Origin of the sequence: Streptomyces sp. XY006 (assembly GCF_002237655.1) — a bacterium.
Lineage (GTDB): Bacteria > Actinomycetota > Actinomycetes > Streptomycetales > Streptomycetaceae > Streptomyces > Streptomyces levis.
The window spans coordinates 108,912-163,859 of sequence record NZ_NOKT01000020.1; the positions used below are offsets into that span (position 1 = coordinate 108,912).

Below are 54,948 nucleotides of genomic sequence, written 5' to 3' on the forward strand. Positions count from 1 at the left end.
CCGGCGCCGTCGGCGAGGGCGCGCTGCTCCCGGAACAGATCGCCGTAGTGGGCGGCGACGCCTTCGTCCACGCCCTCGGCGGGGACGGCACCGGGCAGGGTCAGCAGAGGGCTCTTCATATCCCCAAGCCTACGACTCGGTAGTTGAAGCCTTGAGCGTGCAGTCCCGGCACCGGCCGAAGATCGCGAAGTGCTTCATGTCCGTGTCGAACCCGAAGGTCTCCCGCAGCTTGTCCGTGAACTCGGCGGCCACGGAGACGTCCGCCTCGATCACGTTCTGGCAGTCCCGGCACACCAGGTGGATGTGGTGGTGCCGGTCCGCGAGGTGGTACGTCGGTGCCCCGTGGCCCAGGTGCGCGTGGCTGACCAGGCCGAGCTCCTCCAGGAGCTCCAGCGTCCGGTACACCGTGGAAATGTTGACCCCCGACGCCGTCTTCCTCACTTCCACGAGGATGTCGTCGGGGGTCGCGTGTTCCAGGGTGTCCACGGCTTCGAGCACGAGTTGCCGCTGCGGGGTCAGCCGGTAGCCGCGCTGCCGCAGATCGCTCTTCCAGTCGGTGCTCACCACACGGACGAGTCTAGGACTACTTGAAGAAGGCGATGCCGTCGTCCGGCATGTCGTCGGGCAGGGCCTTGGCCCAGCGCTCGACCTCCTCCGGCGTGACGACCTTCTTCAGGTGGGCCGACATGTAGGGGCGCAGCTCGACGTCGGGGGTCTGCTTCTCGCCGACCCACATCAGGTCGCTCTTGACGTAGCCGTACAGCCGCTTGCCGCCGGTGTAGGGCTGCGAGGAGGCCGTGCGGGCCACCGCGTCCGTCACGAGGTCGATCTGCGGCTTCTTGTCCGCCAGCTCGCCGTACCAGATCTCGATGACGCCGTCGTCGCGGGTCATCGTGACCTCGACCTTGCGGTCGGCGTCGACGCGCCAGTAGCCGTGCTCGGACTCCAGCGGGCGGACCTTGTTGCCGTCGTTGTCCAGGACCCACGTGTGGGACCGGTACTCCAGGAAGTCCCGGCCGTCGTGGGTGAAGGCGACCTCCTGCCCGAAGTTGCACTTCTCGGAGCCGGGGAAGTCGTGCACGCCGGCGCCCGCCCAGTTGCCGAGCAGGAAGGCGAGCGGGACGAGGTCCTTGTGGAGGTCGGACGGGATCTCGATCATCAGAACTTCCTAGAGGTGGGTCAGCGCTGGCCCTGGTACAGCTTCTTCACGGTCAGTCCGGCGAACGCGAGGACGCCGACGGCGACCAGGACCAACAGGATTTCGAAGAAAAGCTCCACGGGGTGCTCCTTGAGCGGGGTGCGGATGTAAGCACAGGGCCGGCCCCAGCTTACGCGGGCCCTCGCGGCACTACGATTCCGGCTATGGCGAAGAAGCTGGTGATCAAGGTGACGGCCGGGGCGGACGCCCCCGAGCGGTGTTCCCAGGCGTTCACGGTCGCGGCGGTGGCCGTGGCGAGCGGCGTCGACGTCTCCCTGTGGCTGACCGGCGAGTCCGCCTGGTTCGCGCTCCCCGGCCGCGCCGCCGAGTTCGAGCTGCCGCACGCGGCGCCCCTGCCCGACCTGCTGGAGTCGGTCCTGGCGGCCGGCCGGGTCACCCTGTGCACGCAGTGCGCGGCCCGGCGCGAGATCACGGAGAAGGACGTCATCGAGGGCGTGCGCATCGCGGGCGCGCAGGTCTTCGTGCAGGAGGCGCTGGCGGACGAGACGCAGGCCCTCGTCTACTGAGCCTCCCCGGGCGGCAGGGTCTGGTCCGTGCAGAGGCAGAAGGGGTGGCCGGCGGGGTCCAGCAGCACCCGGACGTGGTCCTGCGGCTGGAACTGCGCGAGCCGCGCCCCCAGGGGCAGGGCCCGGGCGGTCTCCCGCGCCACGTCGTCGACCTCGATGTCCAGGTGGACCATCATCTGCTGCCGGTCCGGGCCGCTCGGCCAGACGGGCGGCACGTAGGCGGGCTCGGTCTGGAAGGACAGGCCCGTCCCGCCGCCGGGCGGCCGGATGTGCACCCAGTCGGGGCCGTCCTCGTCCCGCCACACGCCCCAGCCGGGCAGCAGCCGCAGGTAGAAGCCCGCGAGTTCCCGGGCGTCCGGCGCGTCCAGCACTGCCGCTGTCAGTCTCATGGAGCCGGGATACCCCGGGCGGCCGGGAGGGCTCCCCCGAGCCTCACCGTGGGCGTTTCCTGCCGTCCAGCTCGTCCCACCACTCGTCGGACTGGGGATCGCCGGAAGGGTCGTCCCACCACCGGTCCTCGGGGCCGCGCCGGTTGGCGACCATGGCCGCCACGGGCGGGATGACCATGGCGACGACGCACATCCCGACGGCCACGGGCACGGACCACAGCCGCACGACGCCCCAGGCCAGGACGAAGAGGCCGATGCACAGGCCCATCATGGCGAAGTAGGTGCGCCGCCGCCGTGCGTACATGTCTCCAGCGTAGGTCCGGGCAGGCCGAAGGGCCGCACCCCAGGCGTCCAACCCGGTGGGTGCGGCCCTTGTGAAAACCGGTCGCCGTCAGACGGCGATCGCGACCTCCGCCAGTCCGCCCTGCTGGGCGACGACCGTGCGGTCGGCGGTGGCGCCGGGCACGAGGGCACGGACGGTCCAGGTGCCCTCGGCCGCGTAGAAGCGGAACTGTCCGGTCGCCGAGGTCGGCACCTCGGCCGTGAACTCGCCGGTCGAGTCCAGCAGGCGGACGTAGCCCACCACGGGCTCGCCGTCCTTGGTCACCTGACCCTGGATCGTGGTCTCACCGGGCTTGATCGTCGAGGCGTCGGGGCCGCCGGCCTTCGCACCACACATGTCGTACTCCTGTAGGGGTTGGGGAGAGGTCGGTCGGGGTCGCTTACTTGCCGGCGCCGAGCTCGATCGGCACGCCCACGAGGGAGCCGTACTCGGTCCAGGAACCGTCGTAGTTCTTGACGTTCTGGACGCCGAGCAGCTCGTGCAGGACGAACCAGGTCAGCGCGGAGCGCTCACCGATGCGGCAGTACGCGATGGTGTCCTTCGCCAGGTCGACGCTCTCCTCCTCGTAGAGGGCCTTGAGCTCCTCGTCCGACTTGAAGGTGCCGTCGTCGTTGGCGTTCTTCGACCACGGGATGTTGCGGGCGCTGGGCACGTGGCCCGGGCGCTGCGACTGCTCCTGCGGCAGGTGGGCCGGGGCGAGGAGCTTGCCGGAGAACTCGTCGGGCGAGCGCACGTCGACCAGGTTCTGGGAACCGATGGCGGCGACGACGTCGTCCCGGAAGGCGCGGATGGACGTGTCCTGGGCCTTGGCCTTGTAGTCCGTCTTCGGACGCTCCGGCACCTCGTCGCCCGCGACCAGCTCGCGGGCGTCGAGCTCCCACTTCTTGCGGCCGCCGTCGAGGAGCTTGACGTTCTCGTGGCCGTAGAGCTTGAAGTACCAGTACGCGTACGAGGCGAACCAGTTGTTGTTGCCGCCGTAGAGGACGACGGTGTGGTCGTTGGCGATGCCCTTCTCCGACAGGAGCTTCTCGAAGCCCTCCTGGTCGACGAAGTCACGGCGGACCGGGTCCTGGAGGTCCTTGGTCCAGTCGATGCGGATCGCGTTCCTGATGTGGTTCTTCTCGTAGGCGGACGTGTCCTCGTCCACCTCGACGATGGCGATGGTCGGGTCGTCCAGGTGCTCCTGGAGCCAGTCGGCGTCGACCAGGACGTCGCTGCGGCTCATGCTCTTTCTCCTCCGGGGCAGTTGCGGCGGGGCGTGCGAATTCTGCGGGGCGCGCGCCCATGACGGGGCGGCACACGGATGCCCTTGATGCAGGGCGGCGGGGATGCGCCCACCGGCTCGACGGCCGGCGCGGTCGCTCAGAAGGGGCGACAGAGCATGGCGGCGACGCGGCACAGGTCTACTGCCCGCCGCTTCGTGAGGTCCGCCTGTCGCTTCATGCTGTCGATCGTAGGGACGGTCGGGCGGGCGTGTCACCGGCGTGTCGCATAGTGAGACACGATGGTCCGAATGGCGGGATCGCGAGCGCTCGGACCCATGCCGCGCACGGCCCCGGCCCGCCCGGGACCGCCGTCACATCTACGCTGCGGACTTTGCCGTCTCGCCCACCGGACAGCCCTGGTGGCGGCCCGGGTGCGTTCTACCCGGCGAGCCGGACGTTGGAACCCTTCACCGTGATCTCGACGCCGTCCGGGGCGGCCTGCACCTTGTCCAGCTCGATGCCGCCGGGGAGGCCGTCGATCCGCTGCTGGAAGTCGGTGATGGTGCGCACCCGGTTCTCGGCCAGGTCGACACCGGCGAACCTGGGCAGCCCGTCGGCCTTGACCCGCACGGTGCCGTCGACGACCGTCACGGTGCTCAGCACGGACACCGGCTCGGGCAGCCTGGTGCCGAGGACCGTGGCCTCGACGGCGACCTTGATCTTGCCGTTGCCGCCGTCGGAGAGGCCGACGACGTTGGCGGTGACGCCCGGGGCGACCTGGGTGGGCTCCGACTTGGCCGTCTTCAGCAGCTCGTCGTAGGCGACGGTCGCGGTGCCGGTGGCCGTGGCGGCGGTGGCGGAGCTGTAGTCGCCGGAGAACTCGACGCCCTTCATGTCCGCCCGGAGGTCGTCGATACGGATCTTCCGAGCGCCGTCACCCGCGGCGGCCTCGTAGGTGTCGATGCCGACCTCGATGTCGTCCAGGGAGCCGCCGACGACCTGGGTGAGGAACGGGAAGCCCTTGATGGAGACGTCGGGCGTGGTGGCCAGGTTCTCGGTGGTCTTCAGGCGGTCGGCGGCCTCGTCCTCGGCGAAGTTCACGGCGAGGCGGTCGGCGATCACGAAGAGCCCGCCCAGTACGACGGCGAAGATCAGCAGTATTCGCAGTGCTCGCATGCGGTGTTGTCCCCCACCCAGTCGTTGTGCGACAGCGGTCCCTGACGACCGGGTGTGGCCGCCCACTGGGGTGAGGGTAACTCCGTGTGCGGCACGGGCCCCGGGTTTGTCGATCATCTGTGACAGGCCGGGGCGCCTCGACCGCCACCACCGCGCAGGCGGCGACGTGCTAGCCCAGCGCCCGGCCCAGGACGTACACGGCCGGTGCGGCGGCGGACAGCGGCAGGGCCACGCCCGCCGTGAAGTGGACGAAGCGCGACGGGTAGTCGTAGCTCGCGGCCCGGTGCCCGATCAGGGCGCACCCCGCCGCGCCCACGCCCAGCAGCGCGCCCGAGGCGCCCAGGCCCGTCAGCCACCCGGCCGCCACACCGCCGCCCGCTCCCGCGAGCAGCGCCACCACGACCGACGCCGCCGTCGGCATGGGCAGCGCACGCGCCAGGACCGCGACCGCCACGGCCACCGCTCCCACGGTCACCGCCTCCGCGTCCGCCGCGAGGTACCCGCCCGCCACGATCGCCAGCGCCGACGCCGCGACCGTCGCCATCAGGCCGTACATCCGCTCGTCCGGGTCCGCGTGGGACCGCAGCTGGAGGACCAGCGCGAGCAGCACCCACACGCCCAGCGTCCCGAGGATCGCCGACGGCGACCGTCCCGAGACCAGCAGTGCCGCGTCCGCGGCCAGCGCCCCGGCGAACCCGAGCGCGATGCCCTGCCGCGCCGGCCACATGCCGTTCAGCCGGAACCAGCCCGCCGCCGTGACGGCCTGGAGCGCCACCAGCGGCACGAGCAGCGCGTACGTGCCGACCGCCGCCGCACCGGCCAGCAGCAGCCCCAGCAGCGCCGTCAGCGCGGCCGGCTGCATCCCGGGCTCGATGATCGGTGAGCGTCCCTCCGCCCGGGCCCGCTGCGCGTCGGTCATCCGCTTGTTCCCGGCGAGGGTGGCGGGACCGTAGTCGGCGGGCGCCGGCGCGGGCGCCTCGTTGCCCTGCTGCGGCAGATACGCGGTGTCCGCGGCGGCCGGCACGGTGACCGGCTGCTGCGTCTGCGTCTCCCAGGTCTGCCCCTGCCACTGCTGGGTGTACTGCTGCGCGGCGTACGGGTCCTCGTACCCCTGGTGTCCCGGGTACCCGTGCTGTCCCTGCCCGGGCCACGCCTGCGCTCCCTGCGGCTGCTGCTGCCCGTACGGGTCGTGACCGCCCTGGCCGTCGTACCCGTGCCGGCCGTCGTAGCCGCCGTGGGCGTTGCCGTAGCCGCCGTGGGCGTTGTCGTGACCGCCGTGGCCGCCGTAACCGTCCTGGTAGCCGTCATACGGCTGGTTGGTCATCGCTCACCCTCCTGCGAACGGCGGGAGCACCTCGACCGTGCCGCCGTCGGCCAGCCGTACCGTCTCATGCGCGCGCGTGCCCACGGGATCACCGTCCACGAGGAACGAGCAGCGCCGCAGCACCCGCTCCAGTTCGCCGGGATGCCGCTCGCGCACCCCGTCGAGCGCCTCGGCGAGCGTGGCCGCCTCGTACGCTTCCTCGGCCACCCCGGCCGCGGCCTTGGCGGCGGCCCAGTAGCGGACCGTGACCTCTGGCATCTGCTTCCTCACTCGGACTCACAACGGGCTCACCCGACGGTGAACCCCGTCAGGCTAGCCCGCCCGGCCGACGGCCCACTCCCCGATCCGGGCCAGCAGCCCGTCGCCCGCCGCGTGCTCGGCGTGCCCCATGCCCGGCTCCACCCACAGTTCGCCCTGGTCACCGGCGGCGGTCGCCAGCATCCGCGGATGGTCGAGGGGGAAGTAGCCGTCGGCGTCGCCATGCACGATCAGCAGCGGGGTGGGGGCGATCGCGGGCACCGCCTCCACCGGGGAGAGCGGGACCGGGTCCCAGTCCCGGTGGTGGATGCGGGTGCGGAACCCGTACCGGCCCACCACCCGCCCCTCGGGCCGGGTCACCAGCCAGTGCAGCCGCCGCATCGGCGCGGTCCCCCGGTAGTACCAGCGGGCGGGCGCGCTCACCGACACCACCGCGTCGGTCCGCCCCGGGTGCAGGGCCGCGTGCCGCAGCACCACCGAGCCGCCCATGGAGAAGCCGACGGTCACCACGCGCGCGTGCCCGCGGTCCCGGGCCCACTCCACCGCCGCCGCCAGGTCGAGCACCTCGCGGTCGCCGACCGTGGAGCGCCCGCCGGACAGGCCGTGCCCGCGGAAGGAGAAGGTGACCACCGCGCCGTACCGGGCGAACGCCTGAGCGATGCGCCGCACGTGCGGGCGGTCCACCGCGCCGGTGAAGCCGTGGGCGACGACGAACACGGGATGAGCGGAAAGTGTCTGCGGGGCGTCGTATACAGCCGCTCCCGGCTCGTATACGGCGTCGATCGCCACCCCGTCGGACGTGCGGAGAAACGTCCTCACCAGCACCCGAACGGCCGTTCCCGCGGTCGTCTCGGAGTGCGGACGATCGGTGGAACGCGCCACATGACCTGCCGGAGAAGAGCTCATGTGGGCTATTCTGCTGGGCAGAGGACTCGGGCAGCGACGCCCCCGGGTCCTTTTGTGCTTTCGGAAGCGTTGTATACGAAGCGGGAAACCGCAGGTGTACGGGGCCTTCGGGATCGCAGAGCGGTGCTGTGCCAACAAACGTCCTCGCAGGGACCGAGGAGGAACCAGACATATGAGTTCTCTGCTGCTCCTGACCAATGCCCTCCAGCCGTCCACGGAGGTGCTCCCCGCCCTCGGACTGCTCCTGCACAACGTGCGCGTGGCCCCCGCGGAGGGCCCCGCCCTGGTCGACACCCCGGGTGCCGACGTCATCCTGGTCGACGGCCGGCGCGACCTCCCGCAGGTCCGCAGCCTCTGCCAGCTGCTGCGCTCCACCGGGCCGGGCTGTCCGCTGATCCTCGTCGTCACCGAGGGCGGCCTCGCGGCCGTCACCGCGGACTGGGGCATCGACGACGTCCTGCTCGACACCGCCGGACCCGCGGAGGTCGAGGCGCGCCTGCGCCTGGCCATGGGCCGGCAGCAGATCGTCAGCGACGACTCCCCCATGGAGATCCGCAACGGCGACCTGTCGGTCGACGAGGCCACCTACTCCGCCAAACTCAAGGGCCGGGTCCTGGACCTGACCTTCAAGGAGTTCGAGCTGCTGAAGTACCTCGCGCAGCACCCGGGCCGCGTCTTCACCCGCGCCCAGCTGCTGCAGGAGGTGTGGGGCTACGACTACTTCGGCGGCACGCGCACGGTCGACGTGCACGTACGGCGGCTGCGCGCCAAGCTCGGCCCCGAACACGAGTCGCTGATCGGCACCGTCCGGAACGTGGGTTATCGATTCGTTACGCCGGAGAAGGTGGAGCGGGCCGCCGAGGAGGCGAAGGCCAAGGCGGCCACGGCAAAGCCGGACAACGCGGACGAGTCGGCCGCCCTGGACGCCGCCGAGGCCGGCGCCAAGGCGTAGCAGGCGTATCCCGCCGCCGACCTGGGCATCCCTCTTCGCACCGGGGCGCCCCGGACGGCAGTCGGGATATCGTACGGAACCTCCTTTACGCCCTGCCCAGAGCCGGTATATCCGCGTAGACTCCGCGCGTGGCCAAGGTGACTCGGGATGATGTGGCGCGGCTGGCAGGGACTTCCACTGCCGTGGTCAGCTATGTCATCAACAACGGACCCCGGCCGGTCGCCCCGGCCACGCGCGAGCGTGTCCTCGCCGCGATCAAGGAACTGGGGTACCGGCCGGACCGGGTCGCCCAGGCGATGGCGTCGCGGCGCACGGACCTCATAGGCCTGATCATCCCGGACGCCCGCCAGCCCTTCTTCGGGGAGATGGCGCACGCGGTCGAGCAGGCCGCCTCCGAGCGCGGAAAGATGGTCCTCGTCGGCAACACGGACTACGTGGGCGAGCGCGAGGTCCACTACCTGCGGGCGTTCCTGGGGATGCGGGTCTCCGGCCTGATCCTGGTCAGCCACGCGCTGAACGACCTGGCCGCCGCCGAGATCGAGGCCTGGGACGCCCGCGTGGTGCTGCTGCACGAACGCCCCGAGGCCATCGACGACGTCGCCGTCACCACGGACGACCTGGGCGGCGCCGAGCTGGCCGTGCGGCACCTGCTGGAGCACGGGTACGAGTACGTCGCCTGTATGGGCGGCATAGCCGAGACCCCCGCGGTCGGCGACCCGGTCTCCGACCACGTCGAGGGCTGGCGCCGCGCGATGGACGAGGCCGGGATCTCCACGGAGGGCCGACTCTTCGAGGCCCTCTACAACCGCTACGACGCCTACCAGGCCGCCCTGAAGATCCTCTCGGGGCCCGAGCGGCCGCCGGCGATCTTCTGCTCCACCGACGACCAGGCGATCGGCCTTCTGCGGGCGGCGCGCGAACTGCGCATCGACGTCCCCGGCGAGCTGGCGGTGGCCGGCTTCGACGACATCAAGGAGGCGGCGCTGGCCGACCCGCCCCTGACCACGATCGCCTCCGACCGTCCGGCGATGGCCCGGGCGGCGGTGGACCTCGTGCTGGACGACGGCCTGCGGGTCGCGGGAGCCAGGCGTGAGCGGCTGAAGGTGTTCCCGTCGCGGCTGGTGGTACGCCAGTCCTGCGGCTGCCCGTAGCCTGCCGGGGCCCTCGCGAGGTGTCTTTATATCGGGCATACGAGGTTCTGTCGGGCTTCTCAGCGAGCACTCAGGAAGCTCTCATGGTCGGGCGACAAGCTCGGTGCCATGACCGAGAGCTTCCACCGCAGTGGCGAGTACCAGAACCCTCCTCACGAGGGTCAGCAGCAGGCCCCGGTGAACCCCGAGTGGCCGCCCCCGCCGGCGTACGCCCCGGCGCATGCTCCGCAGCCGAAGAAGCGCAACCGCGGACCCGTCGCCCTGATCGCCGCAGTGGCGATCGTCGCCGCGGCGATAGGCGGCGGCACCGCCTACGGCATCCAGGAACTGACCGGCGGCGACACGGTCGCCTCCAGCTCCACCAGCACCACCGTCGTGCCCTCCAGCCAGAAGGGCACGGTCGCCGGGGTCGCCAAGGCGGTCAGCCCCAGCATCGTCGAGATCAGCGCCCAGTCCAGCGCCGGGTCCTCCACCGGCTCCGGCGTGATCATCACCGGCGACGGCGAGATCGTCACCAACAACCACGTGGTCTCCGGGGCCTCGCAGATCAAGGCCACGACCAGCGACGGCAGGTCCTACACGGCGAAGGTCGTCGGCACCGACAGCAAGAAGGACCTGGCGCTGATCAAGCTGGAGAACGCCTCCGGCCTGAAGGCGGCCACGCTGGGCGACTCCTCCGGTGTCCAGGTCGGCGACCAGGTGGTCGCGATCGGCTCCCCCGAGGGCCTGTCCGGCACCGTCACCAGCGGCATCATCTCGGCGCTCGACCGGGACGTCACCGTCCCGACCGAGGAGGACCAGGGACAGCAGCAGGGGCAACCGGACGACGGATGGCCGTTCGAGTTCGGCGGGCGGCAGTTCAACGGCGACACCGGCAACGACACCACGACGTACAAGGCGCTGCAGACCGACGCGTCCCTCAACCCGGGCAACTCCGGCGGCGCGCTGATCGACATGAACGGCAACATCATCGGCATCAACTCCGCGATGTACTCGCCGGCCGGCAGCGCCTCCTCGTCCGCGGACGCGGGCAGCGTGGGCCTGGGCTTCGCCATCCCGATCGACACCGTCAAGGCCGACCTCGCGAAGCTGCGGGCCGGTTCGACGGACTGAGTCCCCGCAGCGACGACCGAGGAGCGGCGATGATCCAGCAGGTGGCACACACGGAGCCGGGCGGCGACCCGGCCGAGGTCGGACTGGCACTGGCGGTGGCGTACGCCCTGCACGCGCCGACCGGCCGGGCACCGGAGCTGCCGGTGAAGGCGGCCGGGCGCACCGGGCGGCCGGCCCCGGCGCGACGCCGCACGGTACGGGCCTGACACTCCTGCCTGCACTCCCCCGCGGCGTGCGACGCTGAGAGCGGCAGAGCACCCCCGTCCCCATCACACCCGAGGACCCCGGACCCATGAGCCCCGCAGACGGCGACCGTGACACCCAGCGCATCCTGATCGTCGACGACGAGCCGGCGGTACGCGAAGCACTCCAGCGCAGCCTCGCCTTCGAGGGGTACGGCACTCAGGTCGCGGTCGACGGCGCGGACGCCCTGGAGAAGGCGGCGGCCTACCGCCCCGACCTGCTCGTCCTCGACATCCAGATGCCGCGCATGGACGGCCTGACGGCGGCGCGCCGCATCCGCGCCGCCGGCGACACGACGCCGATCCTGATGCTCACGGCCCGCGACACGGTCGGCGACCGGGTCACCGGCCTCGACGCGGGCGCCGACGACTACCTGGTCAAGCCCTTCGAACTGGACGAGCTGTTCGCCCGGATCCGCGCCCTGCTGCGCCGCAGCTCCTACGCGGCGGCCGTGGGCGCGGGCGACCCGGCCGACGCGGACGTGCTCACCTTCGCCGACCTGCGCATGGACCTGTCCACGCGGGAGGTGACACGCGGCGGGCGCCCGGTGGAGCTGACGCGCACGGAGTTCACGCTCCTGGAGATGTTCATGGCCCACCCGCGCCAGGTCCTCACGCGGGAGCAGATCCTCAAGGCGGTCTGGGGCTTCGACTTCGAACCGTCGTCGAACTCGCTCGACGTGTACGTGATGTACCTGCGCCGCAAGACCGAGGCGGGCGGGGAGCCGCGCCTGGTCCACACGGTGCGCGGGGTCGGCTACGTGCTGCGCCAGGGCGGCGCCGAGTGAACAGGCTCGTCCGCCGCTTCCGCTCCCTGCCGATCCGCTCGCGCCTGGCGCTGCTGGTCGCGGCGGCCGTGGCGTTCGCGGTGGCGGCGGTGTCGGTGACCTGCTGGTTCATCGTGCAGGGGAAGCTGTACGACCAGGTGGACGCGGACCTGGAGAAGATGCTGCAGAAGCCGGGGCAGAACATCGCCATCCAGCAGGCCGTGGACAGTTGCACGCAGACGGCACAGGGCGGCGACAGCTTCCGGAACAGCTCGTACTTCGAGGTCGTCAAGGCGGACGGAGAGATCTGCGTCCACTCCAGTTCCGTGGGCGTGGTCAAGGTCACCGAAGCCGACCGGGACGTGATCAAGGACGCCCCCGTCGGGCGCGGCATCGTCCGCGACGGCACCGACGAGCACGGCAACGCACTGCGCGTGATGACCGTGCGGCTGGCGTCCGAGCAGCCCTATGCGCCCAACGCCGCGCTGATCCTCGCCGTGCCCCTGAAGAACACCCAGGGCACGCTCAACGATCTCGCCCTGATCCTGCTCCTGGTCTCAGGGGTCGGGGTCCTGGGCGCCGGCGCCGCCGGACTCGCGGTCGCCCGAGCGGGCCTGCGCCCCGTCGACAAACTCACCGAGGCCGTCGAACACGTGGCCCGCACGGAAGACCTGGGAGTCCGCATCCCGGTGGACGACGACAGCGAAGACGAGGTGGCCCGCCTCTCCCGGTCCTTCAACTCCATGACGTCGGCCCTGGCCAGCTCCCGTGACCTCCAGCAGCAGCTCATCGCGGACGCCGGCCACGAGCTGCGCACCCCTCTCACGTCCCTGCGCACCAACATCGAACTGCTCACCCGCAGCGAGGAGACGGGCCGCCCCATCCCGGAGGCCGACCGCAAGGCGCTGCTGGCGTCGGTGAAGGCGCAGATGACGGAACTGGCGGCGCTCATCGGCGACTTGCAGGAACTGTCCCGCCCGGACACCGGCCAGTACTCCGGGCGGGCCCAGATCGTCGCCTGGCACGACACGGTCGAGTCGGCGCTGCGGCGGGCCCGGCTGCGCGGCCCGGAACTGACGATCACGGCGGATGTCGAGCCGTGGTACGTCCGCGCGGAACCGTCCGCGCTGGAACGGGCGGTGGTGAACATCCTGGACAACGCGGTGAAGTTCAGCCCGGAGGGCGGCACGGTCGAGGTCCGCCTGGCCGACGGCACCCTGACCGTCCGCGACCACGGCCCGGGCATCCCCGCCGACGAACTCCCCCACGTCTTCGACCGCTTCTGGCGCTCCCCGAGCGCACGGGCCCTGCCGGGCTCGGGCCTGGGCCTGTCGATCGTGGCCCGCACGGTCCAGCAGGCGGGCGGGGAGGTGTCCCTGTCCCCGGCGGAGGACGGCGGCACGGTGGCGACGGTCCGGCTGCCGGGGGCGTCGGTGCCTCCGCCCTCGGACGTCCCTACCGACTGACGTACTCCACGAACGACGCCCAGGGGCTCGCGCCGAACACGAGAACGGGCCCGTCGGGGAGTTTGCTGTCCCTGACCGGGGTCATGCCGGGGCAGTTGTCGGCTACTTCGAGGCAGTTGGTCCCGCCCCCGTCACTGTAGGAGGACTTGCGCCAACGGGCCGTACTGAGGTCAGTGGCTCTCTTCATGCTCTGCACTCCTCCAGAAGGCGCCTGATGAACGCCGTCGACTCCACCGGAGTCAGCGCCGCGTCCCTGACGCGATCGTAGGACAAGCGGAAGTGCAGCACCTTGTCCGCGTCCGTGATCGACTCACCGAAGCCGTTGCCCTCAGTCCAGGCGACCGGATCACCGACGCGCCGCCAGAAAAGCCACAGGTGGCTGTCCATGAGGTCGTGTACTCCGGCTGAGAAGGGCAGCACCTGAAGTGTGACGTTGGGCAAGCCGGCCGCGTCCAGGAGGTGGGCCAACTGCTCTGCCCACACCCTCGGGTCAGGAACGGGCCGCCGCAAAGCCACCTCGTCCAGGATCACACGCACGTCCGGCGCGGACTCGCGGTAGAGCAACTCCTGTCGCCCCATCCGCGCAGCGACCTGTTCCTCCACTTCCTCACTGTTGCCTGCCGTTGTCTGGGCGCCAGACAACCCTGACAACACCACACGGGCGTACTCCTCCGTCTGCAGGAGCCCCGGCACCCGCAGCTGGAACATCCACATGACCCGTGCCGTCGCCTCCAGGTCCATGAACGCCTTGTACTTGTCCTTGATGACCTCGCGGCGCGCCTCGCGCCACTCGCGAACCAGCAGGCCACCCGACCCGTAATAGCTGTCCAGGTCCTCCATCACCGCCCGCTTGGACAGCCGCTCCCCCTTCTCCAGCCGGCTCAGGTAGCTCTTGTCGTACCCCGTGTCCTCGGCCAGTTGACCGAGCGACTTGCCCGCCTGCTCGCGCAGGAACCTCAACGTGCGTCCCAGGACCGCCCGGCCCGATGCGTCCGCGCCGTCAACAGAGTTCTCCACGTCACCCCTCCCCGTTGCCTGGGCCGCCAGGCAACACCTGGCACCTTCCGCAGCGTACGGGCCGTCCGTGACGATGTGGGCACGAACGGTGATCACCGCTCGTCCTCCCCCTGCCCCGCCCGAGAAGGGTTCCCTCCGTGCGCCTGCGTACCGCCGAACTCTGTGAGTGCGTCCTGCTCTTCCTCGTCCGGCTGCTGCTCCCCGCCCAGGGGCGGCACCGCGCCGCCGGGCCCGTCCGGCGGGAGCCGGCCGTGCCGCACTCCCCGCCGCCCCCGCGCCGGCCCGAGGAGCCCCTCCTCATGGACACTCCCCTCGTACGGCCGTACCTCGCCGCCCTGGAGGTCTCCGCATGAGGCTGCTCCCCTGGACCGGTGCAGGCGGCAAGCCCTGTTACCTCAGCACCGACGATCCGAACAGCCCGCTGTCCCGGCTCGCCGACGACATCGAGGCCGCGCAGCTGGCCGACGCCGAGAAGGTCCTCGCAGGGGCACGAGCCGTGCTCGACGACCCCGGGGCCGGCGAGCACGCCGTCCGTTTCGCGCTGGTCAGGGCCGTGGAGTCGCTGGGTGACACACTCCGCGTCGCGGTCAGCCGCAGCGGGCGCGCCTAGTGGAAACCGAGCAGTCCGCGAGAGTCGACGGGGACTCGGCGAACATCAGGCACAGCGCCGGCTCACAGGATCCGGCTCTCATACAGCGTTCAGCCGCCCACCGAAAGGCCCGACCCCGTCACCCGTACCCGGATGCCGTTCTCCTCCACCCGGACGTCCCGCAGCCGCACCTCCCCCTGCTCCGGCGCGGGCAGTTCGAAGGCCAGGGAGAGGCGGTCGGCCAGGGCCGGGCGGGTCAGGTCCGAGAGGGAGTCGAGGAGGCCGGGGTCCAGGCCGAGGCGGCGGAGGACCTGGGGGTTGTCCAGTGCCAGGTCGATGAGGTTGAGGCCCTGGGCCTGGCGCGCGAAGCGCGGTGAGCCGGTCAGCTCGGTGAGCTTGCCGTCGTCGGCGAGGGCCTCGCGCACGGTCGCCTCGGGCACACCCATGCGCTGCACGACGGCCGGGACCGACAGCAGCGCCTTGGCCTTGCGGGTCTCCCGGGCGAGGTCGGCGGTCCCCTTGCGGGTCAGGTGCAGGCCCTGCGAGGGCCGGGTGCCGGGGCGGTAGGTGGCCAGGTCGCCGATGTCCAGGCGCATGTTGCCGATCTCGGTGGCGATGCCCCGCTCGCCCTGCCGCCGGATCGTCGCCTCGGCGCGCAGCCGCAGGTCGTGCCCGGCGACGGGCAGGGTGCCGTCGGCCCGGACCCGGTCGCGTCCCTCGCCGGTGAACCTCATCCGGGAGGCGCCGAGTTCCCGGTTGAGGTCGGCGAAGGAGAGCTGGACCTCCCCGTCGAAGCGGGGCACGCTCGCGCCGCGCACGGCCGTGATTCCGTCGGCGTCCAGCCGGATGTCGTGGGCCGTCGCCGACACCTTCGCCAGCGAGACGCGGTCGGCGGCGACGTCCGGCACGGTCACGCTCACCGACTCCAGCCGCTTGTCGGCGAGTTGGGTGAGGAAGGGAAAGCCGCCGATCTTCACCTCGGGCGCGGCCGCCAGGTCGAGGCGGTCCTTGAGGGTGTCGGCGGCGCGGTGCTCGGCGTAGAGGACGGCCCAGCGGTCGGCGAGGGCGGTGAAGGAGGCCAGGACGGCCAGGCCGACCACCGCCTTCACCGCGAGCGGCAGCCCGGCGAAACGATTCTTCCTACGGCGCCGGCCGCCCCGCCGGTGATCCGGCGGGGCCCAGGCGTCCTCGGTGCCTTCCTCGCGTTCCTCCGTGAGGAACTCCCCCGGAGGGGTCGCCTCCAGAGGCCCGTCGTCGAGGGTGCCGAGCTCCTCGTACGGGTTCGGACGGGGATGCGCATCGATGCGGTGGGGGGTACGCATCGATCCATCCGACCATGCGTACCGCCCCTGCCCGCAACCCGAACCCGGGGTATGCGATCTAGTTCACCACGGTGATCCGGTCGGCCTTCGGCGGCGCGATCGGGTTCGACGCCGAGGAGTTGGCCGTCAGGTACTGCTCCAGCGCGGTCAGGTCGTCGGCGCCGACGACGTCGTTCGTGCCCTGGCCGAGCGTCGGGAAGCCGTCGCCGCCGCCCGCGAGGAAGCTGTTCGTCGCGACGCGGTAGGTGGCGGCCGGGTCGATGGCCGAGCCGTTCAGCTTGATGCTGTCGGTGACCACGCGGTCGGCACCGGACTTGGTGAGGTCCAGCGTGTACGTCAGACCGGCCGAGACCTGGAGGATCTTCGGCGCGGCCGCGTTCGGGCCGGACACCTGCTCCTTGAGCGCCTGGATCAGCTGCGCGCCCGTGAAGTCCTGGAGGTTCACGGTGTTGGCGAACGGCTGGACCGTGAAGCCCTCGGCGTAGGTGACGACACCGTCGCCCTCACCGGCCTTGGCCGCGTAGGTCAGCGGGGCCCGGATGCCGCCCGGGTTCATCAGCGCCAGGTCCGTCTCCGGGTCCAGCTGCTTGCCGTGGGCGAGCTGCGCGTCGGCGATGAGGTCGCCGAGCGGGGACTCGGTGCCGGTGTTGCCGATGTCGCCGGAGATGTAGCCGATGGCCCGGTTGCCGATGGGCGCGGCCAGGGTGTTCCACTTGCCGATGAGCTCGGTCATGTCGGGCGCCTTGGGGACGTCCCGGGTGACCACGCGGTTCGCGGACTTCACCGCCGTACGGGCGATGTCACCGGTCAGGCGGTCGTAGGTCAGGGTGGTGTCGGTGTAGAGGCGGCCGAAGGACGCGGCCGAGGTGACCATGCGCGGCTTGCCCGCCGGGTCGGCGATGCTGCACACGTACGCGCTGTGCGTGTGCCCGGTGACCAGCGCGTCCACCTGCGGCGTGACGTTCTTGGCGATGTCGACGATCGGGCCGGAGACGCCGTCGCCCGCACCCGGGGCGTCACAGTCGTAGTTGTACGACGTCGACGCCGGGAAGCCGCCCTCGTGGATGAGCGCGACGATCGACTTCACGCCCTGCTTCTGGAGCACCTTGGCGTACTTGTTGATCGTCTCGGTCTCGTCCTTGAAGGACAGGCCCTTGACGCCCTCGGCGGAGACGATGTCCGGGGTGCCCTCCAGGGTCACGCCGATGAAGCCGACCTTGACGCCGTTCTTCTTCCACACCCAGTAGGGCTTGAGGATCGGCTTCTTCGTCTTCTCGTCAAGGACGTTGGCGGCGAGGTAGGGGAAGTCGGCGCCCTCGAACTCCTCGTCCGAGTAGCAGCCGTCCTTCGGGTGGCAGCCGCCGTTCTGCAGACGGCCCAGCTCCTTGGCGCCCTCGTCGAACTCGTGGTTGCCGACGGAGGTGACGTCGAGGTCGAGCTTGTTCAGCGCCTCGATGGTGGGCTCGTCGTGGAAGAGCCCGGAGATCAGCGGGGAGGCGCCGACCATGTCGCCGCCGGCCGCGGTGATGGAGTACTTCTCGCCCTCGCGGGCCTGCCGCAGGTGCGTGGCGAGGTACTCGACGCCGCCCGCGTCGATGGTCTTCGTCGTGCCGTCCGGCTGCTTCTCCGTGACGCGGCCGGAGGAGCCCGCCGGCGGCTCCAGGTTGCCGTGCAGGTCGTTGAAGGACAGCAGCTGCACGTCCTGGTAACGGCCGGGCCAGTGCCCGCCGGTGCGCTGGTCCTCGTCCGCGGTCGCCGACCCCGGCAGCGCGGCGGCGGCCAGCGCGCCGACGGTGACGACTCCGGCGGCGAGAGCGAGGAAACGGTTCGTACGGCGTCTCCGGCGCTCCGGATGCGCCGGTGAAGTGGCTGGCATACGCCCCCCTGAGGGTCTGCTGGGACAGTGATGTCGTCCGGCGCAGCCTAGAGTCAACGCGCGTAGCGCGACAGGTGTTTCATGGTTACATCTGGGTTGCTTCTTTGCCGCCGATTTGCCGGTGCCGCCCCGTACCCTCGTACGCATGACCAGCGACGACACCGTACGGCCCGGCCACCCCCGCTCGATCGAGACCCTTGCCGCGCTCTCCGCGGAGCAGACCGAGGCCGTGCTCGGACTGCTCGACGAGGCGGCCCGGACCGACGGGCAGCAGGCGGTGTCCGAACAGGGCCGGTTGCAGCTGCGCGGCGGCGAGCGGGAGGGCGTGTCCCATCTGCTGCTCACCGCCGGCGGGGAACTTGTCGGTTATGCGCAGTTGGAGGACACGGACGAGGTGGAGCCGCCGGCCGCCGAGCTGGTCGTGCACCCCGGGCACCGCGGCCACGGGCACGGGCGGGCGCTCGGCTCGGCCCTGCTGGCGGCCTCCGGCAAGCGGCTGCGGGTGTGGGCGCACGGCGGGCACTCCGCCGCCCGGCATCTCGCACAGGTCCTGGGCCTGACGCTGTTCCGCGAACTGCGGCAGATGCGACGGCCGTTGACCGACTTCGACGCACCCGAGCCGGTGCTCCCCGAGGGCGTCACGGTCCGCACCTTCGTGCCCGGCCGGGACGACGCGGCCTGGCTCGCGGTGAACGCCGCCGCCTTCGCCCACCACCCCGAGCAGGGCTCCCTGACCCAGCGCGACCTCGACGACCGCAAGGCCGAGCCGTGGTTCGACCCGGCGGGCTTCTTCCTCGCCTTCCGCGGTGACGAACTCGTCGGCTTCCACTGGACGAAGGTGCACGCCGAGGAGGGCCTGGGCGAGGTGTACGTCGTCGGGGTCGCCCCGGGCGCGCAGGGCGGCGGCCTCGGCAAGTCGCTCACCACGATCGGCCTGCGCCACCTGGCGGACCAGGGCCTGCCGACGGCGATGCTGTACGTCGACGCCGACAACAAGGCGGCGGTGTCGGTGTACGAGCGGCTGGGCTTCAGCACGCACGAGGTGGACCTGATGTACCGCACGGAGACCTGAGCCACGCCGACGACGACCGGCCCGCGGGTGCGGCGCGCCGCCGAGTCCCACTCGCCGCCCCGGTCCGCCTCCGCGACGACGGCGCCCGCCGGATGCCGGCCCGGGGCATCACGGGGCAGTGGTCGCCGGCGAGCTGGACGAGGACCGCTTCCGCCAGATCATGACGCGGGGCGAGGTCTGGCCGGCGGAGGCCGGAGGGCGGCGAGGTCGGACTCGGCGGCTGGGCGGACCCGGGTCCGGCTGGGCTGTCCGGCGGGCAACGCGCCGCTCAACGCCTCTTGCGCGGAAGCGGGTTATCGGGTCGTGGGCCGCAAGGGGAGCAAGCCGCAGCCGGGCGGGCCGCCCAAGTTCTTCACGCTGCTGGAGAAGCGGCTCGGGTGGGCGCCGGGTCCGCCCAGGGCGGTCGCCAGAGCTCGCCCTCGGGGGGTCGGGGGCGGGTCGCCGTCAGGTAGGTGCGCAGGGCCGCCAGACCGGGGTGCGGGTTGCCGGCGCGCCAGAGCAGGGAGTGCGGGTAGACCGGGGTGGGGTCGCGCAGAGGGACGAGCCGCAGGTCGTGGCCGACGGGCCAGACGTGCGGGGTGCGTTCGCTGAGGACCGTCGCCAGGGCCGGGGAACCGGCGATCGTGTCCAGGAGCGCCTCCAGGCCGAAGTTGGGCCCGATGGTGTCGACGGCCGGACCGAACGCGGCGGCGAAGGCCTCGTAGTAGGCGTGCCACTCGGTGCCCGGCACGTTGCCCGGCATCCAGATGCGGTGCCCGGCGAGCTGCGCGGGCGTCACGGACGCGGCCCGGGCGAAGGCGTGGCCGGGGCCGACGCACAGGCTGAGCGGCTCGTCGAGGACGGGCAGGGCCTCGATGCCGTCGGGCAGCCGGTACCCGGGCATGGTGACGGCGCGGAAGGTGGCGTCGACCGCCCCGTCGCGCACGGCGGTCACGGCCGTGTCGACGTCGAACAGCGTGACGACGTCCAGCGCCGTGTGCGGATGGGCCCGGTGGAAGTCCTGCACCAGTCCCCCGGTGGCGGCCCGGCGCCCCACGACGTCCACGCGCAGGGCCCGGTCCCCCGGGCGCACGGCGGCCACCGCCCGCTCCTCCGCGCTCAGCAGGACCCGGGCGTGCGGCAGCAGCGCCTGTCCGTCGATGGTCGGTTCCGCGCCGCGCGGGGTACGGACGAACAGCCGGACCCCGAGGTCCTTCTCCAGCGCGGCGATCCGCTTGGACACGGCCTGCTGGGTCAGGCCCAGGTCCACGGCGGCCTTCTGGAACTGCCCGGCGTCGACGACCGCGACGAAGGCCCGCACGGCATTGAGATCCACGACGGCACCTTACGGCTCCCGGACACCGCGGTGGCCCTGGACGCCTGGAAGCCCGGAGGCCCTGCAGCGGGGAGGCCCTGACGCCCGGAGCCCCGGAAGCCCCGGGCAGGGCGGCCCCGGGGCACCGGTCGTTCGCCGGTCGTCAGCGGGCGGGGCGCCATGCGCCGCGGCGTAGTGGCTCCCGGGTGCAGAGCATGCCCGCCAGTGCCGCCGCGGCCAGCAGGACGGCCCACCGGTCGTGCGCCGCCGCCCACCGCTTGTCCTCCACGGCCACGAACAGCGCCCAGCGTTCGGGCCAGAGCAGCAGCGCCAGTACCGCCGTGGTGAGCAGTCCGCCCGCCACCGGCAGTCCGGGCCGGGTCACCTCGGTGAAGCGGACCACGGCCGCCGCGGCGGTCACCGCCAGGACGAAGGCCGCCCCGGCCTCCAGCGTGAGGTCGCCGACCGGGGGCCGCACGTCCGGCGGTACGAGCAGCAGCGCCACCGTCCACCAGGCCGCCGCCGCCGGGACGACCAGGGCCGTCCGCAGGGCGACGCGGACCGGGCGCGGGGTCGGCACGGTGGCCGTGGTGTGCCGGGCCGGGTCGTCCAGGAGGAACACCAGCCCCAGCGCGAAGGCCAGGACCGCGGCCCGCAGCAGGGGCAGCGAGAGCCGTTCCCCCGTCTCCCCGGTCCGGGTCAGCGCGGCGAGCAGCAGCCCGGCCCCGCCGGCCGCACCGACCGCTCCCCACGGCAGGGTCCGGTGGACGGGGACCAGCAACTGCCGGTTCACAGGCACTTGTCCTCCCCCTCGGGTGCCGGCAGGCCCAGCAGCTTCGCGGCCCCGGCCGCCGTCACCCCGGGCGCGGTCAGTTCGGCCCAGTGCGCCTTGACGCGTGCCGTGGCCTCGCCGCGCGGCAGGTCGAGCAGATCGCGCAGCACCTGGGTCTGGGCCTCGGTCATGAAGAGGCCGTTCGTGGGCTGCAGGACGGAGTCGGAGCCCGTGATGGTGTCGTTGAGGCGGACCCGGCGCAGCGCGTCGAGCGGCTCGGACTCCCAGCCGACGGCCAGCCACATCACGGGGACGATACGGCCGTCGCAGATCGAGGTCGCGGTCTCCTCGTCGCCCGCGATCAGCACCGCGGCGACGGCGGCCGAGAACTCGGGGACGCGGTTGCCGCCCCACTGGGTGCCCACGGTCACCTCGTACGGGCGCTTCAGGGACTCCAGGGCGGCGTCACCGGAGAGGCCGTACCGGGCGTCCACCCGCTGCCGTACGACGACGGGCCGCTCGTGGGCGGCGCCCCCGGCCAGGGACCGCACCCCGGCCACCACCCGGGCCCACTCCGCGACCCGCGGCTCCCACTCGGGATAGGCGCAGTACGTGGACCCGTCCCGCCGCACGCAGGTCTGCACCTGCTCCGGGTGCACCGAGGCCCGCTCCCGTGCCTTCGCCAGCGCGGGGGACACGCCGCCCGACTGGCCCGTCGCACCCACCGTCGTCAGGGCCAGCGCCCCCGCGAGAGCGGCGAGGAGGACCGGCTTGCGGCCGCCCGTCACGAGCAGCGCCAGCAGCCCGAGGCTCAGCGCCAGCCCGGTCAGGTACAGGGCGTGCGAGGCGGCGGGCCGGCCGATCAGGTCGGTGGGCAGCGTGTTGGTGCTCGCCTCGCCGACGACGGGCATGAGCCACTGCGTCCCGCCGTCGCCCGTCCCGGTGCTCGCGACGAACAGGAACAGGCAGAACACGATCAGCAGCGGGGCCACGAGAGCCGACCGCACCAGGCCCGCCACGAGCAGCCCGAGCAGGCCGAACAGCAGCACCGTCAGCGGCCCCACGAGGAGTTCGGCCACCGACCCGTGCCCGACGGCTCCCGGCCGCAGCGCCTCCCGGCCGAACTGCACGGCCACGCACACGGCGGTGACCAGCGCGGCGGCCAGGGCCGACAGGGCATGGGCGGCCGTACGGCGCCACGGCGGCAGGACCAGCACCGCGAAGTGCGCGTCGGTGCCGTGCCGGTGGGAGCGCAGCGCGGCGTGGTTCACACTCAGCAGGACCGCGAGGCCGACCAGCAGCGGGGTGCCCTGGGTGGCGCGGTCGGCGTCCTGGAGGGCAGGGAAGTCGCCCCAGGCCTTGTCGCCGCGCCATACGGTCCAGCCGAGGTACAGCGCGAAGGCGAGGAGCACCGGCACCCGGGTCAGCAGCCGGCGGGACTCGAACAGGGCGAGGGCCCACACGGCCGCCCAGGAGCCGCCGGGCTCGGTCCGCGTCTCGGCCACCATCGGTTTCTGAGCCACCGCGGTCATGCCGCCACCTCCGCACCGGCGCCGTCGAGCGTGAGCAGGTAGCCGTCCTCCAGGGTGGGTTCCAGCAGGTCGGCCCCGTCCGGCGGATCCCCGACGTTCCGGAAGGAGCCGGTCCCGGTGCGCCAGCCGGCCCGTGCGCCCGGGTCGCGTTCCGTACTGCTCCACACCCGCCCGGCGGCCCGCGCGGTCAGCTCGGCCGGGGTGCCGTCGAACCGGATCCGGCCGCCGGCCATGACCAGCACACGGTGGCAGAGCATCGCCACGTCCTCGGTCTGGTGGGTGGACAGCAGCACCGTGCGCCCCTCCCCGGCCCCGGCGATCAGCTCCCGGAACCGCATGCGCTGTTCGGGGTCGAGACCGACGGTCGGCTCGTCCAGCACCAGGAAGCCCGGGTCCCCGACGAGGGCGGCCGCGAGGGCGACCCGCTGCCGCATCCCGCCGGACAGCTTGCGCATCCGCTTGCCGCGCACGTCCGCCAGGCCCACCTCGTCGAGTACCCGCCGCACCTCCCGGTGCCGGACGCCCCGGTCGGTCATCTCCTTGAGGATGGCCACGTAGTCGACGAACTCGAAGGCGGTGAAGTCCGGATGGAACCCGGGCGTCTGCGGCAGATAGCCCAGCCGGCGCCGCACCTCCTGCCGTCCCCGGGCGGTCGACGGGTCGTGGCCGAGCACGGTGAAGGCCCCCTGATCGGCGGGCAGGGCGGTGGCGAGCACCCGCAACAGGGTGGTCTTCCCGGCCCCGTTGGGCCCGAGCAGCCCGGTGACGCCGCCGGTCAGGCGCAGCGACACGTCGTCGAGGGCGCGGGTACCGCCGTAGCGGAGCCCGATCCCGGAGGCGGACACGGTGGGAGTCATACGGCACGTCCCTGGAAGAGGTCGAAGCGGTCACGGAGGAGGAACAGCAGCCCGGCGGCGAGCGCGGCGACCACCGCCGCCACGCCCTGCCCGGCCGGGGTGAACGGCGCGAGCGGCACATCGGCCCCGGCCCGCACCGCGTGGGCCAGCATCAGCAGGCCGATCCAGGCGCCGCCGACCAGCGACGGAGCGAGCACCGGCCCGAGCCGGGGGGTGAGCGCGAGCCCGGTCGCGGTGAGCGCCAGCGCGGGCAGCAGCCAGGCCAGGGAGTGCAGCCCGTAGGCGGGCAGGGCGAGGGTCGCCAGCCCGTTGAGCCCGAGCACGACGGTCAGCACCGCCACGGTCCGGATCATCAGCAGCCGGAAGCCGTGCATCGGCGCGACGACGGCCATCTCGTACGTCGGGTCCAGCGCGGGCCCGTACGACAGCGCCACCCCGGCCAGGGGCAGCAGCGGCGCGAGGGCGAGGAAGAGGGTGGGGGACTCCCCGGTGCGCACGGCGTGTCCGGCGGCGACACCGAGCAGCAGCACGGCGACGACGGCCCCCAGCCAGGACCGCCGCAGCACCGGCGCCGCCATGAGCAGCCGCGCGGTGTGCCCGGCCACCCCGAGTCGCACCAGCAGCCCCTCCAGCAGGCCCGGGCGCGGCACGTCCAGCTCGGCGTCGAGCCGCTCCCACCCCGCGTCGAGGGCGACCGGGTCGGCGGCCTCGGCCAGCGCCGCGCGGCAGCGGTCGCAGGAGGCCAGGTGCGTGTCGGCGGACCAGAGGGCGGGCGCCGCCAGCTCGCCGTGCGCGTAGGCGCGCAGATCGTCTTCGGGTACGTGCCAGGTCATGCCAGTGCCTCCCGCAACTGCCTGCGGGCCCGCATCGCCCGCGTCTTGACCGTCCCCGGGGGGATCCCCAGCAGGACGGCGGCCTCCCGGGTGGTCAGCCCGTCGATGACGGTCGCCTGCAGCACCGCGCGCAGCTCCGGCGACAGCCGGACCAGGGCCCCCGCGAGGTCCCCGTGCTCCACCCCGGCGAGCACGCGCTCCTCGGCCGAGGCCTCGTCCCGGTGCCGCAGCCGTGCCAGGGCCTGCCGCAGCCGGCCCCGTGCCCCGTCGCCCCGCAGGGCGTCCACCAGCCGCCGCGACCCGATGCGCCACAGCCATCCGGCGACGTCCCCGGAGCCCTCCTCCCGGTAGCGGGCCTTGCCCCGCCACACCGCCAGGAAGGTCTCCTGCACGACGTCGTCGACGACGCTCGTATCGGCGCACCGCCCCCGCAGCCGGGCCCGGAGCCACGGCGCGTAACGCCGGTACAGCTCCTCGAAGGCGCGCCGGTCGGCGTCCGCCGCGACGGCCCGCAGCAGCTCCCCGTCGCTTCTCGTTTCGCTCACGTCCCCTCATCGGACCGACCGACCCGAACGGTTCACGAAAGCACGCCCGAATCTCGGCCCGACCGGGACGGAGGGCCATGCCGACTCCGGGACGGAGGCCCGGCCGAGTCCGAGACGGCGGCCCGGCCGAGTCGTGGCGCCCGGCCGAGACATGGCGCCCGGGCCGAGACATGGCGCCCGGGCCGAGACGCGGCGCCCGGCCGAGCCGGGGAGCGCGTGGTACGCCGTGCCGGGCGAGGCCGCCCACAGCCTGTGGACAAGCCGTCCCGGCCACCCGCCCGGGCCCGCGGACGCTCGCGGGCCGCCGCCCGCTATCCCGCACGTCATGTCTCCGTAACCATTGATTCAGACGAGCTTGCGACGCTCGGCCAATGAATCCCGCCGTGCCAGAGCCTTCCCCGCCCCGCGAGGGGCCCGAGGGAAACGGGAGCACTCATGTGACACCCCCGCTCCCGCCCGCGCTGTCCGACGCGCCTGTGATGCTCGCGGCGCGGAAGAATGGATCCATGAGCCAGCCGAAGACCCAGGCACAGGTCCAGCACGCGCAGCCCTCCGTGGGCTCCATAGCAGCCCACCGGCCGCACACGGTGGCGGCGGTGGTCTCCGATCTGGAACCCGACATCGACGCCGACCTCGACGGATACGAGGAGTCGCCGTACGACGGGCCCGAGCTGCCCCAGGGCCGCTTCCTCGACCGGGAGCGCAGCTGGCTCGCGTTCAACGAGCGCGTCCTCGAGCTCGCCGAGGACCCGAACACGCCGTTGCTGGAGCGGGCCAACTTCCTCGCGATCTTCGCCAGCAACCTGGACGAGTTCTTCATGGTCCGGGTGGCCGGTCTGAAGCGCCGCATCGCCACCGGCGTGGCCACCCGCTCCGCCTCCGGGCTGCAGCCCCGCGAGGTGCTGGAGATGATCTGGGCCCGCTCCCGCGAGCTCATGGCCCGGCACGCCGCCTGCTACCACGAGGACGTCGCCCCCGCCCTCGCGGAGGAGGGCATCCACCTGGTCCGCTGGAGCGAGCTGCAGGAGAAGGAGCAGGCCCGCCTGTTCACCCTGTTCCGGCACCAGATCTTCCCCGTGCTGACCCCGCTGGCGGTCGACCCGGCGCACCCCTTCCCGTACATCTCCGGCCTGTCCCTGAACCTGGCCGTCGTCGTGCGCAACCCGGTCACGGGCCACAAGCACTTCGCCCGGGTGAAGGTGCCGCCGCTGCTGTCCCGCTTCCTGGAGAGCTCCCCGGGCCGCTACGTCCCCATCGAGGACGTCATCGCCGCCCACCTGGAGGAGCTGTTCCCGGGCATGGAGGTGCTGGAGCACCACGCCTTCCGCCTCACCCGCAACGAGGACCTGGAGGTCGAGGAGGACGACGCGGAGAACCTGCTCCAGGCCCTGGAGAAGGAGCTCATGCGGCGCCGCTTCGGCCCGCCGGTGCGCCTGGAGGTCGAGGAGTCCATCGACCGCGAGGTGCTGGACCTGCTGGTGCGCGAGCTGAAGATCAGCGAGGCCGAGGTGTACCCGCTGCCGGGCCCGCTCGACCTCACGGGCCTGTTCCGCATCGCCTCGCTGGAGCGGCCGGAGCTGAAGTACCGCAAGTTCGTCGCCGGCACCCACCGCGACCTCGCCGAGGTCGAGTCGGCGTCCGCGCCGGACATCTTCGCCGCGCTGCGCGAGCGGGACGTGCTGCTGCACCACCCGTACGACTCGTTCTCCACCTCCGTGCAGGCCTTCCTGGAGCAGGCGGCCGGCGACCCGGACGTCCTCGCGATCAAGCAGACCCTGTACCGCACCTCCGGCGACTCCCCGATAGTCGACGCGCTCATCGAGGCCGCCGAGTCCGGCAAGCAGGTCCTGGTCCTGGTCGAGATCAAGGCCCGCTTCGACGAGCACGCCAACATCAAGTGGGCCCGCAAGCTGGAGGAGGCCGGCTGCCACGTCGTCTACGGCCTGGTCGGGCTGAAGACCCACTGCAAGCTGTCGCTGGTGGTCCGCCAGGAGGGCGAGACACTGCGCCGCTACAGCCACGTCGGCACCGGCAACTACCACCCGAAGACGGCCCGCCTGTACGAGGACCTCGGCCTGCTCACGGCCGACCCGCAGGTCGGCGCGGACCTCTCGGACCTGTTCAACCGCCTCTCCGGCTACTCGCGCCGCGAGACCTACCGCCGGCTGCTGGTCGCCCCGAAGTCGCTGCGCGACGGCCTGGTCTCGCGGATCACCAAGGAGATACAGCACCACCGCGCGGGGCGGCCCGCGTACGTCCGCATCAAGGTCAACTCGATGGTCGACGAGGCCGTCATCGACGCCTGCTACCGGGCCGCCCAGGCGGGCGTGCCGGTCGACATCTGGGTGCGCGGCATCTGCGCGGTGCGCCCGGGCGTCGCGGGCCTGTCGGAGAACATCCGGGTCCGCTCGATCCTCGGCCGCTTCCTGGAGCACTCCCGGGTCTTCGCCTTCGGCAACGGCGGCGAGCCCGAGGTGTGGATCGGCAGCGCCGACATGATGCACCGCAACCTCGACCGCCGGATAGAGGCCCTGGTCCGGGTCACCGACCCGGCCCACCGGGCGGCCCTGAACCGGCTGCTGGAGACCGGTATGTCCGACTCCACCGCCTCCTGGCACCTCGGCCCGGACGGCGACTGGACCCGGCATGCGACCGACGCGGACGGCCAGCCCCTGCGCAACGTCCAGGAGATGCTCATAGACGCCCGGAGGCGCCGGCGTGGCACAGCGACACCTTGACCCGACGGATGCCCGGCTCAGCTCCGTCGGGACCGCCCCCACCGGCGACGCCCTCGCGGGCTACCTGCGGGACCAGGCCACGGAGTTCCTCCGCGCCCTGCGCCTGCACCGGGAGACCGGGTCGGGGGCGAACGGCTCGGAAGCGTCCGCCGAGGCGGCCCGCGCGCTGCGCCGCTCCGCCCGCCGCATCAGCGCCAGCCTGCACACGTTCCAGCCGCTGCTGGACTCGGACTGGTGCGAGAGCATGCGCCCTGAGCTGGCCTGGGTCTCCGGCACGCTGGCGATGGAACACGCGTACACGGCCCGTCTGGAACGCCTGCTGACGGCTCTGCACCGCCTGTCGGGGTCGACGGCGTTCCCGGCCCAGGCGACGGGCCGGGACACGACGGCGGGCCCGCGGGCCGACGCCGACGCGAGCGGCCGTGCCGCCGGGGCGGCCTCCGCCCTGCCGAACACGGCACCCCGGGACGCCGGGCCGCGCACGCCCCCGGCCGCGGCGCCCGAGCGCGGCAACCTGACCGTCGGGGCGGCCAAGGCGGGCGCCCTGCTGGACCGCCAGCTCACCCTCGCCCGCACCCGGGCCCACTCCACCGCCCTGCAGGCCCTGGGCAGCAGCCGCTTCCACGCCGTCGCCGACAAGGTCGCGGTGCTGGCCAGCGAGGTCCCCCTCCTCACCACGGCCGCCACCAGCGACCTGCGGCCCCACGCCACGGCCGCCGAGGAACGCCTCACCGACGCCGTGACCGCCCTGCCCCTGGTCACCGCGGGCAACCCGTACAACGCCGCGGCCCTCGTCCACGGCCTGTCCCCGGACACGGTCCCGCACCCGCAGGACGCCCCGTGGCACCAGGTCCGCCTCCTGCTGCGCCTGCACCGCTACGCCCGCGAGGCCCTCACCGGCCCCAAGGGCAACGCCGCCGTCGATCTGCGCCTGCTCTCCGCCGGCCAGGCCCTGAACCGGCACCGCGACGCCTCGGAGGCGGCGGCGGCAGCGGCCCAGGCGGCCCGCACGCCCAGGATCGCCCCGGCCACGGCGTACGCCCTCGGCGTGCTCCACGCCGACCAGCGGCACGAGGTGGAGGCGGCACGTTTCGCGTTCCAGCAGGCCTGGCAGAAGGAGACGGTCAGCGCGTCCTGACCGGCACGGCACCCGGAAGGCGGTGAACACCGGATGAGTTCCGCCGAGGACCTCACCGTCCAGGCCGCGGGCTGCGTCCTGTGGCGTCGCTCGCCCGACTCGGGCGAGCTGCGGCTCTGTCTCGTGCACCGGCCGAAATACGACGACTGGTCGTGGCCGAAGGGCAAGCTGAAACGTGCCGAGGACGCCCTCGCCGGCGCCCTGCGCGAGGTGGCCGAGGAGACGGGCTGCCGGGCCGAACCGGGGGCCGAGCTGCCCACCCTGCGCTATCTGGCGAACGGCCGGCCCAAGCAGGTGCGCTACTGGGCCGCCGAGGCCGTGACCTGCGACTTCACCCCGACCGACGAGGTCGATCAGGTGCTGTGGCTGGCGCCGGAGGAGGCCCGCGCCCGCCTCACACAGCCGCACGACCGCCCCCTGGTCGACGCGCTCCTCGCCTCACTGCACGCGCCCCGGCCCGCCGGCAGACTGGACTGAGACCGTCCGCGTTTGTCCAGCGGGACGCGCACGCGAAACGGAACCCTCACGTGCTCTCCCCGTAAGCATTCCGTGACCTAACCGCACCTTCGACAGGGGTTCACCCCTCGTTCATGTGCGGCCATCGGCGGCTTCACCTGTTCTGCCTAATTTCGGCCGTACCAGATGCGAGACGCGCCTGCCGCGCGTTCGCGTCGGCCATTCTTCGCACGCCGCCGATTCAGGACGGCGGCTCCTGGAAGGAACTCAAGTGAAGCTTCAGCGCATGAACCGGCGGGCCCTCGCTCTCGGTGCTCTCGCCGTCTCCGGCGCCCTGGCCCTCACGGCGTGCGGCTCCGACGAGACCGGAGGTGGCAGCGGCGGCTCCTCGTCCAACGCCGCCGCGCCCAGCAACATCAAGTGCGACGACGCCTCGGGCCAGGTGCTCGCCGACGGCTCCTCCGCGCAGAAGAACGCCGTCGACGCGTGGGTCAAGCAGTTCTCCGCGGCCTGCAAGGTCGAGATCAACTACAAGGCCGGCGGCTCCGGTGCCGGTGTCACCGCGTTCACCCAGGGCCAGGTGCCGTGGGCCGGTTCGGACTCGGCCCTCAAGCCCGACGAGGTCGAGGCCTCCAAGAAGGTCTGCTCCGGCGGCCAGGGCATCGACCTGCCCATGGTCGGCGGCCCGATCGCCGTCGGTTACAACGTCCCGGGCGTCGACAAGCTCGTCCTGGACTCCGCCACGATCGCCAAGATCTTCGACAGCAAGATCACCAACTGGAACGACCCGGCCATCGCGAAGCTCAACCCCGACGCGAAGCTGCCCAACCTCAAGATCCAGGCCTTCCACCGCTCGGACGAGTCCGGCACCACGGACAACTTCACCAAGTACCTGATCGCCACCGCCAAGAAGGACTTCCCCTACGAGGGCGGCAAGGCCTGGCAGGCCAAGGGCGGCCAGTCCGCTCCGCAGTCCTCCGGCGTGGCCGCGCAGGTGAAGCAGACCGCCGGCGCCATCGGCTACTTCGAACTGTCGTACGCCAAGGACGGCATCAAGACCGTCGCCATCGACACCGGCGCGGCCGAGCCGGTCGAGGCGAACGTCGAGAACGCCACCAAGGCCATCGCGGACGCCAAGGTCGTCGGCACCGGCAAGGACCTCGCGCTGGAGCTGAACTACGCGACCAAGGCCGACGGCGCCTACCCGATGGTCCTGGTGACCTACGAGATCGTCTGCGACAAGGGCAACAAGGCCGAGACGCTGCCCGCGGTCAAGGCGTTCCTGCGCTACGCGGCCTCCGAGGACGGCCAGAAGATCCTCGCCGAGAACGACTACGCGCCCATGCCCGAAGACATCATCGCCAAGGTTCGGACCACCGTCGAGAGCCTGAGCTGACCTGAGCGTGCGGTCCGGTCTCCCCGCGGGACCGGACCGCACCGTCCGGTGCACCGCCGCCAAGAGCCGCACGACCGTTGCGGCTCCGCAGACCGGAGAACCCGATGGACACCACACAGATAGCTGACGCACCTCCCCCCGCCCCGGCGCCCACCCCCGAGCAGAAGCGCGCCGCCCGTGGGGCCACCCGCCCCGGGGACCGGATCTTCCTCGGCCTCTCGCGCGGCTCGGGCATCCTGCTCCTGGTGATCATGGCCGCGATCGCGGGCTTCCTCACCTACCGCGCCGTCCTCGCCATCAGCAAGGACGAGGGCAACTTCCTCACCACCTTCGAATGGAACACCGGCGTCAACCCGCCGGTCTTCGGCATCGCGGTCCTCGCCTACGGCACGATCATCTCCTCGATCATCGCCATGGTCATCGCGGTCCCGATCGCCGTCGCCATCGCCCTGTTCCTCACGCACTACGCCCCGCGCCGGCTGAGCGGTCCCATCGCCTACGTGATCGACCTGCTCGCCGCCGTGCCGTCCATCGTGTACGGCCTGTGGGGCGCCCTCGTACTCGTGCCGTACATGAACGGCCTCTTCGGCTGGCTGAACGACTACCTCGGCTGGACCGGCATCTTCTCCTGGCAGAACGGCGCCCCGCGCTCCATGCTCACCGTGGGCATCCTGCTCGCGATCATGATCCTGCCGATCATCACCAACGTGAGCCGCGAGGTCTTCCGCCAGGTCCCGCAGATGCACGAGGAGGCGGCCCTGGCCCTCGGCGCCACCCGCTGGGAAGTGATCCGCATGTCGGTCCTCCCCTTCGGCCGCTCCGGCGTGATCTCCGCCTCGATGCTCGGCCTCGGCCGCGCCCTCGGCGAGACGATGGCCGTCGCCACCGTGCTCTCCCCGGACTTCCTGATCCACACCAGCCTGCTCGACCCGGGCGGCGGCACCTTCGCCCAGAACATCGCCAGCAAGTTCAGCGAGGCCACCGAGTTCGGCCGTGACGCGCTGATCGCCTCGGGTCTGGTCCTGTTCGTCATCACCCTGCTGGTCAACGGCGCGGCCCGCGCGATCATCGCCCGCCGCAAGGAGTACTCGGGGGCCAACGCATGAGCACCGCAACCATCACCCCGAAGCGCCCCAGCACCCTGCGCGGCGCCCGCCTGCCCAAGTGGGCCCCGTGGGCCATCGCCGCCGGGTCCGTCGCCGCCGGCCTCGGCATCAGCGCCGCCGCCGGGCTGCACAGCGACATCCAGTGGGCGCTGATCGCCGCGGTCCTGCACATCCTCGGCACGTACGTCATCGCGGCCAAGGTGGAGAACCGCCGCCAGGCCAAGGACCGCGTGGTCACCTCACTGGTGTGGGTCGCGTTCCTGCTCGCCGTGGTGCCGCTGGCGTCCCTGGTGTGGTCGACCGTGCAGCGCGGCACCAAGGTCCTCGACGTCTACTTCCTGACCCACTCGATGGGCGTGGTCGCCGACTCCGAGGCGGGCGGCGGCATCTACCACGCCATCCTCGGCACGCTGCAGCAGGTCGGCCTCGCCACCCTGATCGCCGCGCCGGTCGGCGTGCTCACCGCGATCTACCTCGTGGAGTACGGGCGCGGCAACCTCGCCCGGGCCGTCACCTTCTTCGTCGACGTCATGACCGGCATCCCGTCGATCGTCGCGGGCCTGTTCATCCTCAGCCTGATGCTGATGTTCGACATGCAGCCCTTCGGCTTCGCCGGCTCGCTCGCCCTCGCGATCCTGATGATGCCGGTCGTGGTCCGCTCCACGGAGGAGATGCTCAAGCTCGTCCCGAACGAGCTGCGCGAGGCCTCCCTGGCGCTCGGCGTGCCCAAGTGGCGCACCATCCTGAAGGTGGTCCTGCCGACCTCGATCGGCGGCATCACCACCGGCATCATGCTGGCCGTCGCCCGTATCGCCGGTGAGACCGCGCCCGTGCTGCTGCTGGTGTTCGGCAGCAAGTTCATCAACGCCAACCCCTTCGAGGGCGCGCAGGCGTCGCTGCCGCTGTACATCTACCAGCAGTACGGCTCGGGCGAGGCCACGGCCTATGACCGCGCCTGGGCGGCGTCGCTCACGCTGATCGCCTTCGTGATGATCCTCAACCTGGTGGCCCGCGGCATCGCCCGCTGGAAGGCCCCGAGCACCGGTCGCTGACGCGGCCACACAGCGACCGACTGAAGTCTGGAAGTGAAGTAGTCATGGCCAAGCGAATCGACGTAAGCGGACTGACCGCCTACTACGGCTCCCACAAGGCGATCGAGGACATCTCGATGACCGTCGAGCCGCGTTCGGTGACGGCGTTCATCGGCCCGTCCGGCTGCGGCAAGTCGACGTTCCTGCGCACGCTGAACCGTATGCACGAGGTCACCGCCGGCGGCCGGGTCGAGGGCAAGGTGCTCCTGGACGACGAGGACCTCTACGGCACGGGCATCGACCCGGTGTCGGTCCGCCGCGAGGTCGGCATGGTGTTCCAGCGGCCGAACCCGTTCCCGACGATGTCGATCTTCGACAACGTGGCGGCGGGCCTGCGGCTCAACGGCAACTACAAGAAGAGCGAGCTGGCGGACATCGTCGAGCGCTCCCTCAAGGGCGCGAACCTCTGGAACGAGGTCAAGGACCGCCTGAACAAGCCCGGCTCGGGCCTGTCCGGCGGTCAGCAGCAGCGTCTGTGCATCGCGCGGGCGATCGCGGTGGAGCCGAACGTCCTGCTCATGGACGAGCCCTGCTCGGCCCTGGACCCGATCTCCACCCTGGCGATCGAGGACCTGATCGGGGAGCTGAAGGAGCGCTTCACGATCGTCATCGTGACGCACAACATGCAGCAGGCGGCCCGCGTCTCCGACCGCACCGCGTTCTTCAACCTCGCGGCGGTCGGCCAGCCCGGCAAGCTCATCGAGATCGACGACACGGAGCGGATCTTCTCCAACCCGTCGGTCCAGGCCACGGAGGACTACATCTCCGGCCGCTTCGGCTGAGCCTCACCTCTCCGAGACTCCTCGCGGTGCTGCATGGCGGTGCCACCGCGAGGCCGAAAAGGGCCCGCCCCTGGCTCCCGGGGGCGGGCCCGTTCGTGTGCCGGCCGCTTTACGGCCGAACGGCTGCCGCCGCTACAGGAAGGCCAGGTTCACGAGTCCGAAGGAGGCCGCGGCCACCGTCGCCGCCGCCGGCATCGTGATGAACCACCCCAGGATGATGTTCTTGGCGACCCCCCAGCGCACGGCGTTCACGCGCTTGGTCGCGCCCACGCCCATGATCGCCGAGGTGATCACGTGGGTCGTGGAGATCGGCGCCTTGAACAGGAACGCCGTGGCGAACATGATCGACGCGCCCGTCGTCTCGGCGGCGAACCCCTGCGGCGGGTCCAGCTCGATGATCTTCCGCCCCAGCGTCCGCATGATCCGCCAGCCACCGGCGTACGTGCCCAGCGACAGCATCACCGCACAGGCGATCTTGACCCAGACCGGGATCGGATCGCCGTAGTCCTCGACATCCGCGATGACGAGCGCCATCACCACGATGCCCATGGTCTTCTGCGCGTCCTGCAGACCGTGCCCCAGCGCCATGCCGGCCGCCGAGACGGTCTGGGCTATGCGGAAACCGCGCTTGGCCTTGTGCGGGTTGGCCTTGCGGAAGATCCACAGGATGGCGGTCATCACCAGGTAACCGGCCAGCAGGCCGACGACCGGGGAGATGAACATGGGGATGACGACCTTCTCCAGCACCCCGTGCCAGTAGACCGTCGTCCCGCCGGCCAGCGCCGCCCCGACCATGCCGCCGAACAGCGCGTGCGAGGACGACGAGGGCAGCCCGAAGTACCAGGTGATCAGGTTCCAGACGATCGCGCCGACGAGCGCGGCGAAGAGGATCCCCATCCCCTTCGATCCCTCGGGTGTCTGGATCAGGCCCTCGCTGACCGTCTTGGCGACCCCGGAGCCCATGAACGCGCCGACGAGGTTCATCACCGCGGCCATCGCCAGCGCGGCCCGCGGCGTGAGCGCCCGGGTCGACACGGACGTGGCGATCGCGTTCGCCGAGTCGTGGAAACCGTTGGTGTACGTGAAGAAGAGCGCGACCCCGATGGTCACGACCAGAGCAAAGGTGTCCATGAAGGGCTCAGGACTCCTTGACGGCGATGGTCTCCACCGTGTTCGCCACGTGCTCGAACGCGTCCGCCGCTTCCTCCAGCACGTCCACGATCTGCTTGAGCTTCAGGACCTCGATGGCGTCGTACTTGCCGTTGAAGAGGTGCGCCAGCAGCTTGCGGTGGATCTGGTCGGCCTGGTTCTCCAGCCGGTTGACCTCGATCCAGTACTCGGTGAGGTTCTCCATGGTGCGCAGGTGCGGCATCGCCTCGGCCGTCAGTTCGGCGGCGCGCGCCAGGACCTCGATCTGCTGCTCGACGCCCTTGGGCAGTTCCTCGACGTTGTAGAGGACGACCAGGTCGACGGCCTCCTCCATGAAGTCCATGATGTCGTCGAGGGACGAGGCGAGGGAGTAGATGTCCTCGCGGTCGAACGGCGTGATGAACGAGGAGTTCAGCTGGTGGAAGATCGCGTGCGTGGCGTCGTCGCCTGCGTGTTCCGCTGCCCGCATACGCTCTGCGATCTCGGCCCGGGCGGAGGCGTCCGCCCCGAGCAGTTCCATCAGGAGCTTGGAGCCCGTGACGATGTTGTCCGCGGAGGCGGCGAACATGTCGTAGAAGCTCGTCTCCCTGGGGGTCAGACGAAAGCGCACGTGGGGTCCTCGGCTTGCTTGGGTTTCGGTCAGGCTGATGCTAGGCGCATCATCCGGCCACGGCTATCGGGCCGCCCACCAGTGTCGCCCATCAGGCACAGTGATGAGTACGGGGGCGGCCCGAGGGCCGTATACCCGGCAAAGTTCGGTACCATATACCCACTAGGGGTATATCTCCGCCCAGGGCCCACCAGGAGGACGCGATGACGGACGTGACCGGCGCCACAGATGTCGCGAATGTCACCACCGACACCGCGGACACGGGTGCGCAGGCCGTGACGGACCACGACCACGGCGTGCACGGCTACCACAAGCAGAAGGACGAGCACCTCAAACGCCTGCGCCGGATCGAGGGCCAGATCCGCGGCCTGCAGCGCATGGTCGACGAGGACGTCTACTGCATCGACATACTCACGCAGGTCTCCGCCTCCACGAAGGCGCTGCAGTCCTTCGCCCTGCAGCTGCTGGAGGAGCATTTGCGCCACTGCGTCGCCGACGCGGCCGTCAAGGGCGGCGACGAGGTCGACGCGAAGGTCAAGGAGGCGACCCAGGCGATCGCCCGCATGCTGCGGACGTGATCCGGCCCGGGTTCAGCCGCCAGGGGCGTCCCGCTCCTCGGCCACTCTCAGCACCTCGTCGATGCTCTCCAGGCTGAGCCGCTCCTGGGCGGCCGAGGCCGCGATGATGAGCTCTCCGCACAACTCGATCTCGGCGAGGGCCACGTGGTCCTGAACTGCCGTACCGCCGACCGGAGCCACGCGCATCACCTCGTCTCTGCCGTCACCGACTTCCTAGAGTAGGGAGCGGCCTACACACCGCGCATGGCACGGACGGGCTAGTTCACGCCGGTCACTCCTCGGCGATCCGGCCCGCGTAGATGTCGCCGTCCTCCGGCAGCCGCACCCGCGCCGGGGCCCCGAAATCGTAGAGCAGGGTGGTCGAGGCGACGGCGACAGGGCTCTTGTCCTGTCCGTTCACGAAGCTGAAGCGGTGGCGGACCTTGCGGATGCGCCCCTCGTCGTCGAGGTAGGCGTCGAACGGCACTTCGGCCGTGGCGAACCCTTTCGCCGCCGCCCGCAGCGGCCCCCTGTTGCCTTCGGAGGCCCGCTTGGCGGCGTCCCCGAGGTCCGCCGTGCCCCGGTAGTGCCGCACACCGGTGCCCGCGACCTCGGTGCGGCCCAGGTACGTCGCCGTCCGCGTGCCGCGCAGCACCTCCGCCGCGGCGAACGGATCGGTGGCCCCGCCGGTGACGAGGTTCCCGTCGGACAGCGTGCGGGTGTCCACCCGCACCCACTTGTCCGGGGGCACACCGGCGCCCCGGTTCTTCATGAACAGCGCTCCCGGCGCGAGCAGTTCCGTGATGGGCCGGCGCCCGGCGGCCCCCGCGGGATCCTGCGGCAGCAGCACCCGCAGCCGCCCCAGCCGCTCGCGGTAGTCGTAGACCCCGGCGCCCCGGATGGTCACCCGGGTGCCCCCGGCCGCCATCTCCATCGACGTACGGGCCTTCGAACTCCCCGCCTCCACCAGCCGGTCGGCGGCCCGGTGCAGCAGCACCACGGCGTCCCCGCCCCGGGAGTCCCCGGCGACGGCGTCACCGCCCGCGCACCCGCCGGCTCCCAGACCCACCGCGGAGACGACCCCGGCGGCGAGGACCGCCGCACCCGTTCGCCCGCGCCGCCGTTCCCGCTGCCGCCCAGTCATCGCCTGCCTACCCCCAGCCGGTACGTCCGTCACGGGCCCCCTCGTCGCCCCGCTTAACGACCGGTTTGTGCCCCCGTCACGCCGACCACGCCGTCCGGCATACGAACCCTTACCCGGGCTGGGTAACGTTGTCGTCGTGGCGCAGCAGGACGGGCCGGAACATTCCCCCCACCCCCCGGAACACCGCACGACGACCATGGAGAGAGGCCGCTTCTGCCTGGCGGAGTGCACCTGTGGCTGGCGCGGCCCGGCGAGACGCGCCAGGAGCCAGGCCCGCACGGACGCGCAACAGCACGCGGCCGGCTGACGCCCCCGCTCTGGAACCCGCCCGCCCGGCAGCCCGTCTCCCAGGGCGGAACCACCGGGAGGCCCCATGGAACGGCGCACAGTCCTCACCGCCGGCGCGGCGGCGATCGCCGCGGCGACGACGCCCTTCGCCACCGCCTGCACGAGCTCGGGCCCCCGCGCGACGGCCACGGCGGCCACCACGCGCACCCGCGCCGCCGCGGCCGACTGGCCGGCCCTCGCCCGTGACCTCGACGGCCCTCTCGTCCGCCCCGGCGACGCCGCCTGGGCGACCGCGCGGCAGCTCTACAACACCCGCTTCGACGGCCTGAAGCCGGCCGCCGTGGCCTATGCGGCCCACCCCGACGACATCCGCACGGCCCTGGCCTACGCCCGTGGCCGCTCCCTGCGCGTGGCCATCCGCAACGGCGGCCACTCCTACGCCGGCTGGTCCTCAGGCGACGGCCGCCTGATCATCGACGTCTCGAAGCTCGACCGCGTGCGGGCCTCCGGCACCACCGCCGTGGTCGGCGCCGGCGCCAAACTCATCGACGTCTACCGCGCGCTGGCCGCCAAGGGCGTGACGATCCCGGCCGGCTCCTGCCCCACCGTCGGCGTCTCCGGACTCACCCTGGGCGGCGGACACGGCGTGGTCTCCCGCGCCTACGGCCTGACCTGCGACAGCCTCACCCGGGCCACCCTGATCACCGCCGACGGCAGGCAGCTCACCGCCGACGCCCGGGAGAACAAGGACCTCTTCTGGGCCCTGCGCGGCGCCGGCAACGGCAACTTCGGCGTGGTGACCGAACTGCACTTCAGGACGCACCCGGCGCCGCAGGGCGTCTCGGCGTACCTGTCCTGGCCCTGGTCGAAGGCGGCCGCGGTGGTGAGGGCCTGGCAGGAGTGGGGCCCGTCCCAGCCCGACGAGATCTGGTCGTCGCTGCATCTGGCGAGCGCCGCGGGCAGCACCCCGACCGTCTCCGTCGCGGCCTTCTCCCTCGGCACGTACGGCGAGCTGAAGAACGCCGTGGACCGTCTCGCCGACCGCGTCGGCGCCCCGGCCCGCAGCGTCTCCCTCAAGCGCCGCTCGTACGAGGAGTCGATGGAGGTGTACGCGGGCTGCTCGTCGTTCCCGACGGACGCGCAGTGCCATCTGCCCGGCTCGACGCCGGGCCGCTCGCCGAAGGGCGCCCTGGGCAGGGAGACGTACGCGGCGGCGTCGGACTTCTTCGACCGTTCCCTGTCCGCGGCCGGCATCCGCGTGCTGCTGGCGCAGATCGCCTCGGTGCGCGGCGGCACCGGCAGCATCGCGCTCACCGCCCTCGGCGGAGCGGTCAACCGCGTCTCCCCGACGTCCACGGCCTTCGTGCACCGCCGCTCGCGCATGCTGGCCCAGTACATCGGCGCCTGGCGGGCGGGCACGAGCGGTACGACGGCCCGGGCCTGGCTGGCCTCGGCCCACCAGGCGATGCGCCCGTACGCCTCGGGCGCGGCCTACCAGAACTACACGGACCCGACACTGAAGGACTGGCGCACGGCGTACTACGGGGACGCGGCGGCGCGTCTGACGAAGCTGAAGAACCAGTACGACCCGAACCGCTTCTTCACGTATCCGCAGGCACTCTGACCGACTGTCGGGCCGGGTTCGGCGGGCTCCCGCCCTTACGCGCCCTCACGCGGCGAGGTCCCGCTCGGAGGTCCGCTCGCTGCGGGACTCCGGGATCACGGCGTCCTGTCCGTCGGTCGCCCGCCCTCTGGCCCGCACCAGCCGCCCGGCCCGGGGCGACCGCTCCACCGCCTTGACCACCGGCGTCAACAGGGCCATGGCCAGCGGCGACAGCAGCAGCGCCACGGCCGTGCCCAGCGCGAACCCGCCGATCACGTCCGTCGGGTAGTGCACGCCCATGTAGACCCGGATGAACCCGCCGAACAACGCCAGGACGATCCCGAACAGCCCGAACTTCCGGTTGGCGACGAACAGTCCGACCGCCATCGCCATGACGATCGTCGCGTGGTCGCTGACGAACGAGTAGTCGGTCTTGCCCTTGACGAGTACCTCGAGCCCCTGGTGGTCGAGGAACGGCCGGGGGCGCTCGACGAATCCCCGTATCGGCACGTTCACCAGGACCGCGATGCCGGCCGCGAGGGGCGCCCAGATCAGCGCGGCGACCGTGGACGCCGCGTCCTCGTCGCCCCGGCGCCGGACGGACCACCAGCACCAGACCACGAGCAGGACGACGCCGAGCAGCAGCCCGTACTCGCCCACGTACTCCATGACGCGGTCGAACCAGGCCGGCGCGTCCTTGGCCAGGCCATTGATGTCGTACAGCAGGTCGACGTCGGGGTTCGACCCGGAATCGGCGAGTCCAGCCATGATGCTGCGGCCCCTTCGTCGTCTCTCCCGGCGCACCCGTGCGTGCGCCGCTGCTGCCACCCCCGTGGTTGTAGATCCGCTTCCGCCGCACGCGTATGTGACACGTGCGTGTTGACGTCTGCTCGGCTACGTCACCAGGAACGCATGGTCCCCGTGTATACGTTCCACACTCCACCGAATGATCACGCAGACGTTATCGAAGAGAGATACGTCGTCGCAGCTCAGGGGGTGGGTTCACGCTCGGTTCACACCGTCGTGGGCAGCGCTTTCGCGCCATCTTCGGTGACTCTCGTGGCCCCGAAGTAGTCGGGGGTGTCGATCGGGTCGAACCGGATGACCGCACCCGTGCGCGGCGCGTCGATCATGTACCCGCCTCCGACATAAATGCCGACATGCCGGATGGCCCGGGAATTGGTGAGGTCGTCCGAGAAGAACACCAGGTCTCCCGGCAGCAGTTCGTCCCGGGAGGGGTGCGGCCCCGCGTTGTACTGGTCGTTGGCCACGCGCGGGAGCGTGATGCCCACGCTCTTGTACGCGGCCTGGGTCAGCCCCGAGCAGTCGAAGCGTCCGCCCTGCTCAGGGGTGCCGGTGCCGCCCCACAGGTAGAGCGTGCCGAGCTTCTTCTGCGCGTACTCGATCGCACCGGCCGCCTGCTGGGAGGGATCGACCCGGCCGACGGGCGCCGCGAAGCTCTCGGAGAGGGTGGTGATCCGCTTCACGTAGTTCTGCGTCTCGCTGTACGGCGGCACGCCCCCGTACTTGATCACCGCGTACGCCCCGGCGTTGTAGGCGGCCAGCATGTTTTCGGTCGGATTCCCGCCAACCTTCTTCACGTACGACGCGAGTTCGCAGTCGTACGACGCGGCGGAGGGGATCGCGTCCTTCGGGTCCCACACATCACGGTCGCCGTCGCCGTCGCCGTCGATGCCGTGGGTGGCCCAGGTGCCGGGGATGAACTGCGCTATGCCCTGCGCCGCGGCGTGGCTCTGGGCCCTGGGGTTGAAGCCGCTCTCCTGGTAGAGCTGGGCGGCGAGCAGGGCCGGGCTGATGGCGGGGCAGAGGTTGCCCCACTTCGCGACGAGCGAGGCGTACGCCGCGGGCACCGACCCCTTGGCCAGCGCCTTCGCTCCACCGCTCACGCCGTTGACGAGGTTTCCGGCGACGAGATAGACGCCGATCACCAGCAGCATCACGAAAGCCAGCGCCGAGCTGATCGCAACACTCGCCACGATCCACGCCTTACGCACCGTCAACCGCCCCTCGCCGCCCAGGAGTCCGTCGCTCAGTGTAGAGGCGGCGATCGCACACCGGAATGATCACGGGGAGGAGAGTCGGGGCGGAGGGGGCGAACGGGAGAACGAACGCCGGCACGAGGGGCACGCGACCGGCATGGCGGGCACGCGACCGGCACGACGGCACCCGGCCGGCATGACGGGCACGCGACTGGCACGCGACCGGCACGAGGGGGCACGGCCGGCACGAGGGGCCATGGCCGGGGCGGCGGGGTCATGAGCGTCGCGGCCGGGTCACGGCCCGGGCCGGCGGCGCACGGGAGCGCATCGCCGGTTCCGGGCGCCTCCCGTCCTCTCCCGGGAGCCTCCCGGGCGCCTCCCGTTGCCTCCCGGGCGCCTCAGCCCTGCCGTACCGCCTCTTCCGCGGCCAGCGGGAAGCGCGTGCCCGTCAGTTCCTCCGAGACCCGCCACAGCCGACGGGCCGTCAGCGGGTCGCTGGCGGCGGGGGAACGGCCGACCAGGGTCGGGGCGCCGCGCATCTCGCCGAGGCCGCCGGGGCCGACGTAGCTCGCCCCGGGCAGGTCCTGCGTGGCGGCGTACAGCGTGGGCAGGGCGCCGGCCTTGTCGTCCTGGGCGACGACCCGGTTGCCCAGGCGCAGCAAGGCGCGTGCCACCGGGTTGGCCGTGCGGCTCTGGAGGTTGGTGGCGGCGTAGCCGGGGTGGGCGGCCAGGGCCCGGACCGCGGAGCCCGAAGCGGTCAGGCGGCGCTGCAGTTCCAGCGTGAACAGCAGGTTGGCCAGCTTGGACTGGGCGTAGGCCCGCTGCGGGGTGTAGCCCCCGGTCAGGTCCAGGTCGTCGAAGGCGATCCGCACGCCGCCCCAGCGGTGGGCGCCCGAGGAGACGGTGACGACGCGGTCCGTCACATGCGGCAGCAGCAGGTTGGTCAGGGCGAAGTGCCCGAGATGGTTCGTGCCGAACTGCATCTCGAAGCCGTCCCTGGTGCGCTGCCGGGGCAGCATCATCACGCCGGCATTGTTGATCAGCAGGTGCAGGGGCTCGTGCCAGGCGTCGGCGAAGGCCCGTACGGAGGACAGGTCGGCCAGGTCCAGCCGGCGCACCTCCGTGCTGCCCCGCACGGCGGCCGCCGCGGCCCGCCCCCGCTCCTCGTCCCGCACCGCGAGGACGACGTGCGCGCCCGCCCCGGCCAGCGCGTGGGTCGCGGCCAGCCCGATGCCGCTGTTGGCGCCGGTCACGACGACGGTCCGCCCCGTGAGGTCGGGCAGGCGGTCCGCCCCGAACGTCTCGTTGCTCCGCGTACTGCGCGTCTTCCGCTCATCGGCCATGCCTCGAATGTAGGCGCCGACAACAATGCTGTCAATGACAACAATGCTGACAGCGTCAACAAAGATGGCGCCGTCAACATCGAGATACGATGGCGCCCATGCCCGAGAGCCGCCCCTACCACCACGGAGACCTGCGCTCCACCCTCCTCGCCGGCGCCGAGCGCACCCTGCGCGAGAAGGGGGCGGGCGCGCTCTCCCTACGGGAACTGGCCCGTGAGGCCGGCGTGAGCCACGCCGCGCCCGGCCGCCACTTCAAGGACAAGCAGGCCCTGCTCAACGCCCTGGCGCTGAGCGGATACGACCGGCTCGGCCAGGCCCTGGAGGCCGCCGACGACCCCGCCCTGCCGCTCCAGCGCCGGCTCACCGCCCTCGCCCGGGCCTACCTGGCGTTCTCGCTCGACAACCCCGAGCTGCTGGAACTCATGTACGCCCGCAAACACGAGCCGGACGCCTCCGAGCAGATGGCCGCGGCCGTCGACCGGACGGTGGGCTCGCTCGAACGGGTCATCGCCGACGCCCAGGAACGCGGCGAGATTATCGCGGGCGACCCGCAGCACCTCACCCTGCTGACCGGCGCCACCCTCCAGGGCATCGCCTCCTTCGCGGCGGGCGGCATGCTCCCCGCCGAGACCGCCCTGGACGGCATCGAGGAACTCGTCCACCTCCTGCTGCACGGCCTCAAGCCCCGCTGACCCGAGGCCGCGCCGGGTAGCCTTCACCCGGAGAACAACGGCGCGACCACTCACCCGACCAGCCGTCAGAAACCGTTCGGGAAGGTGAGAAAGGTCGCAAGAGGGCACAACGACGGAACCGCACACCAGGTTTCGCTCAGGCCTCATTGCCCGGCGTGACCTGCCGTGATACACAGAGTGACCATACGATCCTTCGTACACCGTCCGGCGCCTCCCCTTAGGCTCCGGCGCGGAACGGTGGCAAGGTATTCGTACGAAACCCGCCAACCAATGACGCCAAGTCGACATACGACAGCGTCATCGTCGGCGAGAATGAGGCCTGACCTCTGCACGACCGCAGAGGATGCGGAACTACCCAACAGGGGCGGTGACTTACATGCTCTTTGCGGCCGACAAGGGAGACATCAACACCATCATCGGCGGGATCGCTCCGGACTGGGGCCCCTTCGGCAGCCTGGGCAACGAGGCCAAGGTGATGATCGAGGTGGTCATGGCGGTCGCCATCCTGATCTGCCTCGGCATCGCCATCTGGGGCGCCGCCAAGCAGCGCATCGGTGCCACGGCCCTGCGGGACACCTTCAGCGCGGAGCAGGGCAAGGGCCTCATCATCGCCGGACTCACCGGAGTCTTCATCATCGGTTCCCTCGGCACGCTGTTCACCATCGTGTACGGCATGGCCGTGTAGGCCGGGCACCGTCCGTCCCGGCCGGACACGCCCGGCTCCCCCTCCCTCCCACCCGCCCGTCGTGCCCACCGGCTGAGGTTGCGTTTCCCTGATGTCGAGTCACCACACCGCGCCCGCGCGGGAACCAGCACGGCTACCGTCGTACGAGGAGCACGTGAATCCGTACGACGGCGAGGGGGCGTACGCGGCATGAGTCTCGGCGACGAGCGTGAGACCTCCGGCGGCTACGGCGGCACGGGCCAGACCCGCACCCGCCTGCCCGACCCGGCCACGGACCCCTACGGCACCCCCCGCCGCCCCCCACGCTCCTCCCGCAGCCTGGTCACGGTGGTCGGCGTAGTGGTCCTCCTGATCGCAGCCATCGCCTTCGCGAACCGCGGCGACGACGCTTCCGAGGGCAACGCCCCGGAAAGCGAAAAGGCAAAGAGCACAGCAACGGCGCCCTCGGGCAAGCGTCCTGTGGGCTCCAAGACGAGCGACATCCCCACGGGCTATTCCCAGGACGAGCAGGGGGCCCAGTCCGCGGCCACCAACTACGGCATCGCCCTCGGTTCGGCCGACATGTACAACACGAAGAAGCGCCACGCGATCGTCAACACCGTCTACGCGCCCGACGTCGTCGCCACCCAGTTGTCGGCGTTCGATCGGGCCTACTCCAGCCCGAGCTTCCTCGAGAAGCTCGGGCTGAACAAGGACGGCATCGCGCCGAGCGGTCAGACCTTCGTGTCGCGCGTCATCCCGGTCGGCACCAAGGTCACCTCCTTCGGCGGCAGCACCGCCACCGTCGCGCTCTGGTACACCTCCCTCTTCGGCCTGTCAGGTGAGGGCTCCACCAACCCTGTGACGGAGAGTTGGTACACGACGACCTACCAGCTGAAGTGGGTCGCTGGTGACTGGAAGGTCACCGACTTCACCCAGGAGGACGGCCCGGTCCCGGTCGGGCGTGACCAAAGAGCCTCCACCGCAGAGGACATGACCAAGGCTGTCGAGGAGTACGGAGGGTTCACCTATGCCCGGTAGGCATCACGTACTCAAGCTCGGCGCGGCTGTCGCGGCGGTGCAGACGGCCACGGTCCTGCTGGCCACTCGCGCCTTCGCCGCGCCCACTCCCTCCCCGTCGCCCAGCAACAACGCCTGCGACCTGCTCAGGGGCGAGGCCAGGGAGATCTGCGAAGGCGACACCGGCAGCGGAAGCGGTACGGGGGGAGGAAACCCCTCCATCAACCCCACCTCCACCCTCGACCCCCTCTCCTCCCTCGCCAAGGGCTGTGCCGACGCCGCCGCATGGACCGTCGACAAGCTCAGCGACGCCGTGAAGGAGACCGCCAACGTCGACTTCACCAACCCCAAGTTCCTCCAGCAGTACGCCGTCGTCTTCGCCGCCTCGACGATCCTCACCCTGCTGCTCTGGCTCCTGGCCGTCGCCAAGCGAGCCGTCCGCGGCGTCCCCCTGACCACCGCCCTGTCCGAAGCCATCGGCTTCCTCTGGCTGACGGTGCTCGCCTCCGCCTTCACCCCCCTGATCCTCTACACCGTCGTCTCCGCCACCGACGGCATCACCGAGGTCCTCGCCAAAGCCACCGGCGACCAGACCGACGCCTTCTTCGGCACCTTCTCCGAGGCCCTCAAGAAGGGCGAGGACATCGGCGGCGGCCCCATCATGCTGATCGTCGTCTCCCTGGTCAGCATCCTCGCCGCCGGCGTCCTCTGGCTGGAACTCGTCATCCGCGCGGCCCTCCTCTACGTCGGCGCCCTCCTCGGCACCGTCGTCTACGCCGGCCTCGTCGACAAGAACCTCTGGGGCCACGTCCGCCGCTGGGCCGGCATCATGATCGCGGTCATCCTCGTGAAGCCCGTGATCGTCATCGTCCTCGGCCTGGCCGGCGCGCTCTCCGCCGACGACGGCCCCGACGCCTTCTCCGCCGTCGTCTCCGGCCTCGCCATCATCCTGCTCGCCATCTTCGCCAGCGCGATGATCTACCGCTTCGTCCCCGGCTTCGGAGACGAGATCGCCGGCTCCCGCAACAACCGCATCATGCAGGGCGCCGAAAGCAAGGCCGCGGCCGTCATCAGCTCCCCGGCCTCCCTGGTCGCGCAGGGCATCAAGACCCACAGCACCCGCGCAGACCACAACGGCGGAGGCAGCCAGTCCTCCGCCCCCCGCCCCAGCAACCCCGCATCCGGCGGGGTCGCCGCGCACAGCGCGCGCACCTCGAACGGCGGCGGCGGATCTGTCCCCTCCGCCGCACCCGCACCCCGTTCGAGCAGCCCCGTCAACACTCCCCACGCCAGCAGCACCCGCAACAGCAGTACCAACCGCACGGGAGGTGAAGGGCGTTGACGACCGAGTCCCACGTGTCCCATCCGGTCACGCCCCGCCGGACATATCTGATCGGTCGCGCCCGGCCGAACGCGATCATCGGCCGCAACCGCGAGACCGGCGAGATCGCACTGATCGTCATCGGCGCGTTCCTCGGCATGATGTGCGGACTCCTCGTCCCGGTGCTGTCCCTGCGCATCGTGCTGCTCGCCGGGTTCCCGATGCTGGCGCTGGCCGCGGTCTACGTGCCGTACAAGCACCGCACGTTCTACAAGTGGTTCGAGATCAACCGCAGCTACAAGCGCACCCTCAAGCAGGGCGCCGCCTACCGCTCCACCGCCGTCGAGGCCGGCACCCGGCTCGACGGCCGCGAGGTCGAGGTCGGCCCGCCCCCCGGCATCGGCCGCATCACCTGGCTCTCCGCCCCCTTCGGACCCGACGAGATCGCCGTCCTGCTGCACGCCGACCGCAAGACCGTCACCGCCGCCATCGAGATCGAGGGCCCCGGCGTCGGCCTGCGCGACAGCGAGGACCAGGAGGCCCTGGTCGACCGCTTCGGCACCCTCCTCAAGCACGTGGCCAACGGCGACGGCTTCGTCACCCGCCTGCAGATGCTCGCCCGCACCCTGCCCGCCGATCCCGACGCCCACGCCAAGGACGTCGCCGTCCGCGGCGACGACAAGGCCCTGCCCTGGCTGCAGGAGTCCTACGACCAGCTCCAGTCGATGGTGTCGACCAGCAGCGAGCAGCACCGCGCCTACCTCGTCGCCTGCATGCACTACACCCGCGACCTCGCCGCCGAGGCCAACGCCATGGCCCGGGCCGCCCGCGCCCACGGCGGCAAGGTCGACCGCGACGCCGGACTCGCCGTCGTCATGGCCCGCGAGCTGACCGACATCTGCTCGCGCCTGCAGGAGGCCGACATCCGCGTCCGCCAGCCCCTCGGCCAGAGCCGGCTGTCCTCTCTGATCCACTCCATGTACGACCCGGACCACCCGATCGACCACATCCAGGCCATGACCAAGCGCAACGCCTGGCCGGCCGAGCTGGACGCCATGGAGCCCACCTACCTCCAGGCCAAGACGCGCGAGTCCTCCACCCGCGCCCCCTGGTGCCACGCCACCGCCTGGGTGAAGGAGTGGCCGATGACCCCCGTCGGCGTCAACTTCCTCGCCCCGCTGCTCGTCCACACCCCGGACGTCATCCGCACGGTCGCCGTCACCATGGACCTCGAACCCACCGAGGTCGCCATCGAGCGCATGCTCACCGAGAAGACCAACGACGAGGCCGAGGCGTCCCGCGCCGCCAAGATGAACCGCACGGTCGACCCCCGTGACGTGGCCGCCCACTCCCGGCTCGACCAGCGCGGCGAGGACCTCGCCAGCGGCGCCGCCGGCGTCAACCTCGTCGGCTACATCACCGTCAGCTCCCGCAACCCCGACGCGCTCGCCCGCGACAAACGCACGATAAGGGCCTCCGCGGGCAAGTCGTACCTCAAGCTGGAATGGTGCGACCGCGAGCACCACCGCGCCTTCGTGAACACCCTTCCCTTCGCCACCGGCATCCGGAGGTAGGACCTGATGCGGGACCCGCTGTCCGTCCTCACCGAGGCCTTCACGTCCTTCCTCTTCGGGAAGGTCGAGACGACCCGGCTCCCGGTGCGCACGTCCACGGGCCAGGCCCAGGCGGTCTACCTCCCGACCGCCGCCCCCGGCCTCGGCGACTCCGGCGTCATCATCGGCCGCGAGGTGTACTCCGGCAAGGGCTACATCTACGACCCCTTCCAGCTCTACGGCCAGCAACTGCCCGCCCCCCACTGGCTGGTCCTCGGGGAGTCCGGCAACGGCAAGTCGGCGCTGGAGAAGACGTACGTCCTGCGCCAGCTCCGCTTCCGCGACCGCCAGGTCGTCGTCCTGGACGCCCAGGGCGAGGACGGCGTCGGCGAGTGGAACCTCATCGCCCAGGAGCTGGGGATAACTCCCATCCGCCTGGACCCCATGGCCGCCCTGGACATGGGCATCCGCCTCAACCCGCTCGACCCCGCGATCACCACCACGGGCCAGCTCGCGCTGCTCCGCACGATCATCGAGGTCGCGATGGGCCACGGCCTGGACGAGCGCTCCGGCTTCGCGCTCAAGGTCGCGCACGCCTACGTCAACGAGACGATCACCGACCGCCAGCCGGTCCTCACCGACATCGTCGAGCAGCTGCGCCACCCCGAGCCCGAATCGGCCGAGGCGATGAACGTCGCCATAGACGACGTCCGCGCCTGGGGCCTCGACGTCGCCCTGGTCCTGGACCGCCTGGTCGACGGTGACCTGCGCGGCATGTTCGACGGCCCCACGACGGTCGGCATCGACCTCGACGCCCCGCTGATCGTCTTCGACCTCTCGCACATCGACCGCAACTCCATCGCCATGCCCATCCTCATGGCCATCGTCGGCGTGTGGCTGGAGCACACCTGGATCCGCCCCGACCGGAAGAAGCGCATCTTCCTGGTCGAGGAGGCCTGGCACATCATCAACAGCCCCTTCGTGGCCCAGCTGTTCCAGCGCCTGCTGAAGTTCGGCCGCCGCCTCGGCCTGTCCTTCGTCGCGGTCGTCCACCACCTCTCCGACGTCGTCGACGGCGCGGCGGCGAAGGAAGCCGCGGCGATCCTGAAGATGGCGTCGACCAGGACGATCTACGCCCAGAAAGCCGACGAGGCCAGGGCCACCGGCCGGGTCCTCGGCCTGCCCCGCTGGGCGGTCGAGATCATCCCGACCCTCACCCCGGGCATCGCCGTCTGGGACGTCAACGGCAACGTCCAGGTCGTCAAACACCTGGTCACGGAGACCGAACGCCCGCTGGTCTTCACCGACCGCGCGATGACGGAGTCCTCCGCCGACCTCACGGACGACGCCCTGCACGCCGCCGAGATCGAGGCGGAGGAACGGGCCGCGGCCTTCGTGGAACACCACCTGGGCGACTCCGAGTCGACGGTGGCGTAGGCGTACGCAGGGGAGGAACGCGTGAGACCGGACGACCGCCGCACCCCGCGGGACACCCAGGGGGGCATCCCCGACGGCCTGCTCGTCGGCATACTCGCGTTCCTCCTCGGCATGACCCTGATGGTGTGGACGGCCACGGGTCTCGCGGGCCTGTTCGCCCACGGCTCCTGGCCGTCCGGCGTCACGTTCGTCCGCACGCCCCTGGCCATGCGCCACCTCATCGCCCAGCCGCACGACTTGCCCGGCGCCTGGCCCGAGACGCCCCCCGGCCACCTCTCCGGCTACGGCCTGTTCTGGGGCCTGTTCATCGGCCAGTTGATGATCGTGGTCGTCCTGACGGTGTTCGTGATGGGCACGCTGGCCAGATGGCGAGCGGTCCGGGCCAGACGCCGCCTGGAGCAGGCGACCACCCCGGAAGCCCGACAGCACGAAGCACCGGCCCGACACCCGGCGCAGGGCCCGGCACCGCACGACGTCCCCGCCCCGCATCCGGCCCCGGGCGCCGCGCAGCACGACGTCCCCGCCACCGCCCCACACCCGGCGCAGGGACCCGTGCAGCACGACATCCCCGCCCCGGCCCCCTCCGCCGCACCGCAGCACCACACCACCCAGAGCCCGGCCCCGGCCTCAGCCGCCGCCCCGCACGACCTCCCCACCCCCCGCCGCGCCGCCCCCGAGCCCGGCCACCTCCTGGAGCCGGCCGCGCCCCTGGCCCCCACCCCGGCGGCCACGCCCGCGACCCCGGCTTCCCTGTTCGGGCAGGGACGGATGGGCGGGTGGGAGAAAATCCTGGTAGCCCCCAGGGAAACCCGCCAGACCACGGCGACCCAGGCCGTACGCGACGCGGAGGGTCCCACCCTCGTCGTCACCTCCAACCCCACCCTCTGGCAGGAGACCAAGGACGCCAGGGCCAAGCTGGGCCCCGCCCACCTCTACGACCCCGCCCACCTCTGCAACACCCCGTCCCGCCTCCACTGGTCCCCCACCACCGGCTGCGAGGACCCCCGCACCGCCGCGACCAGGGCCACCGCCCTGCTCACCCCCGTACGCCCCACCGCCAAACTCGACCAGGCCGTCATCGACACGGCCACGACCCTCCTGCGGAGCTATCTGCACGCCGCCGCCATCGACGGCCGCACCATCCGCCACGTCCACCGCTGGTCCCAGGGCACCCAGATCCAGGACGCCGTCCGCATCCTCCGCACCAACCCCAAGGCCGCCCCCGGCTCCGCAGGCGAACTCGAAGGCGCCCTCACCGCCCACCCGGAACGCCGCGACATGGCCCAGCAGTTGACCACCCGCGCCCTCGCCGCGCTCTCCACGGTCAACATCCGCGAGGCCTGCACTCCCAACCGAAATGATGCCCTCGCCTTGGATTCCTTCATCCACGAAGGGGGCACGCTTTATGTGGTCGGTGAATCCATCGAGGACCCCAGGACCAACCCGGGCGCGATGCCCTTCCTGACGGCCCTCGTCTCCAGCGTGGTCGAGCGCGGCCGGCGCATGGCCGAACGGTCATCCTCCGGTCGCCTCGACCCACCACTGACCCTCGTCCTCGACGACGTCGCGGCCGTGGCCCCGCTCCCCGAGCTCCCGGAGCTGCTCGCCACCGGAGCGGACCGCGGCCTGCCGACCCTGGCCCTGCTCCGCTCCCGCGAACAGGGCCGCGCCCGCTGGCCGCACGACGAACTACCCGTCTGAGAACGGCACCCCCACCCCGCTCCGCTCCAGCACGAACTCCAGCTCCCGCTCCCCGGAGTCCCCGAGCGGCACGGTCACCCCGCTCGGCACGAACCCCACCCGCCGGTAGAACCGCTGCGCCCGCCCGTTCTCCTCGTGCACGATGAGCCGCACCCGCTCCAGACCCCGCCCCCACGCCCACTCCAGGGCCGCGTCGAACAGCACCTCGGTCAGCCCGCTCCCACGCTCCTCGGGCCGCACGAACACCGCGACCAGATGCCCCTGCTTCCGCTCCACCGGAAAACCGGCCCAGTCGGTCGTCCCGGGCTCCTCCACCAGCACGGTCACCGTCCCCACCCACCGCCCGTCCGGCCCCTCGGCGATGATCTGCTGCCGCGCCTCCACCCCCTCGGCGGCCCCGGCCGTCCGCTCCCGCCAGAAGGACTCCGGCCGGGCCACGGCCTCCTCGTACGTCTCCAGGAAGGCCAGGTGCGCCACCGGATCCCGCAGCGCGTCGAGCCGCAACTCCCTCGCCGCAGGCCACTCCTCAGCACGGACGGACCGGATCACATAGCTCATGCGGGCCACCGTAGTACCCCGGTACGACACCCCTCACCCCGATAACCACCGCCGGTCCGACGCCCGCCGCCCCCGCGGCCAGCAGCATCGAACCATGCTGACCGCACACGAACTGACCAAGCGCTACGGCGACCGCACAGCCGTCACGGACCTGTCCTTCACCGTCCGCCCCGGCACCGTCACCGGCTTCCTCGGCCCCAACGGCGCCGGCAAGTCCACCACCATGCGCATGCTCCTCGGCCTGGACGCCCCCACCCGCGGCCACGCCACCGTCGGCGGCCGCTCCTACGCCGCCCACCCCGCACCCCTCACCGAGGTCGGCGCCCTGCTGGAGGCCCGCTCCGTCCACCCCGGCCGCACCGCCTACCACCACCTGCGCGTCCTCGCCCTCACCCACGGCATCCCCCGCAGCCGCGTCGACCACGTCCTCGGCCTCACCGGCCTCACCGACGTGGCCCACCGCCGCGTCAAGGGCTTCTCCCTCGGCATGGGACAACGCCTCGGCATCGCCGCCGCCCTCCTCGGCGACCCGGCCGTGCTCCTCCTCGACGAGCCGGTCAACGGCCTCGACCCCGAGGGCGTCCTGTGGATCCGCAACCTGCTCAAGTCGCTCGCCGCGGAAGGCCGCACGGTCTTCGTCTCCTCCCACCTCATGAGCGAGATGGCCCTCACCGCCGACCACCTCGTCATCATCGGCCGCGGCCGGCTCCTCGCCGACACCACGGTCACCGACTTCGTCCGCGCTTCCGGCGCCGGCACCACCCACGTCGTCACCCCGGAGGCCACCACGCTCGCCCGCCTCCTCACCGCACCCGGCGTGGACATCACCACCGACACCCCCGGCACGCTCCTCATCCGCGGCACCGACGCCGAACACATCGGCCGCACGGCAGCCGCCCACGGCATCCCCCTCTACGAACTGACCCCGGGCGCCGCCTCCCTGGAGGCCGCCTTCATGGACCTCACCCGCGACGCACTGGAGTACCCGGCGACCCTGGAAGGAACAGCGGCATGACCACGGCAGCCCTCCCCTACCGCGTGACCCCCGCCCGCGTCCTGCGCTCCGAGTGGCATAAGCTCCGGACCCTGCGCTCCACCTGGATCAACCTCGCCGTCACCAGCCTGCTGACCGCCGCCATGGGCGCGGGCCTCGGCGCCGCCTACGACGGTTCCGGCGAAGGCGGCATGGACCCCGTGATGTTCGCCCTGCTCGGCACCCAGTTCGCCACGATCAACCTCGGCGTGCTGGGCATCCTCGCCACCGCCGGCGAGTACTCCACCGGCCAGATCCGCGCCACGATGACCGCCGTCCCACGCCGCCTGCCCGTCCTGTGGTCCAAGGCCGCCGTCCTGACCGCGATCGCCCTCCCCCTCACCCTGGCGACGAACCTCGTCACCTTCCCCCTCGCCCAGTCCTTCCTCGACGGCACCGACCTGTCCGCCGCCCTCGGAGACCCGGGCGTCCTGCGCGCCCTCGCCGGCAACGCGGCCGGCCTCACCCTCCTCGCCGTCCTCGCCCTGGCCATCGGCGCCCTGCTCCGCTCGGTCCCCACCGCCATCGGCGCCCACATCGGCCTGATCATGATCCTCCCGGAGATCCTGGCGATGCTCCCCTACGACGCCGTCGACAACGCCGTCCGCTACTTCCCCGGCAAGGCCCTGGAAGTCCTCACCACCGCCCAGCCCATGCCCGGCGCGGCCACCCCGGGCAGCGCCCTGCTCGCCCTGCTCCTGTGGACGGGGACGACCCTGGCGGTGGCCGCCTGGGTCCTGCGCCGGCGAGACGTCTGACGCCCGGCACCAGGAACCCTCACGATGGACCCCGTGACGGACGACCGGGCGACCGAGCCCCTCACCGACTACGCCCAGCACCTCTCCCGGCGGGTGCGCGCCTTCGACCGGCGCCACCCCCTGCTGTGGGACCTGCACTTCACCGGCTTCTGGGCGACCGCCGCCCTGATCGACTACGCCGGCGGCGGCTGGCAGCACAACGCCCACGAGCAGGACGTCCCCGGCTGGCTCCTGCTCACCCTGAGCCTCGGCTTCTCCCTCCCGCTGATCTGGCGCCGCACCCACCCGGGCGTCGTCCTCGCCGCCATGGCCCCCTTCGCCCTGGTCAACGCCTGGACGGGCGCCGCCCTCCAGGCGGCCCTGCTGCAGCTGGTCCTCGTCTACCACCTGGCCCTGCGCCGCGCCCTGCGCCGGCTGTGGTGGGCCACCGCCCTGGTCATCACGCCCGTCCTGGTCTCGGCCTTCCGCCACGGGGAGGGCAGCCGGGACCAGCAGATCGGCTCGCAGCTGATGTCCGTCACGGTGGCCGTCCTGATCGGCGTCACGGTTCGCACCCGCCGCAACTACACCGAGGCCCTGGAAGACCGCGCCCGCCGCCTGGAGACCGAGCGCGACCAGCAGGCCCAGCTCGCCACCGCCGCCGAACGCGCCCGCATCGCCCGCGAGATGCACGACATCATCGGCCACAACCTCTCCGTCATCACCGGCCTCGCCGACGGCGGCCGGTACGCGGCCGGCAAGTCCCCCGAACGCGCCGCCCAGGCCCTCGACGCCATCGCCACCACCAGCCGCCAGGCCCTCACCGAACTCCGCCGCCTCCTGGACGTCCTGCGCGAGGAGGAGAAACAGCAGGCCGACCTGACCCCCCAACCCGGCCTGACGGACCTCGCCCCCCTCCTCGACGGCGTCCGCTCCGCCGGACTCCCCGTGAGCACCACGACCCACGGCACCCCCACACTCCCCCCGGGCCGCCAGCTCACCGTCTACCGCGTCATCCAGGAAGCCCTCACCAACACCCTGAAACACGCCGGCCCTAACGCCAAGGCGCGGATAGACCTGGCCTACGGCGACAAGGCCGCCGTCACCGTCACCATCACGGACACCGGCCACGGCACCCCGGCGGCCACCCCGGCCGAAGGCCGCGGCCTCCCGGGAATGCGCGAGCGAACCGCCCTCTACGGCGGCACACTTGAGGCCGGCCCCCGCCCCGACCCGGAACGGGGCTGGCGCGTCCGCCTGCACCTCCCGGAGGAAACCCCGCAGTGACCACGGTCCTCATCGCCGACGACCAGCCCCTGCAACGCTTCGGCTCCCGCATGCTCCTGGAGAGCCAGGACGACATGACGGTCGTGGGCGAGGCGGCCAACGGCAGCGAAGCCGTCCGCATGGCGGCCGAGCTCCACCCCGACGTCGTCCTCATGGACATCCGCATGCCCGGCCTGGACGGCATCGAGGCGACCCGCCGCATCACCGCGGCCGGCGACCGCACCCGCATCCTGATCGTCACGACCTTCGACCTCGACGAGTACGCCTACGCCGGCCTCCGCGCCGGCGCCTCGGGTTTCCTGGTCAAGGACGCCCAGCCGGAGGAACTCCTGTCCGGCATCCGCGCGGTCGCCACGGGTGACGCGGTCGTGGCCCCCAGCCTCACCCGCCGCCTCCTGGACGCCTACGTCCACCACCTGCCGGCCGACCCCGCCACGGAGACGCCCCTCCCTGAAGACCCCCGCCTCGCGACCCTGACGGACCGGGAACGCGAGATCCTCACGGTCATCGGCCAGGGCTGGACGAACACGGAGATAGCCGCCCGCCTGCACCTGGCGGAGTCGACGGTGAAGACCCACGTGGGCCGCATCCTCGCGAAGACCGGTTCCCGGGACCGCATCCAGGCGGTCATCCTGGCGTACGACACAAAACTGGTGCAGCCGTCGTAAAGGAATCCCGGAAGCCCTGAAAACGCGAAAAGGCCCACACCGTAAGGTGTGGGCCTTTCCCAATGATTGTTCGGCGGCGTCCTACTCTCCCACAGGGTCCCCCCTGCAGTACCATCGGCGCTGTAAGGCTTAGCTTCCGGGTTCGGAATG

At 71.7% G+C, this 54,948-nt stretch carries 60 protein-coding genes and 1 rRNA gene (1 of these 61 cut by a window edge); 30 read left to right on the forward strand and 31 right to left on the reverse strand.

Annotated features, from left to right (window positions below; all coding sequences use genetic code 11):
• The 3 genes in view from ygfZ to CHR28_RS23485 are tightly spaced (at most 16 nt apart) and all read right to left on the reverse strand, a layout consistent with a single transcriptional unit that may run on beyond the window.
• Positions 1–119 carry the start of a CAF17-like 4Fe-4S cluster assembly/insertion protein YgfZ gene (gene ygfZ / locus CHR28_RS23475; protein ID WP_094055662.1) on the reverse strand. It extends 847 nt beyond the left edge of the window, so only the first 119 of its 966 coding nucleotides appear in the window; its start codon is at positions 117–119; its stop codon lies beyond the left edge, outside the window.
• A gap of 10 nt (positions 120–129) precedes the next feature.
• Entirely contained in the window at positions 130–567 is a 438-nt protein-coding gene (locus tag CHR28_RS23480) for a Fur family transcriptional regulator (protein ID WP_094055663.1), read from the reverse strand.
• 16 nt (positions 568–583) lie between these two features.
• The gene (locus CHR28_RS23485) at positions 584–1,159 is read right to left on the reverse strand and encodes an FABP family protein (RefSeq protein ID WP_094055664.1); all 576 of its coding nucleotides are present in this window, start codon (positions 1,157–1,159) and stop codon (positions 584–586) included.
• 203 nt (positions 1,160–1,362) lie between these two features.
• Between CHR28_RS23485 and CHR28_RS23495 the strand changes: the two genes are divergently transcribed.
• Positions 1,363–1,725: a DsrE family protein gene (locus tag CHR28_RS23495; protein WP_094055665.1), complete on the forward strand. Its 363-nt coding sequence runs from the start codon at positions 1,363–1,365 to the stop codon at positions 1,723–1,725.
• Here CHR28_RS23495 and CHR28_RS23500 read toward each other — a convergent pair.
• The 9 genes from CHR28_RS23500 to CHR28_RS23535 all read right to left on the reverse strand — a co-directional run bounded on the left by CHR28_RS23500 (position 1,719) and on the right by CHR28_RS23535 (position 7,326).
• Entirely contained in the window at positions 1,719–2,114 is a 396-nt protein-coding gene (locus CHR28_RS23500; RefSeq protein WP_094055666.1) for a VOC family protein, read from the reverse strand. The two genes, CHR28_RS23495 and CHR28_RS23500, sit on opposite strands and share 7 nt — an antisense overlap.
• 43 nt (positions 2,115–2,157) lie before the next feature.
• On the reverse strand, positions 2,158–2,418 hold the full coding sequence (locus CHR28_RS23505; RefSeq protein WP_094055667.1) for a DUF3099 domain-containing protein: 261 nt from the start codon (positions 2,416–2,418) through the stop codon (positions 2,158–2,160).
• A gap of 87 nt (positions 2,419–2,505) precedes the next feature.
• Positions 2,506–2,793, reverse strand: a complete 288-nt coding sequence (locus tag CHR28_RS23510; protein WP_003991226.1) for a DUF1416 domain-containing protein — start codon at positions 2,791–2,793, stop codon at positions 2,506–2,508.
• Between the two features lie 43 nt (positions 2,794–2,836).
• Positions 2,837–3,682 carry a sulfurtransferase gene (locus CHR28_RS23515; RefSeq protein ID WP_094055668.1) on the reverse strand — a complete coding sequence of 282 codons (846 nt, stop codon included), beginning with the start codon at positions 3,680–3,682 and terminating at the stop codon, positions 2,837–2,839.
• Positions 3,683–3,819: 137 nt separating this feature from the next.
• Entirely contained in the window at positions 3,820–3,900 is an 81-nt protein-coding gene (locus CHR28_RS39005; RefSeq protein ID WP_350751515.1) for an Ms5788A family Cys-rich leader peptide, read from the reverse strand.
• Between the two features lie 200 nt (positions 3,901–4,100).
• A complete protein-coding gene (locus CHR28_RS23520) occupies positions 4,101–4,838 on the reverse strand; it encodes an LmeA family phospholipid-binding protein (RefSeq protein WP_094055669.1) in 738 nt (245 codons plus the stop codon).
• 169 nt (positions 4,839–5,007) lie between these two features.
• The gene (locus CHR28_RS23525; protein ID WP_094055670.1) at positions 5,008–6,162 is read right to left on the reverse strand and encodes a hypothetical protein; all 1,155 of its coding nucleotides are present in this window, start codon (positions 6,160–6,162) and stop codon (positions 5,008–5,010) included.
• 3 nt (positions 6,163–6,165) lie between these two features.
• Positions 6,166–6,420, reverse strand: a complete 255-nt coding sequence (locus CHR28_RS23530) for a MoaD/ThiS family protein (protein ID WP_094055671.1) — start codon at positions 6,418–6,420, stop codon at positions 6,166–6,168.
• Positions 6,421–6,474: 54 nt separating this feature from the next.
• Positions 6,475–7,326 (reverse strand): alpha/beta hydrolase, encoded by an 852-nt coding sequence (locus tag CHR28_RS23535; RefSeq protein WP_179272538.1) that lies wholly within the window; start codon positions 7,324–7,326, stop codon positions 6,475–6,477.
• Positions 7,327–7,498: 172 nt separating this feature from the next.
• Between CHR28_RS23535 and CHR28_RS23540 the strand changes: the two genes are divergently transcribed.
• The 6 genes from CHR28_RS23540 (at position 7,499) to CHR28_RS23560 (ending at position 13,017) form a co-directional block, all read left to right on the forward strand.
• A complete protein-coding gene (locus CHR28_RS23540) occupies positions 7,499–8,278 on the forward strand; it encodes a response regulator transcription factor (RefSeq protein WP_094055673.1) in 780 nt (259 codons plus the stop codon).
• Positions 8,279–8,406: 128 nt separating this feature from the next.
• Positions 8,407–9,429, forward strand: coding sequence for a LacI family DNA-binding transcriptional regulator (locus CHR28_RS23545; protein WP_094055674.1), 1,023 nt, complete (start codon positions 8,407–8,409; stop codon positions 9,427–9,429).
• 108 nt (positions 9,430–9,537) lie between these two features.
• Complete coding sequence (locus CHR28_RS23550) at positions 9,538–10,542, forward strand: S1C family serine protease (RefSeq protein WP_094055675.1); 1,005 nt, start codon at positions 9,538–9,540, stop codon at positions 10,540–10,542.
• A 29-nt stretch (positions 10,543–10,571) separates the two neighbouring features.
• Positions 10,572–10,748, forward strand: coding sequence for a hypothetical protein (locus tag CHR28_RS37845; RefSeq protein WP_179272539.1), 177 nt, complete (start codon positions 10,572–10,574; stop codon positions 10,746–10,748).
• Positions 10,749–10,834: 86 nt separating this feature from the next.
• Positions 10,835–11,572 carry a response regulator transcription factor gene (locus tag CHR28_RS23555; RefSeq protein ID WP_094055676.1) on the forward strand — a complete coding sequence of 246 codons (738 nt, stop codon included), beginning with the start codon at positions 10,835–10,837 and terminating at the stop codon, positions 11,570–11,572.
• Positions 11,569–13,017 carry a sensor histidine kinase gene (locus tag CHR28_RS23560; protein ID WP_094055677.1) on the forward strand — a complete coding sequence of 483 codons (1,449 nt, stop codon included), beginning with the start codon at positions 11,569–11,571 and terminating at the stop codon, positions 13,015–13,017. The genes CHR28_RS23555 and CHR28_RS23560 overlap by 4 nt, the downstream gene beginning before the upstream one ends.
• Here the strand turns inward: CHR28_RS23560 and CHR28_RS23565 are convergent.
• Positions 13,007–13,204 (reverse strand): DUF397 domain-containing protein, encoded by a 198-nt coding sequence (locus CHR28_RS23565; protein ID WP_094055678.1) that lies wholly within the window; start codon positions 13,202–13,204, stop codon positions 13,007–13,009. The two genes, CHR28_RS23560 and CHR28_RS23565, sit on opposite strands and share 11 nt — an antisense overlap.
• The gene (locus tag CHR28_RS23570) at positions 13,201–14,034 is read right to left on the reverse strand and encodes a helix-turn-helix domain-containing protein (RefSeq protein ID WP_094055725.1); all 834 of its coding nucleotides are present in this window, start codon (positions 14,032–14,034) and stop codon (positions 13,201–13,203) included. The genes CHR28_RS23565 and CHR28_RS23570 overlap by 4 nt, the downstream gene beginning before the upstream one ends.
• 137 nt (positions 14,035–14,171) lie before the next feature.
• Here CHR28_RS23570 and CHR28_RS23575 point away from each other — a divergent pair, with 137 nt between their 5' ends.
• Positions 14,172–14,387, forward strand: coding sequence for a hypothetical protein (locus CHR28_RS23575; RefSeq protein WP_094055679.1), 216 nt, complete (start codon positions 14,172–14,174; stop codon positions 14,385–14,387).
• Positions 14,384–14,644 (forward strand): hypothetical protein, encoded by a 261-nt coding sequence (locus CHR28_RS23580; RefSeq protein ID WP_094055680.1) that lies wholly within the window; start codon positions 14,384–14,386, stop codon positions 14,642–14,644. Before CHR28_RS23575 ends, CHR28_RS23580 begins: the two co-directional genes overlap by 4 nt.
• A gap of 89 nt (positions 14,645–14,733) precedes the next feature.
• Here the strand turns inward: CHR28_RS23580 and CHR28_RS23585 are convergent, their stop codons facing one another.
• On the reverse strand, positions 14,734–15,945 hold the full coding sequence (locus CHR28_RS23585; protein ID WP_094055681.1) for an LmeA family phospholipid-binding protein: 1,212 nt from the start codon (positions 15,943–15,945) through the stop codon (positions 14,734–14,736).
• Positions 15,946–16,003: 58 nt separating this feature from the next.
• Positions 16,004–17,821 (reverse strand): bifunctional metallophosphatase/5'-nucleotidase, encoded by a 1,818-nt coding sequence (locus CHR28_RS23590; protein WP_094055682.1) that lies wholly within the window; start codon positions 17,819–17,821, stop codon positions 16,004–16,006.
• A gap of 145 nt (positions 17,822–17,966) precedes the next feature.
• Between CHR28_RS23590 and mshD the strand changes: the two genes are divergently transcribed.
• The gene (gene mshD / locus CHR28_RS23595; protein WP_094055683.1) at positions 17,967–18,893 is read left to right on the forward strand and encodes a mycothiol synthase; all 927 of its coding nucleotides are present in this window, start codon (positions 17,967–17,969) and stop codon (positions 18,891–18,893) included.
• Between the two features lie 352 nt (positions 18,894–19,245).
• On the opposite strand, the gene CHR28_RS23605 is transcribed toward mshD, so the two are convergent.
• The 6 genes from CHR28_RS23605 to CHR28_RS23630 form a co-directional block, all read right to left on the reverse strand.
• Positions 19,246–20,208: a LysR family transcriptional regulator gene (locus CHR28_RS23605; protein WP_094055684.1), complete on the reverse strand. Its 963-nt coding sequence runs from the start codon at positions 20,206–20,208 to the stop codon at positions 19,246–19,248.
• Positions 20,209–20,350: 142 nt separating this feature from the next.
• Complete coding sequence (locus CHR28_RS23610; protein WP_256984368.1) at positions 20,351–20,986, reverse strand: ABC transporter; 636 nt, start codon at positions 20,984–20,986, stop codon at positions 20,351–20,353.
• Positions 20,977–22,491 carry an ABC transporter permease gene (locus tag CHR28_RS23615; RefSeq protein ID WP_094055685.1) on the reverse strand — a complete coding sequence of 505 codons (1,515 nt, stop codon included), beginning with the start codon at positions 22,489–22,491 and terminating at the stop codon, positions 20,977–20,979. Before CHR28_RS23615 ends, CHR28_RS23610 begins: the two co-directional genes overlap by 10 nt.
• Positions 22,488–23,348, reverse strand: a complete 861-nt coding sequence (locus CHR28_RS23620; RefSeq protein WP_094055686.1) for an ABC transporter ATP-binding protein — start codon at positions 23,346–23,348, stop codon at positions 22,488–22,490. Before CHR28_RS23620 ends, CHR28_RS23615 begins: the two co-directional genes overlap by 4 nt.
• A complete protein-coding gene (locus CHR28_RS23625) occupies positions 23,345–24,181 on the reverse strand; it encodes a hypothetical protein (RefSeq protein WP_094055687.1) in 837 nt (278 codons plus the stop codon). The genes CHR28_RS23620 and CHR28_RS23625 overlap by 4 nt, the downstream gene beginning before the upstream one ends.
• Positions 24,178–24,726, reverse strand: a complete 549-nt coding sequence (locus CHR28_RS23630; protein ID WP_094055688.1) for an RNA polymerase sigma factor — start codon at positions 24,724–24,726, stop codon at positions 24,178–24,180. Before CHR28_RS23630 ends, CHR28_RS23625 begins: the two co-directional genes overlap by 4 nt.
• 371 nt (positions 24,727–25,097) lie before the next feature.
• Here CHR28_RS23630 and CHR28_RS23635 point away from each other — a divergent pair, with 371 nt between their 5' ends.
• From CHR28_RS23635 to pstB, 7 genes are all read left to right on the forward strand, one after another.
• The gene (locus CHR28_RS23635; RefSeq protein WP_094055689.1) at positions 25,098–27,464 is read left to right on the forward strand and encodes an RNA degradosome polyphosphate kinase; all 2,367 of its coding nucleotides are present in this window, start codon (positions 25,098–25,100) and stop codon (positions 27,462–27,464) included.
• Positions 27,445–28,602: a CHAD domain-containing protein gene (locus CHR28_RS23640; protein WP_094055690.1), complete on the forward strand. Its 1,158-nt coding sequence runs from the start codon at positions 27,445–27,447 to the stop codon at positions 28,600–28,602. The genes CHR28_RS23635 and CHR28_RS23640 overlap by 20 nt, the downstream gene beginning before the upstream one ends.
• A 33-nt stretch (positions 28,603–28,635) precedes the next feature.
• Entirely contained in the window at positions 28,636–29,079 is a 444-nt protein-coding gene (locus tag CHR28_RS23645) for an NUDIX hydrolase (protein ID WP_094055691.1), read from the forward strand.
• Between the two features lie 250 nt (positions 29,080–29,329).
• Positions 29,330–30,454 carry a phosphate ABC transporter substrate-binding protein PstS gene (pstS, locus tag CHR28_RS23650; protein ID WP_094055692.1) on the forward strand — a complete coding sequence of 375 codons (1,125 nt, stop codon included), beginning with the start codon at positions 29,330–29,332 and terminating at the stop codon, positions 30,452–30,454.
• A gap of 104 nt (positions 30,455–30,558) precedes the next feature.
• Positions 30,559–31,560, forward strand: coding sequence for a phosphate ABC transporter permease subunit PstC (gene pstC / locus CHR28_RS23655; protein ID WP_094055693.1), 1,002 nt, complete (start codon positions 30,559–30,561; stop codon positions 31,558–31,560).
• The gene (gene pstA, locus CHR28_RS23660) at positions 31,557–32,612 is read left to right on the forward strand and encodes a phosphate ABC transporter permease PstA (protein WP_094055694.1); all 1,056 of its coding nucleotides are present in this window, start codon (positions 31,557–31,559) and stop codon (positions 32,610–32,612) included. Before pstC ends, pstA begins: the two co-directional genes overlap by 4 nt.
• 44 nt (positions 32,613–32,656) lie before the next feature.
• A complete protein-coding gene (gene pstB / locus CHR28_RS23665; protein WP_094055695.1) occupies positions 32,657–33,433 on the forward strand; it encodes a phosphate ABC transporter ATP-binding protein PstB in 777 nt (258 codons plus the stop codon).
• Between the two features lie 132 nt (positions 33,434–33,565).
• Here the strand turns inward: pstB and CHR28_RS23670 are convergent, their stop codons facing one another.
• Together CHR28_RS23670 and CHR28_RS23675 are read right to left on the reverse strand one after the other, a co-directional pair.
• Entirely contained in the window at positions 33,566–34,564 is a 999-nt protein-coding gene (locus CHR28_RS23670) for an inorganic phosphate transporter (protein WP_094055696.1), read from the reverse strand.
• A 7-nt stretch (positions 34,565–34,571) separates the two neighbouring features.
• Positions 34,572–35,192, reverse strand: coding sequence for a DUF47 domain-containing protein (locus CHR28_RS23675; RefSeq protein ID WP_020269925.1), 621 nt, complete (start codon positions 35,190–35,192; stop codon positions 34,572–34,574).
• A gap of 203 nt (positions 35,193–35,395) precedes the next feature.
• Between CHR28_RS23675 and CHR28_RS23680 the strand changes: the two genes are divergently transcribed.
• A complete protein-coding gene (locus CHR28_RS23680) occupies positions 35,396–35,770 on the forward strand; it encodes a metal-sensitive transcriptional regulator (RefSeq protein ID WP_094055697.1) in 375 nt (124 codons plus the stop codon).
• A gap of 12 nt (positions 35,771–35,782) precedes the next feature.
• Here CHR28_RS23680 and CHR28_RS37850 read toward each other — a convergent pair whose 3' ends face one another.
• Complete coding sequence (locus CHR28_RS37850; protein WP_179272531.1) at positions 35,783–35,950, reverse strand: hypothetical protein; 168 nt, start codon at positions 35,948–35,950, stop codon at positions 35,783–35,785.
• 91 nt (positions 35,951–36,041) lie between these two features.
• A complete protein-coding gene (locus tag CHR28_RS23685; protein ID WP_094055698.1) occupies positions 36,042–36,893 on the reverse strand; it encodes a hypothetical protein in 852 nt (283 codons plus the stop codon).
• A 373-nt stretch (positions 36,894–37,266) separates the two neighbouring features.
• Here CHR28_RS23685 and CHR28_RS23690 point away from each other — a divergent pair, with 373 nt between their 5' ends.
• A complete protein-coding gene (locus tag CHR28_RS23690; protein WP_094055699.1) occupies positions 37,267–38,805 on the forward strand; it encodes an FAD-binding oxidoreductase in 1,539 nt (512 codons plus the stop codon).
• 45 nt (positions 38,806–38,850) lie between these two features.
• Here CHR28_RS23690 and CHR28_RS23695 read toward each other — a convergent pair whose 3' ends face one another.
• From CHR28_RS23695 to CHR28_RS23705, 3 genes are all read right to left on the reverse strand, one after another.
• Positions 38,851–39,552: a phosphatase PAP2 family protein gene (locus CHR28_RS23695; RefSeq protein ID WP_094055700.1), complete on the reverse strand. Its 702-nt coding sequence runs from the start codon at positions 39,550–39,552 to the stop codon at positions 38,851–38,853.
• A 245-nt stretch (positions 39,553–39,797) separates the two neighbouring features.
• Entirely contained in the window at positions 39,798–40,799 is a 1,002-nt protein-coding gene (locus CHR28_RS23700; RefSeq protein WP_094055701.1) for a C40 family peptidase, read from the reverse strand.
• Positions 40,800–41,182: 383 nt separating this feature from the next.
• The gene (locus CHR28_RS23705; protein WP_094055702.1) at positions 41,183–42,127 is read right to left on the reverse strand and encodes an oxidoreductase; all 945 of its coding nucleotides are present in this window, start codon (positions 42,125–42,127) and stop codon (positions 41,183–41,185) included.
• An 89-nt stretch (positions 42,128–42,216) separates the two neighbouring features.
• On the opposite strand from CHR28_RS23705, the gene CHR28_RS23710 reads away from it, so the two are divergent.
• The 7 genes from CHR28_RS23710 (at position 42,217) to CHR28_RS23740 (ending at position 50,515) form a co-directional block, all read left to right on the forward strand.
• Complete coding sequence (locus tag CHR28_RS23710; protein WP_094055703.1) at positions 42,217–42,819, forward strand: TetR/AcrR family transcriptional regulator; 603 nt, start codon at positions 42,217–42,219, stop codon at positions 42,817–42,819.
• Positions 42,820–43,195: 376 nt separating this feature from the next.
• Positions 43,196–43,504, forward strand: coding sequence for a hypothetical protein (locus tag CHR28_RS23715; RefSeq protein WP_004000049.1), 309 nt, complete (start codon positions 43,196–43,198; stop codon positions 43,502–43,504).
• Between the two features lie 189 nt (positions 43,505–43,693).
• Entirely contained in the window at positions 43,694–44,524 is an 831-nt protein-coding gene (locus CHR28_RS23720; RefSeq protein ID WP_094055704.1) for a hypothetical protein, read from the forward strand.
• Positions 44,514–45,845 (forward strand): hypothetical protein, encoded by a 1,332-nt coding sequence (locus CHR28_RS23725; protein ID WP_094055705.1) that lies wholly within the window; start codon positions 44,514–44,516, stop codon positions 45,843–45,845. Before CHR28_RS23720 ends, CHR28_RS23725 begins: the two co-directional genes overlap by 11 nt.
• Entirely contained in the window at positions 45,842–47,398 is a 1,557-nt protein-coding gene (locus CHR28_RS23730; protein WP_094055706.1) for an SCO6880 family protein, read from the forward strand. The genes CHR28_RS23725 and CHR28_RS23730 overlap by 4 nt, the downstream gene beginning before the upstream one ends.
• A 6-nt stretch (positions 47,399–47,404) precedes the next feature.
• Positions 47,405–48,814, forward strand: a complete 1,410-nt coding sequence (locus tag CHR28_RS23735) for an ATP-binding protein (RefSeq protein WP_094055707.1) — start codon at positions 47,405–47,407, stop codon at positions 48,812–48,814.
• A 21-nt stretch (positions 48,815–48,835) separates the two neighbouring features.
• Positions 48,836–50,515, forward strand: a complete 1,680-nt coding sequence (locus CHR28_RS23740) for a type IV secretory system conjugative DNA transfer family protein (RefSeq protein ID WP_094055708.1) — start codon at positions 48,836–48,838, stop codon at positions 50,513–50,515.
• Here the strand turns inward: CHR28_RS23740 and CHR28_RS23745 are convergent.
• The gene (locus tag CHR28_RS23745) at positions 50,504–51,073 is read right to left on the reverse strand and encodes a GNAT family N-acetyltransferase (protein ID WP_094055709.1); all 570 of its coding nucleotides are present in this window, start codon (positions 51,071–51,073) and stop codon (positions 50,504–50,506) included. The genes CHR28_RS23740 and CHR28_RS23745 overlap by 12 nt on opposite strands.
• A gap of 94 nt (positions 51,074–51,167) precedes the next feature.
• On the opposite strand from CHR28_RS23745, the gene CHR28_RS23750 reads away from it, so the two are divergent.
• Genes CHR28_RS23750 through CHR28_RS23765 form a run of 4 tightly spaced genes read left to right on the forward strand, consistent with a single transcriptional unit; the run spans position 51,168 to position 54,798 of the window.
• A complete protein-coding gene (locus CHR28_RS23750) occupies positions 51,168–52,088 on the forward strand; it encodes an ABC transporter ATP-binding protein (protein WP_094055710.1) in 921 nt (306 codons plus the stop codon).
• The gene (locus CHR28_RS23755; RefSeq protein ID WP_094055711.1) at positions 52,085–52,864 is read left to right on the forward strand and encodes an ABC transporter permease; all 780 of its coding nucleotides are present in this window, start codon (positions 52,085–52,087) and stop codon (positions 52,862–52,864) included. Before CHR28_RS23750 ends, CHR28_RS23755 begins: the two co-directional genes overlap by 4 nt.
• Before the next feature lie 24 nt (positions 52,865–52,888).
• Entirely contained in the window at positions 52,889–54,130 is a 1,242-nt protein-coding gene (locus CHR28_RS23760) for a sensor histidine kinase (protein WP_094055712.1), read from the forward strand.
• On the forward strand, positions 54,127–54,798 hold the full coding sequence (locus CHR28_RS23765) for a response regulator (protein ID WP_094055713.1): 672 nt from the start codon (positions 54,127–54,129) through the stop codon (positions 54,796–54,798). The genes CHR28_RS23760 and CHR28_RS23765 overlap by 4 nt, the downstream gene beginning before the upstream one ends.
• A gap of 68 nt (positions 54,799–54,866) precedes the next feature.
• Here CHR28_RS23765 and rrf read toward each other — a convergent pair.
• Positions 54,867–54,948 (reverse strand): 5S ribosomal RNA (gene rrf, locus CHR28_RS23770); the annotation flags it as partial.

Bases quoted from the DNA above. Each gene is read 5' to 3' on its own strand.
- CHR28_RS23720 (WP_094055704.1), top strand. From the start codon at position 43,694: ATGAGTCTCGGCGACGAGCGTGAGACCTCCGGCGGCTACGGCGGCACG.
- CHR28_RS37845 (WP_179272539.1), top strand. From the start codon at position 10,572: ATGATCCAGCAGGTGGCACACACGGAGCCGGGCGGCGACCCGGCCGAG.
- pstA (WP_094055694.1), top strand. From the start codon at position 31,557: ATGAGCACCGCAACCATCACCCCGAAGCGCCCCAGCACCCTGCGCGGC.
- CHR28_RS23735 (WP_094055707.1), top strand. From the start codon at position 47,405: ATGCGGGACCCGCTGTCCGTCCTCACCGAGGCCTTCACGTCCTTCCTC.
- CHR28_RS23680 (WP_094055697.1), top strand. From the start codon at position 35,396: ATGACGGACGTGACCGGCGCCACAGATGTCGCGAATGTCACCACCGAC.
- CHR28_RS23580 (WP_094055680.1), top strand. From the start codon at position 14,384: ATGAGGCTGCTCCCCTGGACCGGTGCAGGCGGCAAGCCCTGTTACCTC.
- CHR28_RS23515 (WP_094055668.1), bottom strand. From the start codon at position 3,682: ATGAGCCGCAGCGACGTCCTGGTCGACGCCGACTGGCTCCAGGAGCAC.
- CHR28_RS23540 (WP_094055673.1), top strand. From the start codon at position 7,499: ATGAGTTCTCTGCTGCTCCTGACCAATGCCCTCCAGCCGTCCACGGAG.
- CHR28_RS23715 (WP_004000049.1), top strand. From the start codon at position 43,196: ATGCTCTTTGCGGCCGACAAGGGAGACATCAACACCATCATCGGCGGG.
- CHR28_RS23760 (WP_094055712.1), top strand. From the start codon at position 52,889: ATGGACCCCGTGACGGACGACCGGGCGACCGAGCCCCTCACCGACTAC.
- CHR28_RS23635 (WP_094055689.1), top strand. From the start codon at position 25,098: ATGAATCCCGCCGTGCCAGAGCCTTCCCCGCCCCGCGAGGGGCCCGAG.
- CHR28_RS23615 (WP_094055685.1), bottom strand. From the start codon at position 22,491: ATGACCGCGGTGGCTCAGAAACCGATGGTGGCCGAGACGCGGACCGAG.
- CHR28_RS23495 (WP_094055665.1), top strand. From the start codon at position 1,363: ATGGCGAAGAAGCTGGTGATCAAGGTGACGGCCGGGGCGGACGCCCCC.
- mshD (WP_094055683.1), top strand. From the start codon at position 17,967: ATGACCAGCGACGACACCGTACGGCCCGGCCACCCCCGCTCGATCGAG.
- CHR28_RS23505 (WP_094055667.1), bottom strand. From the start codon at position 2,418: ATGTACGCACGGCGGCGGCGCACCTACTTCGCCATGATGGGCCTGTGC.
- CHR28_RS23725 (WP_094055705.1), top strand. From the start codon at position 44,514: ATGCCCGGTAGGCATCACGTACTCAAGCTCGGCGCGGCTGTCGCGGCG.
- CHR28_RS23685 (WP_094055698.1), bottom strand. From the start codon at position 36,893: ATGACTGGGCGGCAGCGGGAACGGCGGCGCGGGCGAACGGGTGCGGCG.
- pstC (WP_094055693.1), top strand. From the start codon at position 30,559: ATGGACACCACACAGATAGCTGACGCACCTCCCCCCGCCCCGGCGCCC.
- pstB (WP_094055695.1), top strand. From the start codon at position 32,657: ATGGCCAAGCGAATCGACGTAAGCGGACTGACCGCCTACTACGGCTCC.
- CHR28_RS23620 (WP_094055686.1), bottom strand. From the start codon at position 23,348: ATGACTCCCACCGTGTCCGCCTCCGGGATCGGGCTCCGCTACGGCGGT.
- CHR28_RS23590 (WP_094055682.1), bottom strand. From the start codon at position 17,821: ATGCCAGCCACTTCACCGGCGCATCCGGAGCGCCGGAGACGCCGTACG.
- CHR28_RS23710 (WP_094055703.1), top strand. From the start codon at position 42,217: ATGGCGCCCATGCCCGAGAGCCGCCCCTACCACCACGGAGACCTGCGC.
- CHR28_RS23530 (WP_094055671.1), bottom strand. From the start codon at position 6,420: ATGCCAGAGGTCACGGTCCGCTACTGGGCCGCCGCCAAGGCCGCGGCC.
- CHR28_RS23500 (WP_094055666.1), bottom strand. From the start codon at position 2,114: ATGAGACTGACAGCGGCAGTGCTGGACGCGCCGGACGCCCGGGAACTC.
- CHR28_RS23645 (WP_094055691.1), top strand. From the start codon at position 28,636: ATGAGTTCCGCCGAGGACCTCACCGTCCAGGCCGCGGGCTGCGTCCTG.
- CHR28_RS23750 (WP_094055710.1), top strand. From the start codon at position 51,168: ATGCTGACCGCACACGAACTGACCAAGCGCTACGGCGACCGCACAGCC.
- CHR28_RS23520 (WP_094055669.1), bottom strand. From the start codon at position 4,838: ATGCGAGCACTGCGAATACTGCTGATCTTCGCCGTCGTACTGGGCGGG.
- CHR28_RS23695 (WP_094055700.1), bottom strand. From the start codon at position 39,552: ATGGCTGGACTCGCCGATTCCGGGTCGAACCCCGACGTCGACCTGCTG.
- CHR28_RS23550 (WP_094055675.1), top strand. From the start codon at position 9,538: ATGACCGAGAGCTTCCACCGCAGTGGCGAGTACCAGAACCCTCCTCAC.
- CHR28_RS23555 (WP_094055676.1), top strand. From the start codon at position 10,835: ATGAGCCCCGCAGACGGCGACCGTGACACCCAGCGCATCCTGATCGTC.
- CHR28_RS39005 (WP_350751515.1), bottom strand. From the start codon at position 3,900: ATGAAGCGACAGGCGGACCTCACGAAGCGGCGGGCAGTAGACCTGTGC.
- CHR28_RS23485 (WP_094055664.1), bottom strand. From the start codon at position 1,159: ATGATCGAGATCCCGTCCGACCTCCACAAGGACCTCGTCCCGCTCGCC.
- CHR28_RS23535 (WP_179272538.1), bottom strand. From the start codon at position 7,326: ATGAGCTCTTCTCCGGCAGGTCATGTGGCGCGTTCCACCGATCGTCCG.
- CHR28_RS23745 (WP_094055709.1), bottom strand. From the start codon at position 51,073: ATGAGCTATGTGATCCGGTCCGTCCGTGCTGAGGAGTGGCCTGCGGCG.
- CHR28_RS23670 (WP_094055696.1), bottom strand. From the start codon at position 34,564: ATGGACACCTTTGCTCTGGTCGTGACCATCGGGGTCGCGCTCTTCTTC.
- CHR28_RS23525 (WP_094055670.1), bottom strand. From the start codon at position 6,162: ATGACCAACCAGCCGTATGACGGCTACCAGGACGGTTACGGCGGCCAC.
- CHR28_RS23510 (WP_003991226.1), bottom strand. From the start codon at position 2,793: ATGTGTGGTGCGAAGGCCGGCGGCCCCGACGCCTCGACGATCAAGCCC.
- CHR28_RS23755 (WP_094055711.1), top strand. From the start codon at position 52,085: ATGACCACGGCAGCCCTCCCCTACCGCGTGACCCCCGCCCGCGTCCTG.
- CHR28_RS23705 (WP_094055702.1), bottom strand. From the start codon at position 42,127: ATGGCCGATGAGCGGAAGACGCGCAGTACGCGGAGCAACGAGACGTTC.
- CHR28_RS23565 (WP_094055678.1), bottom strand. From the start codon at position 13,204: ATGAAGAGAGCCACTGACCTCAGTACGGCCCGTTGGCGCAAGTCCTCC.
- CHR28_RS23585 (WP_094055681.1), bottom strand. From the start codon at position 15,945: ATGCGTACCCCCCACCGCATCGATGCGCATCCCCGTCCGAACCCGTAC.
- CHR28_RS23690 (WP_094055699.1), top strand. From the start codon at position 37,267: ATGGAACGGCGCACAGTCCTCACCGCCGGCGCGGCGGCGATCGCCGCG.
- CHR28_RS23625 (WP_094055687.1), bottom strand. From the start codon at position 24,181: ATGACCTGGCACGTACCCGAAGACGATCTGCGCGCCTACGCGCACGGC.